The organism is Streptomyces sp. NPDC127108 (assembly GCF_042677545.1).
Lineage (GTDB): Bacteria > Actinomycetota > Actinomycetes > Streptomycetales > Streptomycetaceae > Streptomyces.
In genome coordinates, this window is sequence record NZ_JBHXTE010000024.1 from 106788 (window position 1) to 155110 (window position 48323).

Consider the following 48323-nt stretch of genomic DNA (forward strand, 5'->3'; position numbering starts at 1 on the left):
CTAGCCGCGCGCCCCCGCCCACCCTACCGCCCACCCGGCCCGCGATCCCCGCCCCCCCCCCCCCCGCCCGCCCAGGCCCGCCGGGCCGGTTTTTGAGGACGAGCCGCGAAGCGGCGATCAGCGGGGGCCCAGGGGGCAGCAGCCCCCTGGTTACGGGAAGGGGCGGGCCTGGGGCGCCCCGCGAGGGCCCCCACCCCCACCACCCCGCCCCGATACCGCACCCACCCCGATACCGCACCCACCCCGCACCCACAGGAGCGTTAGCCCCCGCATGCAGACCACCCACGTGCGCCGGCTGCTGAGAGCCGAACCGACGCTGCGCTTCGCCCCCACCATCTCCGACCCCGCCACCCACACGACCTGGTCCCGCAGAGTCCGAGCGGTGGTGGACCGCCTCGCCCGCGTCGAGCACGCCCCGCTCGACATCACGGCCGTCGACATCACGGCCACCTCCGCCGAGACCGGCCTGCGCCGCGAACACCTGACCCTCAACTCGCCCGTACGGGGCGCCTTCCAGGCGACCCTGCTGGCCCCGGCGGACCGCACCGAGGCCTCCCCCGGCCCCGCCGTCCTGGTGTTCGGCGGCAAGAACGCCCGCCTGGAACACCTCACCGGCGAGCACCCACCGGACTTCCCCGACCGCAACATCGCCGAGCACCTGGCACGCGCCGGTTTCGTCACGCTGACCTTCGAGCACGGCATCGGCGGCCTCGACGAGGAGCGCCGAGCGGGCCGCGAGGAGGGCGCGCTCCTCGCGCACGCCTTCGCGCTCACCGGCCACTCCCTGCTCGGCGCGCTCGTCGGCGACACCCTGGGCGCCCTGGACGTCCTCGCCGCGCACCCGCTGGTGGACGCCGACCGCGTCGGCCTGTTCGGGCACAGCCTGGGCGCGGCGGTCGCCCTGCACAGCGCGCTGCTCACGCCGCGCCCGCTGCCGGTGTGCGCGGCCAGCCACCTCGGCAGCTATCCGGCGCTGTACGAACGCCTGTTGACCGGGTACGAGGGCGCCGCCCTGCCGGGCATCCTGGAGTACGCCGACCTCGGCGACCTCTACGCCGCGCTGGCCCCGGCCCCGCTGCACCTCCAGTACGGCACCGCCGACTCCTATCTGGAACCGGCCGACGCCCGCGCCGCCGCGGGCACCGTCCGGCGCGGCTACACGGCGGCGGACGCCGAGGACCGCCTCGACGTCCACGAGCTGCCCATGGGCCACGGCACCCACGTACGGCACGCGGTCGACTTCTTCACACGCACCCTGTCCGGGCCGACCGCCGCCCCCGGCGACATCCCCGCGCAGCGCGTCCACTTCGGTGTGGCCGAGCGGCGCGCGGTCCTGGACCGGGTGGACACCGCGCTCGCCTCCGGCCACCTCACGCAGGGCCCCGGCTCGGCCCGGTTCGAGGAGCTGTGCCGCTCCTGGACGGGCCGCGAGGGGGTCGCCGTCGCGTCCGGCGCGGCCGCCCTGGAGATCGCCCTGCGCATCGTCGGTGTGGCAGGGCACACCGTGCTCGTGCCGGTCAACACGTTCTTCGCGACGGCGGCTGCCGCGGTGCGCGCGGGCGCGCGGGTGCGGTTCGTCGACATCGAGCTGGACGGCCTCGGCCTCGATCCGGACGCGCTGCGTGCCGCGCTCGACCGCCATCCGGACACGGCGGCCGTGCTGCCGGTGCACATCGGCGGCATCGTCTCTCCGGCCCTCGACGACGTTCTCACGCTGTGCGAGCGGCGGGGTGTGGCTGTCGTGGAGGACGCCGCGCACGCGCTGGGCGCGACGCTCAGCGGCCGGTACGCGGGTGCCTTCGGCCGGTTCGGGGCGTTCTCGTTCTTCCCCACGAAGGTCGCGATCAGCGGTGAGGGCGGCCTGGTGACCTGCGCGAACGCCGAGGACGCCGAGCAGGTGCGGCGTTGGCGCGACCACGGCAAGAGCGCGCAGGGCTCCACGCTGCACGATCGGCCCGGCGGCAACTGGCGCCTGAGCGAACTGCACGCCGCCGTCGGCACGGTCGACCTGGAGCGCTTCGACGACACGCTGGCGGCGCGCCGCGATCTCGCCTTCGGCTACGACGAGTTGCTGGCAGACGTGCCGGGCGTCCGCGCCCACACCGTGCCCGCGGCGGCGCACAGCAACTACTACAAGTACCTCGCCTACTTGGACGCGCCCGTGGACCGGGCGCTCCTGAAGAAGCGACTGCGCGAACGGCACGGCGTGTCGCTCGCGGGCGAGGTGTACGACCATCTGCTGTGCGACCAGCCGTATTTCGCGGCGGCGAAGGAGGCGCGGGAATCGGGGACAGTGTCGGCCGGCTCGGGGACGGGTGCCGGGGCATCAGGTGCGGCGGTGGCCGACCCGGCAGCGGGTGTGACCGACTCGGAGGCGGCTGTGACTGACTCAGGGGCGGTGGCAGCGGAATCGGGCTCGGTGGTGGAAGCCTCCGGGGCAGCGGTCGGGGCTCCCGGCGCGGCGGCCGACGGCCCCTTCGAGCAGGCCCGTTGGTTCGCCCGCCACCACATCGCGCTTCCGCTCTATCCAACGCTCACCCGGGCCGAGCAGTTCCGGGTGGTCGAGGCCTTGCGCGGCGAGTTGTCGTGACGGGGCCGGACGACGAGGCTCCGGTCCTCTCCGCGTACCGCAGGGGCGACTGGCAGCCGTCCCTCGACACGGCCCCGCTGCCCGGTGCGACGCGCGCCCGCCTCGCCCTCGTCCCGCACATCGTCGCCCACTCCGACCGGCGCTGGTGGGACGGCGTCCGCGCGGACCTGCCCGCACTGTCGGGCCGCCGCGAACTCGTCCTGTCCGCACTGGAGTTGTTCCGGCACGGCACGGTCACCGTCGGGGGCATCGGTCCGCAGAGCGCGGACGCCTTCCGGGCGGCCCTGTGGGAGAGCGCGGGGCTGCCGGGGCCGCTGGTCGAGCGGTGGGGGGCGATGCTGTACGAGGGGGCCGCGCGCCGCGAGGCCGTCGCGCCGGACGACGCGCTCGCCCTGGTGGCGCTGCCCGGCAACACCTTCTCCTGCCTGGACTCCGTCCTGGAGCAGGCCGAGCGGTCCGCGTGCGTGTGGGTGCGCCCGAGCCGCCGCGAGCCGCTGTCCGCGGCCCGGCTGCTCGCGGCGCTCCTCGCCGTCGGCTGGCCACCGCGGCGCCTCGGCCTGTACCCCACCGAGCAGCACACCCTGCACGGCCTCCTGAAACTCACCGACCGGCACATCGTGTACGGCGGTGCGGGGCTCGCCGCGTCGGTGCGGGACTCCCCGGCGCTGACGCTGCACGGGCCCGGCCGGGGCTGCGCACTCGTGTCACCCGGGACGGCGGCCGGTGCCGCCGGTGCCACCAGTCCTGCCGGATCCGCCGACTCCCTTGATCCCCATGATCCTCTGGCTCCCGTTGACTCCGTTGACTCTATTGATCCTGTTGACGGGCATGTTGACGGACCTGTTGAGGGCTCTGTTGACGAGACGGTGGCCTGGCTGCTGCCGTTGATCGCCGCGGATTCGGGCCGGTTCTGCAGCAACGTCCGCACGGTCGTGTGCGTGGATCACGATCCGGAGCCCCTGGCCAAGGCCCTCGCGGCCGCGCTCGACGCCCTCCACCCGGGCCCCGCCCCCGACCCGGCCGATCCCCGCTGGCCACTGACCGCCTTCCGCGACCCCGGCGAGGCGGACCGCGCCGCCGCGTCCGTACGCGACCGCCTGCGCCCCGACGACCGCCTGCTCACCCGCGAGCCGACGGTGGTCACGAGCACCGGCGTCGGCACGGGTACCGGCGTCGACGTCTACGTACGCCCCCAACTGGCCCTGCTCCATATCGATCCCGACGCGCCGTCCCACCCCCTCATCGGCCACGAGGTCCCCTTCCCCTTCGCCGCCGTGCTCGGCACCACCGCCGAAGCCGCGCGTGCCCTCGCCGACGAAGCCCTGTTCGTGTACCGACCGCCGGCGACACCAGGAGGAGCCCCATGACGACCGCGGCCAGCCGAGAACACGCCTCGCAGGTCACCTTCGACACCCTGTACGACACGTTGCGCGAACGCGTGCCCGAGCTGGCCGTGGACCTCGATGTGTGGACGCGGCGCATGATGCGCTGGCACTTCCACCCCGACACGGGCTCCCCGTTCTGGGTCGGACGGCGGGACCGGCTCGGCTTCGACCCGCTCACGGACGTCGACGGCTTCGCGGCGCTGGAGCTGTTCGGGCTCTTCGACAAGGGCGAGCTGCGCGCGGCGAGCGCCCTGGACCTGCGTCCGCGCGGGTATCGGGACCGGCCGTTCCGGGTCTTCGAGACGGGCGGCACCACCGGCGCGCCCTGCCGGATCGTGAACGTCACGCGCCTCGCGTACGACGTGGAGGTCTACCGGACCGTCCTGGAGGCGCGCGGTGTCGCGGGCGGCGACATCCTCGCGATGACGCCGAGCGGCCCGCACGCGTACGGGCACTTCGTGGAGGGCCTCGCGGACAGCTGGCGGGGCGCCGTGTACGCCATCGACTTCGACCCGCGCTGGGTGAAGGCGTCGCTGCGCGCGGGCGGCGAGGCGGACTCCTACACGTCGCACCTGGTGGAGCAGACCCTGACGTTGCTGGCCACCGAGCGGCCCGCGCTGCTGTTCACCACCTCCCGGCTGCTCCTCGAACTGGCCATGCGGCTGCCGCGTCCGCTGCACACCTACGGCATCCGCGCGGTGTGCACCGGTGGCACGACGTGCAGCGCGGCGGAGGCCGCGTTCCTGCGCCAGGAGCACCTGGACGGCGTGCAGTGGATCGACACGTACGGCAACACGCTGGCGGGCCACGCCCTGCAGGCCGACGCGGTGCCGGGCGCGCCCGCGCTGCCGGGCGGCACCGGGCACTCGTACCACCTGCCGCCGCCCTTCGCGGTCCTCCAGGTCGTCGATCCCGCCGACCCCTGGCGCGAGGTGTCCGTGGGCGAGCGCGGGCGGGTGCGGGTCACCACGCTCCTGGAGGACCTGTTCCTGCCGAACCTCCTCGAACGGGACAGTGCGATCAGGACGGGTCCGCATCCGTGGTTCCCCTGGGAGGGAGTGGCGGCGGTGCAGGCGTTCCACGACGGTCCGCCGGGCCCCGGGGAGGCGGTCGAGGGTGTCTACTGACCGGCGCTCCCCCATCTGTTGATGATCCAGTCGCCCTCCTCTCGGCCGTGACGACCGACCGCGCACTGGCGACCTGACGACTTGACGACCTGACGGCGACCCCCTGACGTAAGGACTCCTCGTGAATCTCTCGTCGAACGGCGTACCCATACCCTTCTCCCCCGAGTTGTTCGGCCCGCTGCGCGCCACCGACACGGATCGGATGCCGGACCCCGCCGCTCTGCGGGCGCGGCTGCACGCGGACGGATATCTGTACCTGCCGGACTTCCTCGACCGTGAGCAGGTGCTGCGGCTGCGCGCCAGGTACTTCTCCCAGCTGCCCGCGGGCTATCTCGCGCCGGGCACCAGCGCGCGCGAGGGCGTGTTCTCCGGGCGGGTCCCCGAGGGGCTCCCCGAGCACGGCGTGGCGGGGCATCCCGCGCACGCGTTCGTCCGCTCGGAGACCTTCGACCGGTTCCTCGACGATCCCCGACTGCGCAAGCTGGCGGCCGATCTGCTCGACGGCGACGCCCGGATGCTGCCGCGCCGCATCCTGCGCCACTTCCACCGCGGTGTGCGCCGGGCCTCTCGCGCCCATGTCGACTTCGACTACATGGACGAGGGTTCACCGCAGGTCGTCACGACCTGGATCCCGGTCGGTGACTGCCCGCCGCAGTCGGGGGCCCTGGTGTATCTGGAGGGTTCGCACGCCCTGCGGCCCGAGGAGTACGAGTCGCTGCGGGACACCACGGACCGGCCGGGCGACCGCCGTCAGATCTGCCACGACCTGGAGTTCACCGCGCGCAGCCTGGGCCGCCGCTGGCTGTGGACGGACTTCGCGGCGGGTGACGTCATGGTGCACCTGCCGCACATCATCCACGCCTCGCTGGACGCGACGACGGACGCGATGCGGCTGTCCATCGACACGCGTTTCGTCCGTCAGTCGGACACGCCGGACCCGCGGTGGCTGCGGGCCTGGTCGGCGGACGACGGCGCCTGAGCCCCTGTTCGGCCCGCGCGCCTGCCGCCTGCGGGGAGCGGCAGCCGGACGGGGCCGCCTCCCGCCGCGTCGGAGCGTTCCGCGGCCAGGAGGACCTCGTCGACCATGCGTGCCTGGGCGAAGGGGCACGCCGGTGGCCGCCCGGCCTCGACGGCGGCCACGAAGTCGGCGATGAGCGGCTGGTGGGGGTTCGGGGCGGGCGGCAAGGTCGTCTCCCGGTACCCCTCGGCGCCCTGGCGGCGCAGGCGGCCCGAGTCCAGCGGGTCGAGGGTGAGTGTCCGTCCGGCCCCGCTCACCTCGAAGCGGTCCTCGGGCGACTCCACGCTCCACTCGGCGCGCACCCGTGCCCGCGTCCCCGAGGCCCACCGCAGCTCCACCTCGGCAAGTCGCTCGGCGCCCTCCGGGAACCAGTGGTCGAAGTGGGCCCGTACCTCTTCGGGGCGCCCGAACAAGAGGTGGAGCAGGTCGAGCCGGTGGCTCCCGGCGTCGGCGAGCACCCCGCCGCCGGACAGGGCCGGGTCGGTCCGCCACCGCATCGGATGGCCGGGCCCGGGGTCGAACGCGCACCGGAACCGCACCTCCACCCGTTCCGGCGTCCACCCGTGCAGTTCCTCGCGCAGACGGCGCACGGCGGGGGCGAGTCTTCGGTAGTACGCAACTCCTGCGCACGGCAGCCCGTTGCCACTGCCAGCGCCACCACGGCCGCCGATCCTGACGCCCGGCCACAGCCCTCCGGCCAAGGGCTTCTCCACGAGTACGGGCAGACCGGCACGCAACACCCTCCCGGCCAGCGGTACATGGTGGACGACAGGAGTGGCCACGTACACAGCGTCCACATCCCGAATCAACATCTTGGCGTCGCCACCGCCGACCGGCACCCCGTGGCGGGCGGCGACGCGTGCGGCCCGCTCGCCGTCGCGGCCCCAGAGGCACACCGGTTCCTCCCCGAGCGCCCGGAGCGCGGGCAGCACCCGCCGCTCCACCACGTCGCCGTACCCGGCGATCCCCCATCTCACCGGGCCTGCCCCCGTCCGCGGTTCACGGCACGATCGCCACCTTCAGCGTCTCGGGCGGCGGCCCGTCGAAGGGGGCGCGCTCCGCGTCCGGGTAGAGGGACCTGCTGGCGGACAGTTGCTCCATGGCCTTGGGGAGTTCGTCGAGGGCGTACGTATGGGTGTGCAGGTCGGGCAGGCGCAGCGTGTCGTGGCCGTGGCGCAGGAGGCGTTCGGCGACGGCGAGGGCTTCGGCGCGCGCGGTGTCCACGGGTTCGGCGGAGCTGTGCACGCGCAGGCCCTTGCGCTCCCAGGTCACGAGGTCGACGGTGACGTGCGTGTCCACGTGGTGCGTGCCGAGCATGACGACCAGGCCGTTCTGGCGCACGAGGCCGACGCAGGCGTTGAGGGTGGTGGGGGTGCCGACGGCGTCGATGGCGACGTCGAACTCCTCCCCTCGCGCGGCGAAGCCCTCCCCGATGGCGGCGAGTTGCGCGGAGCTGCCGTCGACCCGGTGCACCGCGTCGGCGCCCGCGTGCCGGGACCGCTCCAGGCGCCAGTCGTCTAGGTCGGCGACGGCGACGTGGGCCGCGCCGCGCCGGACGGCCATGCGCAGCGCCATCTGGCCGACGGGCCCCTGGCCGAGGATGGCGACCCGGTCACCGAGCCCGATGCCGCGCGTGGCGTGCACGGCCAGCGGCAGGAGCTGGAGGATGGAGCCCTGTTCGAAGGGGATGTCGTCGGGGAGCGCGCCGACGGCTATCTCGCGCGCCAGGGCGTACTCGGCGTACCCGCTGGTCAGCGGTGTGCGGACGAAGACGCGCTGCCCGGTCGTGACGCGTGTGACGCCGGGGCCGGTCGCCTCGACGACTCCGGCGATCTCATGGCCGTAACAGCCGGTCGCGCAGTGCTCTCTGAGGCCGTAGTAGTGGTAGTACGCGAGGTCGCTGCGGTTGCAGACGCTGCACGATCGCACCCGCACCAGGACCTGGCCGGGGCCGGGCTCGGGCACCGGGGCGTCGGTGACCAGCCTGATGTCCCGCCTGCCGACGAGTTCGTACCGCCGCACGGTGTGCCTCCTTCGCCCGTGGCCCTGCCGGGCCGTGCCGCCGTCGCGGGAACGGCAGTTCGGGTGGCCGTTCCGCTCTCGGGAATTCCATCGCGTGAACCGGCGTCCTACAAGGTGGCCTCACGTGACCGGCGGGGCGGCCCGGCTTGATCGGTCCACGCCCGAACCTCATCCGGCCCACCGTGCTCCGCACCCTCGAATCGCCTCTCCCATCTGCCGGTTCACCTTCCGTTTCCTGCGGGTTCGCACTCCTTGACAGCTCCAATTGGCCTGAGCCAACATCCGATTGGCCTGTACCAAGCCGCCCGGCGACCCGACCATCGCCATCGGCGCGCTCTCGTCCACCGGCCGGCCGCCGCCCGGTCAGCCATCCGCCCACCGGAGGTCCCGGCATGGTTTCGAGCAGTCACCCGAAGCTGGAGCAGCTCGCCAACTCCGTTCTTCAGCCGGGGTTCGTGGGCACCACCGAGGCCCCGGACTGGCTGCGCCGCCGGATCGCCGACGGGCTCGGCGCCGTGGTGCTGTTCGGCCGGAACATCGTCGAGCCCGAGCAGGTCGCCGCGCTCACCACGTCGTTGCGCGCCGAGAACCCCGATCTGATCGTGGCCATCGACGAGGAGGCGGGCGACGTCACGCGCATGGAGGCCTGGACGGGTGCCTCGCGCCCGGGCAACCTCGCGCTCGGCGCCGTCGACGACGTCGACCTCACCGAGAGCGTCGCCCGCGACATCGGCCGGGAACTCCACGCGGCGGGTGTCTCGTTGAACTACGCACCGAGCGCCGACGTGAACTCCAACCCCCTCAACCCCGTCATCGGCGTCCGTTCCTTCGGTGCCCGCACCGACGTGGTCTCCCGTCACACCGCCGCCTGGATCCGCGGTCTGCAGGCGGCCGGTGTCGCCGCGTGCGCCAAGCACTTCCCGGGCCACGGCGACACCTCCGTCGACCCGCACTTCGGCCTGCCGCAGGTCCGGGGCACCGCCGCGGAGATCGCCCGCACGGCCCTGCCGCCCTTCATCGCCGCGACGGAGGCGGGCGTGCGGGCCGTCATGACGGCCCACCTGGTGGTGCCCGCCTACGACCCCGGGCTGCCCGCGACGCTCAGCACCCGCATCCTGAACGATCTGCTGCGCGGCGAACTCGGCTTCGACGGCATGGTGGTCACCGACGGCATCGAGATGGGCGCGGTCACCGACCGGTACGGCATCGACGGGGCGACGGTCCGGGCTCTCGCGGGCGGTGTGGACGCGGTGTGCGTGGGCGGCGACAGCGCCGAGCAGTCCACGGTCGAGCTGCTCGCCGGGGCGCTCGTCAAGGCCGTGCTCGACGGGCGGCTGCCCGAGGAGCGGCTCACGGAGGCGAGCGGGCGGGTACGGGAGTTCGCCGCCTGGTCGGGCGAGCGGTCGCGGGCGGTGGCCCGGGCGGGCGACCGCTCGGACATCGGCCTCGTCGCGGCGCGCCGCGCGGTGCGGGTGCACCGCCGCGCCGACGCGTCGGAGTTCCTTCTTCCGATCTCCGGGGCGTCGCATGTCGTGGAGCTGTCGCCGGTGATGAACCCGGCCGTCGACGGCGGCACCCCCTGGGGCGTCGCCGACCCGCTGCGCGACCTGCGCCCCGACACCACGTCCGTACGTCTGACCCAGTCCGAGCTCGACGGCCACGACGGCACGGACGAGGTCCTGGACCGCGCGGCCCTGGCCCCCGCCGACGGGCGCGCCCTGGTCGTCGTCGTGCGCGACGCGGCCCGCCACCGGTGGATGTCGGACACCCTGGCCCGGCTGCTGCGCACCCGCCCGGACGCGCTGGTCGTGGAGATGGGCGTACCGACGGGCGCCACGCTCGGCGCCGTCCACATGATCACCCACGGCGCGACCCGGGCCTCGGGCATCGCGGTCGCCGAGATGCTCGTGGGCAGCGCCTGACAATACGGCCCTCGCGGCAGGTTCTGCGTAAATTCGCACACCCCGCCGATCTCGCCCGGAGCGGGCCTCAAACATTCCCGCCGAACTCCGGCGATAAGATTCCGTCAAGAGCAATGCGGGCCTTATTGGAGGGCGTCCCGGCGACCGGACAACTCTTTACGGACCCTTAACGCACAAGGTCAATAGGGCTGTAAATCGAGTGGACATTAGGAACGCGTTAGAAATTCCGCCGGTGTCACCGTAAGCCACGCATCCGACGGACCACGCGGCGCGGTCCTCGAAATAGGGCATTGCCCCCTTCAGATTGCGACGTCACCCACCCTTTCCCCCTTGTGCGGCCTGGCCCTCGCAGGGAGGCAACCTCCCCACTCGGCACCGCGTCCTCACCTTGGCCCTCCGGCCAACCAGCCCCCACCGCGCTGCAGTTAACGGGCCCGAGGAACCGGAAGCGGCCCCTGGATATCCATCTCCGCGCTGCTATGTTCTGGTTCTGCGTTGATCACCCCGAGCGGGAGTCGACGGCGAACAAGACGCCGTTCACACATGCTCTCGGCCGTGATCTCGCAGCTGCCCGGTTGAAATCAACCGCATGCTCGTCTGCACCCTCGCGCCAAAACCCCGCCGTCCCGGCCCGGACGCGACCGCACCCGATAGTGCGGGGTTTTCCGCAGACCTAAGGAGATAGATTCATCGTGTCGGAGCAACTCGTCAGCCTGGCGCCCGAAACCATTAGCGACCCGACGAAATACGCGGATCTCCGCGAGAAGGGCCCGCTCGTCCATGTCTCCCTGCCCGGCCTGGAGACCCCGGTCTGGCTGGTCACGGGTTACGAGGACGCCAAGGACGCCCTGACCGACCCGCGTTTCGTGCGTGACGCCACCAAGCTGGCCGGCCAGGAGGGCCCCAGCATCGCGGACCAGATGATCGCGGCCTACGGCCTGCCCGCCGAGTACGCGCAGTACCTGGGCATTCTCGTGCTGTCCGACGGCGACGAGCACGCACGGGTCCGCAACCTGCTCGTCCGCTCCTTCACGGCCCGCCGCGTCAACGCGCTGCGCCCGCAGCTGGAGCAGGTCACCGAGGCCCTTTACGAGGGACTCAAGGCCAAGGGCGAGGCCGATCTCGTCAGCGAGCTGGGGTACGCCATCGCCGCCACGGCGATCTGTGAGCTGATGGGCGTGGAGGCGGCCGACCAGCCGACCGTCCAGGGCTTCATCCAGGGCTACGCCTCCGGTGACCCGGAGCACTTCATCCCCGCCATCCAGGGCATCGTCGAGTACTGCAAGGCGCTGATCGAGAAGCGCCGCGCCGAGCCCGGCGAGGACCTGGTGTCCGGCCTGCTGCAGGACGAGGGCGAGGACAAGCTCACCGAGACCGAGATCATCGCGGTCTTCCTGCTCCTGATCAACACGGGTATCGCGCCGCCCGCGCACTTCCTGAGCGAGGCCGTGCTCGCGCTGTTCGACCACCCTGAGGAGCTCGCCAAGCTGCGCGCGCAGCCGGAGCTGCTCGCCACCACGGCCGTCCCCGAGCTGCTGCGCTTCGCCAGCGCCGTGCCCATGGGCGCGCCGCTGTACGCGACCGAGGACCTGGAGTTCAAGGGCTGCCCGATCAAGCAGGGCGAGGTCGTCAACGCCTCGCTCCTCGGCGCCAACCACGACCCCGCGGAGTACACCGAGCCCACCAAGCTCGACATCTCCCGCAAGCTCGGCGCCGGCGTGGGCCACATCGCCCTCGGCCACGGTCCGCACTACTGCATCGGCGCGGCGCTCGCGAAGCTGGAGACGGAGATCGTCCTCAACCAGCTGCTGCTCAAGCACGAGGGCCTGCGGCTCGCGGTGGACCGCAAGGACCTGCAGTACGCACCGGTCCCGGGTGAGGGCATGCACCTCACCAGCCTGCCGGTGAAGTTCTGAGGTCGGGCGGACCCGGGAACGCGCACATCCCCTGCGGGAGAACCCGCAGGGGATGTGTTCTGTGTCCGAGGGGGGACTTGAACCCCCACGCCCGATAAAGGGCACTAGCACCTCAAGCTAGCGCGTCTGCCATTCCGCCACCCGGACTAGGTGTCTGTCGCTCCGGGGTGTTTCCCTCGGCGACGAAGACAACAATACCAAGGTTTCGGAGTGCCTTTCACCTGCGTATCCGTGACCTACGCCGGGTGGCCGCGCGTCGCGCGGCACGGTGCGCGTGCGCACCTAAGGTTTCACTATGAGTGACGGTTTGATCACGGATTCCGCGGGTGAGGGGCGGGCCCGGCGGCCCCGGGTCCTCTCGCCGCTGCGCGAGCATCTGCGGGACACGATGTGGTTCGCGCCCACGGTGGGGCTCATCGGCTCCCTGCTGCTGTGGTGGGCGGCCGCGGAGGTGGACGCGGAGCTGGTGCGGCTCCTGCAGGACGACGAGGAGTACGACACCCTCAAGGACCTGAACCAGCTCGCCGAGGACGCCAAGGCGGTCGTCAGCACCATCAGCTCGGCGATGATGACCTTCATCGGTGTCGTCTTCAGCATCTCGCTGGTGGCTGTGCAGATGGCCAGCGGGCAGTTCAGTCCGCGGGTGGTGCGGCTCTACGTCCGCTCCCGGATCACGAAGATGACGCTGACGGTCTTCCTCGCGACGTTCCTGTTCTCCCTGATGACGCTGGCGTCCTTCGACAGCGAGCAGGACCCGCGCCTGCTGACGAACGTGCCGCTGGTCGAGGGCCTGCTCGCGGTCCTCATGGTGCTGCTGAGCCTGCTCCTGTTCATCGCGTACGTGAACGGCACGCTGCGCATGATGCGCATCGGCTTCGTGATCGACCGGATCGCGCGCGAGGCGTTCCGGGTGGCCGTGAGGCATCCGACCGAGGGGGAACTCGACGACGAGAGCCTCGGCCCCGAGACGGCCCGGATCACCCATGACGGCCGGGCCGGGGTGCTGCGGGACGTGCACATCGCGCGGGTGGTGCGGGCCGCGCGGCGCCAGGGGGTCGTGTTGCGGCTGCTGCCGCGCATCGGGGACTTCATGGTGCCGGGCACTCCGGTGTTCGCGGTGTACGGCGGTCCGCCGCCCGGTCGTCGCGCGCTGCGTTACGCGGTGTCGGTCGGGGTGGAGCGGACCTTCCACCAGGACCTCGGCTTCGGGCTCCGGCAGCTGTCCGACATCGCGCTGCGGGCGCTGTCCCCGGCGGTGAACGACCCCACGACGGCCGTGCAGGCCCTGGACCGCATCGTGCAGTTCCTGGCGTCGGTCGCCCGCTATCCGCTGGGCGCGCTGCGCCATCGGGACCGGGGCGGTGCGGTGCGGCTCGTGCAGCCGGTGCCCGACTGGCAGGACCTGGTGGACCTCGGGCTCACCGAGATCCGCGGCTGCGCGGCCGGGCATCCCCAGGTCACCCGGCGCATGCTGGCCGGGATCGACGACCTGCTCCTGCTCGCTCCCGAAGGCCGCAGGGCGCCGCTCGTCCGGCACCGGGCGCTCCTGGAGCAGGCGGTGGAGCGACTGGTGCCGGAGGCCGCGGACCGCGACTTCGCGCTGCTGCCGGACCGGCAGGGCATCGGGTAGCCACCGCCTGGGCGGCAGCCGAACCCATGTGGTGGGGGTACGGGCGCCACGCCCCCGTACCCCCACCCCCGGGCTCAGGCCATCAGGTGATAGCTGGGGAAGTTCCCCGGCGCCCGCTCCCCCGCCGCGCCCTGGGTGACGGCCCGCACCAGCAGTTCTCCGCCGACGAACGCGCCGCGCCAGGACGCGCCGAAGCCGCCGAACAGCTCGTCGCGGTCCCCGCGTGAGCGGGGTTTGCCCCGGCCGGTCTTGAACGCCCGGATCTGCGGCGCCAGCCGGTCGAACGTCTCCGGGTCGTCGGTGGACAGGGTGGCGACCAACGCGCCGTTGGAGGCGTTCATGGCGGCGAGCAGCTCCGCCTCGGTGTCGACGAGCACGATCGTGTCGACCGGACCGAACGGCTCCGCGTGGTGCAGCGGGGACGACGGTGGCGGCGCGAGCAGCGTGACCGGCTGGACGTACGCGGAAGTGTCCTGGCCGGGCAGGAAGTGGTCCGCGTCGGGGGCTCCGCGGTACAGCGGCACGGCGCCGCGGTTGACGGCTTCCGCGACCTGGTCGGTCAGTTCCTTGGCCTTGGCCGCGTTGATCAGCGGGCCGAAGTCGAGTTGCGGGAACGGGTCCTCGGGTCCGGCGACGGCGAGCGGGTGGCCGACGCGCACGGTCCGTACGGCGGGCAGGTACGCGGCGAGGAAGGAGTCGAACAGCTCGCGCTGGACGACGAAGCGGGGGTAGGCCGTGCAGCGCTGCTTGCCGTAGTCGAAGAGCTTGGGGATCACCGCGCCGAGCGCGTCCCAGTCGCTGTAGTTCCAGATGCCCCAGGTGTTCAGTCCCTCCTGTTCGAGGATGTGTCGTTTGCCGAGGTCGGCCACGGCCGTGGCGACGGCGGCGCCCGTGTCCCGGCCGCCGACGAAGGAGACACAGCCGATCTCGGGGGCGCGCACGAGCGCTTCGGACAGCTCACCGCCGCTGCCGCTGACGAGGGTGACGGGAATCCCTTCGCGGGCGGCGAGCGCGCAGGCCAGGGTGAGACAGGAGACGCCGCCGTCGGTCGGGGTCTTGGCGATGACCGCGTTTCCTGCCAGTGCCTGTACCAGCATTGCGTGAACGAGCACGCTCATCGGATAGTTCCAGCTCGCGATGTTCGAGACGGGCCCCTCCAGCGGGGACCTGCCCTCGACCATCGGCTCGATGCCGTCGACGTACCAGCGGACGCCGTCGATGGCCCGGTCCACGTCGGCTTGCGCGAGCCGCCAGGGCTTGCCGATCTCCCAGACGAGCAACAGGGCCAGGAGTTCCCGGTGTTCGGTGAGGCTGTCGAGGGTGGCGGCGACGCGGGCGCGGCGCTCGGGCAGCGGGACGTGGCGCCAGGTCCGGTGCTGGTCGAGCGCGGCGCGTACGGCCCGGCGGGCGGCGTCGGCGTCGAGTCGGGGCGGGCCCGCTATGGGGCTCGCGTCGACGGGGCTGGTGGCGGGCAGGGGGCGGCCGTCGGGGCGCCAGCCGCCGTGCCACAGGTTGAGCACGCGGTCGTCCCGGAAGGCTTCGGGGGCGACGGTGAGGCAGCGCTCCCAGGCCTGGTTCCAGGCCGTTCCGGCCTTCAGGACACGAGGGACACGAAGGAGAGGAGGGACGGGAGGGGTGTGGGGGTCGTCGGGGACGGAGGGGTTGTCGAGGGTGGGTGCCATTCGGTTCTCTCCGCTCACGGTGCACAGTCGGGGCGGGGTTGCATGGCTGCGCGTACGGGACGACGGTGGTCGCGGTCTTCGTACGTCGCTCGGGGACGCTAGTGGAGGCGCGGCCGGTCACCTATGAGTGAGGTCACTTCCGACCGGGTCGGGTGTCAGCGCGAAGTCCCCGCGAGGGTGTCGAGCACCAACTGAGCGGTCTGTGTGGGGGTGTTGCCGACCTGGACGCCGACGGCCTCCAGTGCGGACTTCTTCGCGCGCGCGGTGCCGGAACTGCCGGAGACGATGGCGCCCGCGTGCCCCATGGTCCGGCCCTCGGGTGCGGTGAACCCGGCGATGTAGGCGACGACGGGCTTGCTCACGGACTCCTTGATGTAGGCCGCCGCGCGTTCTTCCGCGTCGCCGCCGATCTCCCCGATGAGGACGATGAGTTCGGTGTCGGGGTCGGTCTCGAAGGCGGCGAGGCAGTCGATGTGGGTGGTGCCGACGACGGGGTCGCCGCCGATGCCCACGCAGGTGGAGAAGCCGGTGTCGCGCAGTTCGTACATGAGCTGGTAGGTGAGGGTCCCGGACTTGGAGACCAGGCCGACGCGGCCCGGCTTGGTGATGTCGGCGGGGATGATGCCCGCGTTGCTCTGGCCCGGGGAGATCAGGCCGGGGCAGTTGGGGCCGATGACGCGGGTGCCGTGCCGCTGGGCGTACGCGTGGAGGACGACGGAGTCGTGCACGGGGATGCCCTCGGTGATGACGACGGCGAGGCCGATCCCGGCGTCCGCCGCCTCCATGACCGCGGCCTTGCTGAAGGCGGGCGGCACGAACACGACGGTGACGTCCGCGCCGGTGGCGTCGATGCCCTCGCGCACGGAGCCGAACACGGGCACCGCGCGGTCGTCGAAGTCGACGCTGCGGCCCGCCTTGCGCGGGTTGACGCCGCCGACGACGTCCGTGCCGGCCGCGAGCATGCGCCGGGTGTGCTTCATGCCCTCGCCCCCGGTCATGCCCTGGACGAGGACCTTGCTCTCTTTGGTCAGATAGATGGCCATGGCCGGCTCCTCAGGCTGCGTGGGCGAGTTCGGCGGCGCGGCGCGCGGCGCCGTCCATGGTGGTGGCCTGCTCGACCAGCGGGTGGCCGCGTTCGTCGAGGACGGCGCGCCCTCGCGCGGCGTTGTTGCCGTCGAGCCGGACGACGAGGGGCTTGGTCAGGCGTAGGGACTCCAGGGCCCGCACGATGCCGTCGGCGACCGCGTCGCAGGCGGTGATGCCGCCGAAGACGTTCACGAACACGGCGGTGACGGACGGGTCGGAGAGGATGACCGAGAGGCCGTCGGCCATGGTCTGCGCGGAGGCGCCGCCTCCGATGTCCAGGAAGTTGGCGGGCCTCGCACCGCAGCCCGCGACGACGTCGAGGGTGGACATGACGAGGCCCGCGCCGTTGCCGATGACGCCGACCTCGCCGTCGAGCTTCACGTAGTTGAGTCCCTTGGCGGCCGCGGCCGCCTCCAGTTCGTCGGCCTCCTGGTCGTGCGCCGGGCCCTGCGCGCCCCAACGGGTCTGCCGGAAGCGCGCGTTGTCATCGAGGGTCACTTTTCCGTCAAGTGCGAGGATCTGCCCCTGCGCGGTGCGCACGAGCGGGTTCACCTCGACGAGCAGCGCGTCTTCCCTGATCAGCACGTTCCACAGGGCGGTCAGGGTGTCGGCGGCGGCGTCGGGCAGCCCGGCCGCGGCGGCGATCTGGGCGGCCTTCTCGCGGGACACGCCTTCGAAGGGGTCGATCGCCGTCCGGAGCACGGCGTCGGGCCGGGTGGCGGCCACCTCCTCGATGTCCATGCCGCCCTCGGCGGAGGTGATCGCGAGGAAGCGGCCCTGGGAGCGGTCGAGTACGTACGAGACGTAGAACTCGCTGTCGATGTCGACGGGTTGGGCCAGCATCACCTTGCGGACCGTGTGGCCCTTGATGTCCATGCCCAGGATCTGTCGGGCGGTCAGCTCCGCGGCGGCCGGGTCGCGGGCGAACCTCACACCGCCCGCCTTGCCCCTGCCTCCGGTCTTGACCTGCGCCTTCACGACGACGCTGCCGCCGAGGCGCTCGGCACTCGCGCGTGCCCGTTTGGCCGAGTCGGCGACTTCGGCGCGCGGCACCAAGATGCCGTATTCCTCGAAGAGTTCCCTTGCCTGGTGTTCGTACAGGTCCATTTCCGGCTCCTGTCTGGAAAGTCCGCACGCCCCCTGGACACCGCCCACCGGATGCGGGATAACAAGCTTCATACAGTATTCGTCGACTGTATGCAATGTACTGTGAGGGCGCTCCGAGCGCGGACGAGCGCACTCCAACTCCCCTACGAAGGGACAGGACTTCGCCATGCCCGACGACAGCAGCGACAACAACACCCTCATCTCCGGAGGGCATCTGGTCGCCAAAGCACTCAAGGCGGAGGGCGTGGAGGTCATCTACACCCTCTGCGGCGGACACATCATCGACATCTACGACGGCTGCGTCGACGAGGGGATCGACGTCGTCGACGTACGCCATGAGCAGGTCGCCGCGCACGCAGCCGACGGCTACGCGCGGATCACCGGCAAGCCCGGCTGCGCCGTGGTGACGGCCGGCCCCGGCACCACCGACGCCGTCACGGGCGTCGCGAACGCCTTCCGCGCGGAGTCACCGATGCTGCTGATCGGCGGCCAAGGAGCCCACACGCAGCACAAGATGGGCTCACTGCAGGACCTGCCGCACGTCGACATGATGACGCCCATCACCAAGTTCGCCGCGACCGTGCCGGACACCGCACGCGCGGCCGACATGGTGTCCATGGCGTTTCGCGAGTGCTACCACGGCGCTCCGGGACCCTCCTTCCTGGAGATCCCCCGCGACGTGCTCGACGCCAAGGTCCCCGTCGACAAGGCGCGGGTCCCGCGCGCGGGCCACTACCGCGCCTCGACCCGCTCGGCCGGCGACCCCGAGGCGATCGAGAAGCTCGCCGACCTCCTCGTCCACGCCGAGAAGCCCGCCATCCTCCTCGGCAGCCAGGTGTGGACGACGCGAGGGACCGCGGCGGCCACCGAACTGGTCCGCGCCCTCAACGTGCCCGCGTACATGAACGGGGCCGGACGCGGCACCCTGCCCCCCGGAGACCCGCACCACTTCCAGCTGTCGCGCCGCTACGCCTTCTCCAACGCCGACCTCATCGTCATCGTCGGCACGCCCTTCGACTTCCGCATGGGGTACGGCAAGCGGCTCTCCGCGGAGGCGACGGTCGTCCAGATCGACCTCGACTACCGCACCGTGGGCAAGAACCGCGACATCGACCTCGGCATCGTGGGCGACGCGGGGCTCGTCCTGAAGGCGGTGACCGAGGCGGCGTCCGGGCGCGTCAACGGGGGCGCGTCCCGGCGCAAGGAGTGGCTCGACGAGCTGCGGGCCGCCGAGCAGACGGCCCTCGACAAGCGGCTGCCGAGCCTCAGGTCCGACGCCTCGCCCATCCATCCGTACCGGCTGGTGAGCGAGATCAACGACTTCCTCACCGAGGACTCGATCTACATCGGGGACGGCGGCGACATCGTCACCTTCTCCGGGCAGGTCGTTCAGCCCAAGGCCCCCGGGCACTGGATGGACCCCGGCCCGCTGGGCACGCTCGGCGTCGGCATCCCCTTCGTGCTCGCCGCCAAGCAGGCGCGGCCCGACAAGGAGGTGGTCGCCCTCTTCGGAGACGGCGCCTTCAGCCTCACCGGGTGGGACTTCGAGACGCTCGTGCGCTACAACCTGCCCTTTGTCGGCATCGTCGGCAACAACTCCTCCATGAACCAGATCCGTTACGGCCAGAAGGCCAAGTACGGAACGGAACGCGAGCGGGTCGGCAACACCCTCGGAGACGTCCACTACGACAAGTTCGCCCAGATGCTGGGCGGTCACGGCGAAGAGGTGCGCGACCCCGCCGACATCGGCCCCGCGCTGCGCCGCGCCCGCGAGTCCGGCAAGCCCTCCCTGATCAACGTGTGGGTCGACCCGGACGCGTACGCCCCCGGAACCATGAACCAGACGATGTACAAGTGAGGTGACACGGACGTGACCAAGGCTCTCGAAGGAATCCGCGTCCTGGACATGACGCACGTCCAGTCCGGCCCCTCCGCCACCCAGCTGCTCGCCTGGCTCGGCGCGGACGTGGTCAAGCTGGAGGCACCGACCGGCGACATCACGCGCAAGCAACTGCGCGACCTGCCGGACGTGGACTCGCTCTACTTCACGATGCTCAACTGCAACAAGCGGAGCATCACCCTCAACACCAAGACCGAGCGCGGCAAGGAACTCCTCACGGAGCTGATCCGCCGCTCGGACGTGATGGTCGAGAACTTCGGCCCGGGCGCCGTCGACCGCATGGGCTTCACCTGGGAGCGCATCCAGGAGATCAACCCGCGCGTCGTCTACGCCTCCATCAAGGGCTTCGGAGACGGCCCCTACACCAACTTCAAGGCCTACGAAGTCGTCGCCCAGGCCATGGGCGGCTCCATGTCGACCACCGGCTTCGAGGACGGCCCGCCGCTCGCCACCGGTGCGCAGATCGGCGACTCCGGGACCGGCATCCACGCCGTCGCGGGCATTCTCGCCGCCCTCTTCCAGAGGGAGAACACCGGGCGCGGACAGCGCGTGAACGTCGCCATGCAGCACGCCGTCCTCAACCTGTGCCGCGTCAAGCTGCGCGACCAGCAGCGGCTCGCGCACGGGCCCCTCGCCGAGTACCCGAACGACGACTTCGGGGACGAGGTGCCCCGCTCCGGGAACGCCTCCGGCGGCGGCCAGCCCGGCTGGGCCGTCAAGTGCGCCCCGGGTGGGCCCAACGACTACGTGTACGTCATCGTGCAGCCCGTCGGCTGGAAGCCCATCACGGAGCTCATCGGGCGCCCCGAACTCGCCGACGACCCCGAGTGGGCCACCCCCGAGGCGCGGCTGCCGCAGCTCACCAAGATGTTCCAGCTGATCGAGGAGTGGTCCTCGACGCTGCCCAAGTGGGAGGTCCTGGAGCGCCTCAACGCCCACAACATCCCGTGCGGCCCGATCCTGTCGACCAGGGAGATCATCGAGGACGCCTCGCTGGTCGCCAACGAGATGGTCGTCGAGGTCGCGCACCCCGAGCGGGGCGCCTTCACCACCGTCGGCTCGCCCCTGAAGCTCTCCGACTCCCCCGTGGACGTGGTCAGTTCGCCGCTGCTCGGCGAGCACAACGAAGAGGTGTTCATCGGCGAGCTCGGCCTCGGTGACGAGGAGCTGCGCCTGCTCAAGTCGAACGGAGTGATCTGATTGCCGGCCGAAGACCGCACGGAGCGGGCGCGCGCGCTCCTGGAATCCGTGCGCGCCACGGGGCGTACGTCGCTCACGGCGCCGGAGGGCAAGGTCCTCGCGGACGCGTACGGGATCGCCGTGCCCGGGGAGGAGCTGGCGCGGGACGTCGACGAGGCGGTGGCGTGCGCAGCGCGCTTCGGCGGGCCCGTCGTCATGAAGATCGTGTCGCCGGACATCCTGCACAAGACCGACGCGGGCGGCGTGGTCGTGGGCGTGGAGGGCGCCGCGGACGTACGGGAGGCCTTCCACCGGATCATCGCCAACGCGCGTGCCTACGCGCCCGCCGCGCGCGTCGACGGCGTGCAGGTGCAGGAGCTGCTGCCGTCGGGTCCCGGCGCCCAGGAGGTGATCGTCGGGGCGGTCACCGATCCGACGTTCGGGAAGGTCGTCGCGTTCGGTCTGGGCGGTGTCCTGGTGGAGGTCCTCAAGGACGTCACGTTCCGCCTCGCGCCCGTCGACGCAGACGAGGCCCGCTCGATGCTCGACTCGATCCGGGCGGCCGAAGTCCTGCGCGGAGTACGGGGCGCCCCGGGCGTGGACCGCTGGGCGCTGGCCGAGCAGATACGCCGGGTGTCGGAGCTGGTCACCGACTTCCCCGAGATCGCGGAGGTCGACCTCAACCCGGTCATCGCGACGCCCCAGGGCGCGCTCGCCGCGGACATCCGCGTCATCCTCGCCGCCGATGCCCCCAAGGAGCGGCGCACGTACACGCGCGCGCAGATGCTCGCTTCGATGCGGCGCCTCATGCAGCCCCGCTCCGTCGCCGTCATCGGCGCCTCCAACGAGCCGGGCAAGATCGGCAATTCGGTGATGCGCAACCTCATCGACGGCGGCTTCGCCGGGGAGATCCACCCGGTGAACCCCAAGGCCGATGACATTCTGGGCCGCAAGGCGTACAAGAGTGTCACGGACATCCCTGGTGAGGTGGATGTGGCGGTCTTCGCGATCCCCGCCAAGTTCGTCGCGTCCGCTCTGGAGGAGGTCGGGCGCAAGGGCGTCCCGAACGCGGTCCTCATCCCCTCGGGGTTCGCCGAGACCGGTGAACAGGCCCTCCAGGACGAGATCGTGGCGATCGGCGAGCGGCACGGGGTGCGGCTGCTCGGGCCGAACATCTACGGCTACTACTCGACGTGGCAGGACCTGTGCGCCACGTTCTGCACGCCGTACGACGTGAAGGGCGGGGTGGCGCTCACCTCGCAGTCCGGCGGCATCGGGATGGCGATCCTGGGCTTCGCGCGCGCCACGAAGACGGGTGTCTCGGCGATCGTCGGGCTGGGCAACAAGGCGGACCTCGACGAGGACGACCTGCTGACGTGGTTCGGCGAGGATCCCCGCACCGAGTGCATCGCCATGCACTTGGAGGACCTCAAGGACGGCCGGGCGTTCGTGGAGGCCGCGCGGGCGACCGTGCCGAAGAAGCCCGTCGTGGTCCTCAAGGCGGGCCGGACCGCCGCGGGGGCCAAGGCCGCCGGATCGCACACGGGCGCGCTCGCGGGCGACGACGCCGTCTACGACGACATCCTGCGGCAGGCCGGCGTCATCAGGGCCCCTGGGCTGAACGAGATGCTGGAGTACGCGCGGGCGCTGCCGGTCCTGCCCGCGCCGAAGGGTGACAACGTAGTCATCATCACCGGGGCGGGCGGCTCCGGCGTGCTGCTCTCCGACGCGGTGACCGACAACGGCCTGACGCTGATGGACATCCCGCCCGACCTGGACACGGCCTTCCGCGCGTTCATCCCGCCGTTCGGCGCGGCGGGCAACCCCGTCGACATCACCGGCGGCGAACCCCCCTCGACGTACGAGGCGACGATCCGGCTCGGCCTGGAGGATCCGCGCATCCACGCGCTCGTACTGGGCTACTGGCACACCATCGTCACCCCTCCCATGGTCTTTGCCGAACTAACGGCCCGCGTGATCGCCGAGTTCCGGGAGCGGGGCGTCGACAAGCCGGTCGTCGCGTCGCTCGCGGGCGACGTCGAGGTGGAGGAGGCCTGCCAGTACCTCTTCGAGCGGGGAGTCGTGGCCTACCCCTACACCACGGAGAAGCCGGTCGCCGTGCTCGGCGCGAAGTACCGCTGGGCGCGCGCCGCAGGACTGCTTGGGGGCGATGGATGACATGACCGGCGCACGGGGCGGCCGACGGTGCCCGTCGGCCGGCCCGGGGCCCGTACGCGCACGAAAGGGATTGGACAGGGGGCGCTGGCCAGGAACTTTTCGACGCAAGGGGTGCTGAGTGACATGACGACAACCGACATATCAAGGCCCGTCGCCTACCGGGAGGTGACGGACGCCAACGGCAGGATGTACCGGGTCGGCGAGACCGACATCGACATCATGGGCCGCAAGCGCAAGTGGATGGTCATCCTGCCGTGGGTGGGCATGATGGGCATCAGCTCGGCCGAGTACGCGTTCGCGTCCGCCGAGGACACGCTGCACACCGCGCACAGCTGGAGCAGCCTGCACATCTTCTGGATGCTGGGCGTCTGGGTCTTCTTCCAGGCGGCCGTGGCCTTCCCCGCGGGCAAGCTCCGCGAGAGCGGGAAGCTCCCGGCCCGCTGGGCGATGCTGCTCGGCGCGTGCGGCACCCTCTTGGGATATCTATCGCTTGCCTTGGCACCGCATGTGGTCGTCGCCTACATCGGGTTCGGCATGTTCAGCGGCATGGGCGCCGGGATGGTGTACGCGACCTGCGTGAACATGGTCGGCAAGTGGTATCCGGAACGCAAGGGCGGCAAGACCGGCTTCGTCAACGGCGGCTTCGCCTACGGTTCGGTGCCGTTCGTCTTCATCTTCACGGGCTTCATGGACCTGTCCAACTTCCGTTGGGTGCTGGTGTCCGTGGGCCTCTTCCTGGCGGCGACGGTCGCCGTGGCCGGCTACTTCTTCCAGGACCCGCCGAAGAACTGGTGGCCCGCCGACGTGGACCCGCTGCGCCCGCCGGACGACCCACGGGCCCGGCGCGCCCTGGCGATGAACCCGCCCGCCGTGCGGCAGTACACCCCCAGGGAGGCCTGGCAGACCGGCCGGGTCGGGCTGATGTGGTTCTGTCTGCTGTGCACCTCGGGTGTGAACATCTTCGGCATCGCGTTCCAGGTGGACATCGGGGAGGACGCCGGTTTCGCGGGCGGAATCGTCGCCACGGCCATGTCCCTGAAGGCCATCGTCAACGGCACCGGACGCGGCGTCATCGGCTGGCTCTCGGACCGCTACGGACGCAAGCGCTGCCTGATCTTCGTCTGCGTCGTCCTCGGTCTCGCGCAGTACGGCATCCTCTGGTCCGCCGAGATCAAGAACCTGCCGCTGTTCCTGATCTTCTCCAGCATCTCCGGCTTCGGCGGCGGCGCCATCTTCCCGATGTTCGCGGCGATGACGGCGGACTACTTCGGAGAGAACAACAACGCCTCCAACTACGGCCTGGTCTACAGCTCGAAGCTGGTCTCCGGCCTGCTCGGCTCCGGCATGGGCGCCGTGGTGGTGAGCCACTGGGGCCACACCGGGGCGTTCACCCTGGCCGGGTCCATATCCCTGTTCGCCGGCTTCGTCGCTCTCTTCCTGTCGCAACCCGGCAGGCCGAACCCCAAGGACATCAACCCCAATCCACAACCCCTCGGTGAGGAGATGGCTTGATATGACGGCGGAGCCCTTCGCCGCAAGCGGCGCGTCCGGCCGCGCGGACGCGTCGTACAAGAAGTACCAGGAGGTCACGGACGCGCGCGGACGCGTCTACCGCATCGGTGAGAGCGACCGGGACATCCTCGGCCGCCCACGCTGGACGATGGTCGTCCTCCCCTGGGTGGCCATGATCGCCATCAGTGTCTTCGAGTACGCCTACGGAGCGGCCGAGGACACCCTGTCCGCGGCACACCACTGGTCGTCGTCGAACACCTTCTGGGTGCTGAGCGTCTGGATCTTCTTCCAGGCGGGCGTCTCCTTCCCCGCCGGGAAACTCCGCGAGAAGGGCATCCTGACGAGCCGCAAGGCCATGCTGACGGGTTCGGTCCTGTCGCTGCTCGGGTTCGTCAGCCTCAGCCACGCACCCAACGTGGCGGCCGCGATGGTCGGCTTCGGCCTGCTCGGCGGGGTCGGCTCCGGGCTCATCTACTCGACGTGCGTGAACATGGTCGGCAAGTGGTACCCCGAGCGGCGCGGCGGAAAGACGGGCTTCGTCAACGGAGGGTTCGCCTACGGAGCGGTGCCTTTCATCTTCCTGTTCTCCTACGGCTTCGACACCTCCAACTACCGCACGGTGCTGGATCTCGTCGGCTTCTATGTGCTCGCCGTGACCCTGGTGGCGGGCATGTTCTTCAAGGACCCGCCGAAGAACTGGTGGCCGTCCGACATCGATCCGCTCCGTCCGCCCGCTGACCCGCGCACCGCTGTGGCGCTCGCCAAGAACCCTCCGGCGGTCGCGCAGTTCACCCCCGGAGAGGCGTTACGCACCGGTGTCGTGCCGCTCATGTGGGTGTGCATGCTCTGCTGCGCCGGAGTGTCCATCTTCGGGATCTCCTTCCAGGTGCCGTTCGCCAAGGACATGGGCTTCGGCCCGCTCATCGCGGCGTCGTCGATGGGCGTCATGTCCGTGATCAACGGCACGGGGCGGGGCGTGGTGGGCTGGCTGTCCGACCGTCTCGGCCGCCGCCCCACCCTCACCTACGTCTGTCTGGCCCTGGCCGTCGCCCAGTTCGGTGTCCTGTGGGCGGGCGAGATCCGCAACCAGCCGCTGTTCCTCGTCTTCGCCTTCCTGTCCGGCTTCGCCGGTGGCGCGTTCTACCCGCTGTTCGCCGCGCTCGTCCCCGACTACTTCGGAGAGAACAACAACGCGTCCAACTACGGCATGGTCTACAGCGCGAAGCTCGTCAGCGGTCTCTTCGGAGGCGGCCTCGGCGCGATGGTCGTGGACTCCTGGGGCTACGTCGGCGCCTATGTGATGGCCGGGGCGGTGTCGCTGCTCGCGGCGGCCCTGTCGCTGCTGCTGCACCAGCCGGGGGCGCCACGCGCGCGGGGTGCCACGGTGTGACGTCCAGCCGGTGCTCCAGGCCGGTGTTCCAGGGGGAGGGGGTGTGGCCGGCCCGCCGGACCGGCGGGCCACACCCCCTCCCCCTGCCTCAGTCGCCGCAGCGCTCCCGCAGGGAGTGCAGGTGCGCGCTGGACTTGCGGGCGAACGCGTACGACTCGGCCGGGTTGTCGTGCTCGGCCTGCCAGTGGTGGTAGCGGCGCCCGTTGTGGGTGCGGGCGGTCACCTTGGACAGGAACCTCTTGTAGTCGATGTCGCCGTCACCGACGTCCGACATGCGGTAGCCGTCCCGGGTCGAGTCGTCCCGGATGCCGTCCTTGACGTGGAACAGCGGATAGCGGTGCGGCCGCTTGAGGACGTAGTCCAGCGGGTCGAAGGGCCGCGGTGTGCCGTCCACCTGCTTGCCGAAGCGGAACTGCGCCGAGTAGGCCCAGTAGATGTCCATCTCCAGGAACACGTGGTCCGGGTCGGTCTCGGCCAGGAGCACGTCGTAGAGGCGCACGCTCGGCTTGTCCGTGGCGAAGGAGAACTCCTCGGCATGGTTGTGCTGGTAGAACTTCATCCCCCGCGCGCGTGCCGCTTCCCCATACGTGTTGAAGTCCTCCGCTGCCCGCTTCCACGCGTCGACGGTCGAGCCGTAGCGGAAGGGACCCGACGCGGTGCCGATGTGCTTCAGGCCGAGCGCTTCGGCGTCGTCGAGGACCTTGGTGAGGTTCTGCGCGAACGTGTACGCGTTCGGGTTGCCGTTGTCGTAGTAGCCGACGTGGCTACCGATCGGGTTCAGTCCGTGGTCGTGGGCCAGCCGCTTGAGCTGCGCGAGCGTGATGGGGCCCGCGGAGCCCTGGGTGTATCCGGCGAACTCGATCTCGTCGTAGCCGTAGCGCTCCAACTCGCGGAAGACCGTGGCGAATCCGGCGGTGGAGACCCGGTCTCGGAGGCTGTAGAGCTGGATGCCGAGGCGGCCGGGAGGCAGGACGGGACGGCCGCGGCCCTTGCCCCGCGCCGCCACGGCGGGCTCGGCCGCGGCGGCGGGTGCCGTGGCGGCGACGGTGCCGACGAGCGCGGCCGCGGTGGTGCCCGCGGCGACGCCGAGCATGCCGCGTCGGCTGAGTCTGTGGGCGAGCTCGGGGTCGTCCGGGGTGTGCTTGCGGCTCATGCGGTATCTCCCTGGCTGGGGTCGGGGTCAGGAGTCGGGGGCTGAGGGGGTCCGATCGGGATTCGAGGGCTGATCAGGGATCAGTTCGAACAACGGATCAGGGTGAGGTCGGGGTCGGACCCTGATGGCGTGGTCCGCGCCCTCTGGTTCAGTGGAGACAGATCGCTCAGTGCAGGCCCGCGAGGCGCAACAGGAGCGATTTCACATCGGTGGCCGCGACGCGGCCGGTGACGGCGTGGGGGGTGGAGCACAGGATGAGCGGCCCGGAGTCCAGGTCATCGCTCGTGGGGAGGCGGCCGTGGCTGCCGCGAATAGGTGAGGGGTCCAGGGGCACGACCGCCATGCGGTAGCGCATGCCGAGTTTCTTGCGGGCGAGGGCGCCGGCGGCCTTGAGGCGGACGTAGGGGTCCTGGGGGTCCATGAACAGCTCGACGGGGTCGTAGCCGGGCTTGCGGTGGATCTCCACGAGCTGCGCGAAGTCGGGCACGCGGGCGTCGTCGAGCCAGTAGTAGTACGTGAACCAGGCGTCCGGCTCGGCGACGGCGACGAGCTCGCCGGAGCGCGGGTGGTCCAGGTGGTGGGCCTTCTTGCCCTCGTCGTCGAGGAGTTGCTCGATGCCGGGCAGGTCGGCGAGGGCGGCGCGGGTGGCTTCCAGGTCCTCGGGCCGCCGGACGTAGACGTGGGCGATCTGGTGGTCGGCGACGGCGAAGGCGCGGGACGCCATCGCATCGAGGTATTCCATGCCGTCCTGCGTGTGCACTTCCAGCAGGCCGGCGCGGCGCAGGGCGCGGTTGATGTCGACGGGGCGGCTGACACGGGTGATGCCGTACTCGGACAGGGCGACGACGGTGCGGCCCTCCGCCTGGGCCTGCTGAAGGAGCGGGGCGAGGGCCGTGTCGAGGTCGGCGGCCGCCTGGTGGGAGCGCGGGTCGTCGGGGCCGAAGCGCTGCAGGTCGTAGTCGAGGTGAGGGAGGTAGCACAGGGCCAGGTCGGGGTGGCGGGTGGTGAGGATGTGGCGGGTGGCGTCGATGATCCAGCGGCTGGAGACGATGTCGGCGCCCGGGCCCCAGAAGTGGAAGAGGGGGAAGGTGCCGAGCTTGTCGGTGAGTTCGTCGTGCAGGGCCACGGGCCGGGTGTAGCAGTCGGGTTCCTTGCGGCCGTCGGCGTAGTAGACGGGGCGGGGGGTGACGGTGAAGTTGGTGTCGGCGCCCATGGCGTACCACCAGCAGATGTTGGCGACGGTGTAGCCGGGGTGCGCACGGCGGGCGGCGTCCCACAGCTTGTCACCGGAAACCAGGCCGTTGTGCTGGCGCCACAGCAGGACGTCGCCGAGCTCGCGGAAGTACCAGCCGTTGCCGACGATGCCGTGCTCGGCGGGCATGGTGCCGGTGAGGAAGGTCGACTGGGCGGCGCAGGTGACGGCGGGCAGGACGGTGCCCAGGGACGCGCGGGAGCCGGACCGGGCGAGGGCCGAGAGGTGCGGCATGTGGTCGAGCAGCCGGGGGGTGAGGCCGACGACGTCGAGGACGAGCAGCGGGTTCGGCTGGGCCGGGGCGAGAGGGGTCATGGCAGTTCCTTCAGGCCTAGCTCTGTCAACAGGTCGCGGGCGAGGGTGAGTTCGGCGGCGATGCCGTCGGCGAGCTGGGGGCGGGCGCGGGGGCGCAGCTCGGGCGGGAGGGCCTGCCAGGTGTAGGTCTCGACTTCGAGATGGCGGGTGCGGGGGTGCGGTCCGCCGACGAGCCGGGTGAGCGTGTCCTTCAGGACGGGGAGCGTGGAGGTGAGGGGCGCGGCGGGAGGCGCGTGCAGGGGGACGTGGAAGTGGGCGCGCCAGGGTGCCGAGTCGGGCAGGGCGTGCCGGGTGAGGGCCTCGCCGAGGTCGTCGGTGCCGCGCAGGGCGGTGGCGACGAGGATCCCGCCGGTGGCGGCGCCGCCGGGCTCCTGGGGCAGGGTGCGGGTCTGGTGCAGGAAGCGGGGTTCGTCGAAGGCGGCGAGGGCCGCGCGGACGTCCGGCAGGTGCGGGTGTTCGGCGTGCAGGGCGGCGGAGAGCTGGGACTTGACGACGGGGATGTCCGCGGCGGCGAGGGCGTCGAGCGCGGTCCCCGGGTCTTCGAAGGAGGTGGCGAGATGGCAGGTGTCGACACAGATGCCGATGCGGTCGTGGCCGATCGCGGTGAGGGGGGCGATGGCGTCGCCGGTGGTCTCCACGGTGCAGCCGGGTTCGGGTTCGAGGCCGACGCGGATGGACTTGCCGGTCAGCTCGGCGAGGGCGTCCAGGCGTTGGGCGAGCGCGACCAGGGCCGAGCGGGCCTCGGTGGCGCGGGTGGCGTCGAAGGTGGTGCGCCAGGCGAGCGGAAGGGTGGAGATGGTGCCCTCGGTGACGTCGTCCGGAAGGAGTTGGGCGAGGACGCGGGCCAGGGCGGTGGTGTGGGCGAGGCGTTCGGGGTCGGCCCAGTCCGGCTTGTAGACGCGGTACTTGACCTCTTCGGCGCCGAAGCCCTCATAGGGGAAGCCGTTGAGGGTGACGACTTCCAGGCCGCGCCGGTCCAGCTCGGCGCGCAGTCCGCGCAGCGCGGCCGGGTCGGTGACCAGGGCGTGGGCGGCGTCCTTGGCAAGCCACAGGCCGATGCCGATGCGGTCGCGGCCGAGGCGCTTGCGGACGGGCTCGCAGTGGTCGCGCAGCTGAGCGAGGACGCCGTCGAGGGTCTCGGCGGGGTGCACGTTCGTGCAGTACGCGAGGTGGACGGTGGACCCGTCGGGGTGGCGGAAGCGCATGGCTCACGCACCGCCGCGCAGGATGGAGTTGCCCTCATGGGTGGCCGTGACGGCCGTCTCCGTGACGTCGAGGGCGAGGCGGCCGCTGAGCCCGTAGAAGGCCACGGGGTTGCGCCAGAGCACCCGGTCGACGTCGTCCGCGGAGAACCCCGCGGCCAGCATGGCGTCGCCGACCTTGCGGGTCTTGAGCGGATCGCTCTTGCCCCAGTCGGCGGCCGAGTTGACGAGCACCTGCTCGGGGCCGTACTCCCGCAGGATCGCGACCATCCGGTCCTCGTCCATCTTGGTGTCCGGGTAGACGGAGAAGCCGAGCCAGCAGCCCGCGTCCTTGGCTTCCTTGACCGTGGTCTCGTTGAGGTGGTCGATCAGAACCCGCTCCAGGGGCAGCGCGGACTCCCTCACGACATCGAGGGTGCGGCGCAGGCCCGCCAGCTTGTCGCGGTGCGGCGTGTGCACGAGGGCGGGCAGTTCGTGGTCGGCGGCGAGCTGCAGCTGGGCGGCGAGGGCGGTGTCCTCGGCGGGCGTCATGGAGTCGTAGCCGATCTCACCGACGGCGACGACGTTGTCCTTGACGAGATAGCGCGGCAGCAGATCGAGGACCGGCGTGCACCGCGGGTCGTTCGCCTCCTTGGGGTTGAGCGCGATCGTGCAGTGGTGGGCGATGCCGTACTGGGCGGCGCGGAAGGGTTCCCAGCCGAGGAGGGAGTCGAAGTAGTCGACGAAGGAGGCGGGCGAGGTGCGGGGCTGGCCGAGCCAGAACGCGGGCTCGACGACGGCGCGGACCCCGGCGGCGTGCATCGCCTCGTAGTCGTCGGTGGTGCGGGAGGTCATGTGGATGTGGGGGTCGAAGATGCGCATCAGGACTCCTGCTCCTCGCCGGAGGGCGTCGTAGGGGCCGCGAAGGGCGCGGGGGCCGCCGGCTGGTCGGGGGTCGCGGCCCCCGGGTGGTCGGGACTCGTGGCGCGGTCGTCGGGGCCGGTGGGCCTCGGGGTGTCCCTGTCCGTCGCCCTCGGTTCGTCGGTCAGATCCAGGACGCGGTACAGATCCCGGGGGACGGTGCGGCCGGCGGCGGTGCGTTCGGCGGCGTAGTCGCCGAGCATGCGGGCCAGTTCGGAGTCGGCGCGGGCGCGGCGGGCGAGACCGGCGACGGCGTCCACGGGTACGCCGGTGAACAGGCACTTGAGGACGGCGTGACGCCAGTCGTGCGGGGCCAGGTGCGCGGCGGCGTACGGGCCGAGGGCGGCGGCGACGAGCCGGGTGTCGTTGGTGCGCAGCGCGTCCTCGACCAGGGGCAGCGCGTCGGGCCCGGGCACCAGGTGCGGCAGGGCGCCCAGGACGGCGCGGCGTTCGGTGGCGGTGCCCTGTGCGTAGAGCCGGGTGAGGGTGGCGGTGTCGGCGTCGGCTGCGTGCAGGAGGACCAGCCGGGCGGCGTCGGCGTGGTCGGGCCCGCAACGGCGGCCCGCTTCGGCGAAGCGCAGCTCCCAGGTGGGGGTGGCGCCGGGCGCGGGGAGGTGGGCGGCACTGCCGGGCTGGGCGGTGGTGGCGTCGGTGGAGGTGGCCCGGGCCGGGGTGGCTGGGGCGGAAGCTCTGTCGGCGGGGTTCGCGGCGGCCGCGGTGACGGCCTTCTCGAGCCAGGTGCGGGCGGCGTCGTCGAGGGCGGCGTCGAGGCGGGAGCGGAGTTCGGCGACCGGGGGCAGGTCGGCCGTGAGGGTCCGTGGGCTGTGGCTCACGAGGTTCCTCCTCGGGGTGCGGCCTCCCGGGCGGCAGGAGCGGCTGGGGCGGCGGCGAGCCGGTCGGCGTGGCGCAGGAAATCGAGGGAACGGGAGGCGAGTTCGGGGCCCGCGTGGGAGTGGCGGGGCAGTTCGACGACGGTCAGGCCCTGGTAGCCGGTGGCGGCGAGGGCACGCAGTACGGGCGGGAAGTCGATCTCGCCGTCACCGAACGGGAGGTGTTCATGGACGCCGCGGCGCATGTCCTCGATCTGGACATGTCGGAGCCAGGGCGCGGCGGCGCGGACGCAGTCGGCGGGTGACTCGGGTTCGAGGCACTGGCAGTGGCCGATGTCGAGGGTCAGGCCCAGGGGTTCGGGGTCGCCGAGCAGTTGGCGGAGGTGGTGGAAGTCGGCGAGCGTGGCGAGCAGATGGCCTGGTTCGGGCTCGATGGCGAGCGGCACTCCGGCGCCGGACGCGGCGGTGAGGACGGGGCTGAGGGCGTCGCTGAGGCGCTTCCAGGCGGTGGCGTCGTCGGTGCCGTCGGGGGTGATGCCGCTGAAGCAGTGGACGGCGTGGGCGTCGAGGTCCGCGGCGACCTGGACGGCGCGGACGAGCAGGCGCACGCGGTCGGCGCGGCGCTGGGGGTCGGGATCGAGGAGGGAGGGGCCGTGCTTGCGGCGCGGGTCGAGGACATAGCGGGCGCCCGTCTCGACGGTGACGGTCAGGCCGAGCCCGTTCAGGCGCCGGGCCACCCGGCGGGTGCGGGCGGCCAGGTCGGGCGCGAGGGGGTCGAGGTGCATGTGGTCGAGGGTCAGACCGACACCGGCGTAGCCGAGGTCGGCGAGCAGGCCGAGGGCGTCGTCGAGCCGCAGGTCGGTGAGCCCGTTGGTGCCGTAGCCGAACCGGGGTCGGACGGGTGCGCCCGCCGTCCCGCGCGTGAACGTGCCGTCGCCCGCGCTCACGTCACACTCACCTTGCGGGCGAAGCGGCGGGCCAGCGGGGCCAGGGCCGCGGTGAACAGGGCCGTGCCGAGGGCACCGGAGCGGGCGGCGAGGGCGGCCTGGAGCGGGATCAGGGCACGGATGCCGCCGCCGACGGCACGTTGGGTCAAGGGAGGTGAGGGGTTCAGGGCCGCGTGGAGGTAGGGGCGGGCGGCCGTGGTGGCGTAGGCCGTGCCCAGGGCGAGGGCGGTGCTGGACCGGACGGCCGCGGCGCCCGGCAGGCCGGAGGTGGTGCCCGATGGGCCGGGGTTGGTGCCCGGCGGGCCGGCGGCGGCTGCGGTCCGCCGGCCCGCCGGGGGGTGCGAGGTGTACGCCACGGCGTGCCCGAGGGCGAGCGTCGTGGCGAGGGCGCCCAACGGGGCGCCGGTCGAGCCGCCCTGAGTCTCGTGCCGGGACACCGTGGTCACGGCGAGGGTGTGGGCGGCGAGGGTGGCAGCGGCGGGCAGGGCGGCGCGGGCGGCTGTCGCGGGGCCTGGGCGGTGGGGGTGAGTGGGGTGGCGGCTAGCTGAGGGGTGAGGGCTGGTGCGGTGGGGTGCGGTCGGGGGTGGGGTTCGCCCTGCCCCGGCGGGCGCCGGTGTGGTGGGGGTCAGGGGGGGGCGCCCGGCCGCTGTCTTGGCCTCGGTGTCGGCGACAGTGTTGGTGAAGGGGGTGGTACCGGCCCAGGTGGCCAGGGCTCTGATGACCTTCATGGCCTTCATGGCCTTGGCAGCCTGCATCGCCTGGGTGGCCTTGGTCGCCTTGGCAGCCCCGATGGCCTCGGAGGCCGCGATGGCCTCAGTGGTCGCGATGGCCTCAGTGGCGCGGGCGAACCGAGTGAAGCGGGTGAACCGGGTGGCCAGCGTCCGCCCGGGCCTGGCTGGCCGTGCCGCCGGAACCGCCGGAACCGCCGCGGGCTGCGTCTTCAGGGCCTCAGCGCGAAGCCTCACCTCGAACCTGGCGGGGTGCGTAGCGCCGGACCGGGCGGGGCAGTTCGCCGGGACCTCGGTGGAGCGGGCCGACCCGGGTGAGGTCTTCGTGACGGCCTGCGCGGCGCCGGGGTGCGGGGCCGAGGTCGGACGTGCGCCCGCGTCCGCCCGCGTGCCCGCCCCTGTTGCCGTGGCTGTGGCCCCGAGCAGCAGGTCGAGGCCTCGGGCCGCCGCCATGGCCACGGGTCCCGCGGGGGTGCGTTTGAGGCCCAGGTCGTACGCCCAGACCGTACCGGCGAGGGCGGTGGCGGTGGCCAGGGCGGGGCGGCCCGCGCGGGAGGCCAGGGCGAGGCCGCCCGCGGTGAGCGCGACGGCGGCGGTGAAGGCGGCGGTGGGGGTGACTCGGCCCGAAGGGATGGGGCGGTGGGGGCGGTCGACGGCGTCCTCGTCGCGGTCGGCCCAGTCGTTCAGGGCCATGCCCGCCTCGTACAGGCAGAGGGAGGAACCGATGGCGAGGAAGGTGCCTCGGCCGGGGCGGAGGCCGGTGGCCGCGGCGCCCGCGAGGGCGTCACCGGGGACGGTGAACAGGGCGGGGAGGCGGAGGAGTTCGGCCCAGGCGCGGAGGTTCATGAGGCCTCCTCGGGACGTGCGGAAAGGGGTGGCAAGGGTGCGGGCGGCCGTGGTGGCGCGGCGGCGGGATCAGCGCCGGACGCGGACGCGAGCGCGGGCACAGCGACAGACGCGAGCGCGGGCATAGCAACGGACGCGGACGCGGGCACAGCGACGGGTGCCGACGCGGGTGCGGGGTGGGGCGGCCGGTGGGGCACCGGGCGCCGGGCGTTCACGCCGTCTCCCGGAGGCGGTCGGCGAAGGCGAGGAGCGCGAGGTGCTGGTCGGGCAGGGCGGAGGAGGCGCCGGGGTCCGGGTCCTTGAAGTAGAAGGCGAGTTCGGGGCGCGGTCCGTCGAGCCCCGCTTCGTGGGCGCGGGCGAGGAGGCGGGCCAGGTCCAGGATCAGGGGCGCGGCGAGGGCCGAGTCGCAGCCCTGCCAGGTGGTCTGGAGGGTCATGCGGGTGCCGAGGAAACCGTCGAAGGCGATGTGGTCCCAGGCGGTCTTCCAGTCGCCGAGCGCGGGGACGTCGTCGATGTGGACCTCGCCCTCGGGGACGGTGCCGAGGGTGTCGGCGAGGACGCGTTCCTTGCCCGCGTTCTTGGCGGCGGCCGCGGCGGGGTCGGCGAGGGCGGCGCCGTCGCCGCCGCCGAGGAGGTTGGTGCCGGACCAGGCCCGGACGGCCAGGGCGCGCTGGGCGAACATCGGGCCGAGCACGGACCGGAGCAGGGTCTGCCCGGTCTTGCCGTCCCGCCCGGCGTAGGGCAGCCGGGAGGCGGCGGCCAAGTCGGTAAGGGCGGGGTGGTGCAGGCCGGTCGAGGGGGTGAAGTTGACGTAGGGGGCACCAGCGCGGAGCGCGGCGGCGGCGTAGAGGGAACTGGGTGGCAGGCGGTCGGTGGAGGCGGGGGGTGGTTCGGCCGAGGCGGGCGCCGATTCGGGCGAGCCGAGGCCCGATTCGGCGTCGGTCCGGGGCGACGCGGCCGAGTTCGTGCCCAAGCCCGTCGAAGCCGAGGCCGACCCCGCCGAGTCCAGGGCCGGGTCGGCCGAGGTGAGGGAGCGTTCGGCGGAAGCAGGCGCGTCGGGCGAGAGCGCTTGACCCGCCGAGTTCGCAGTGCCTCCGCCCGAGCCGAAAGCCAACCCGCCCTCAGCAGATGCCGCCCCGGTCGAGCCGGACGCCAACCCGCCCGAGCCTGGCCCCGACCCATCCGGGCCGAATCCCGACCCAACCGATCCGGCCCCGGCCCCACCCGAGCCGGACCCCGGTCTGACCGCGGCAGAAGCCGAACCGGCAGGTGCAGACGTCCCCTCGCCCGAGCCCTCCACCGATCCGCCCGGTACGACCGCAGGTTCCGTCGAGGCCACGTTGATCACGACCACGCGGGCCAGCCGGTGGCGGTGGGCGAAGTCGCGGATCTCCTCGGCGAAGGCGGTGATCAGTTCGTCGTCGGTGCGGGAGTCGCCGGGGAGTGGCCCACCGGGGCGGATCTCGGCGTCGGCGGCGGCCAGTTCGGCGTGCACGGCGGCGGGGAGGCCGTGGGGCAGGACGCCCCCGGCGGCGAGGTGTTCGGCGCGTTTGGGCAGCGGGCACTCCATCGTGTCGTGCCCGCCGAAGACGAGGGAGGACAACGTTGGCAGTCCGGTGCCGGAGAAAGGAGGTGTCTCGGTGACCAGGCCGGTGGGCGGGTGCAGCCCCGCCGACATCGCCGCGCAGCCCGCGATGGCTGTCGTCGCGACGGAGCCGCGCGCTCCGATCAGCCACACCCCGGTCGAGCCCGAGGCACCCACCCCGGTCGGACCCGGGGCGCCCACCCCGGCCGGACCCGAGGCGCCCACCCCAGTCGGGCCCGGGGGAGCTACCCCGGTCGGGCCCGGATCGGTGGAAGCGGCCGACCCCGGGTCGGTGGAAGCGGTCGGGCGCGCGCTGGCAGAAGGGGACTCGGTGGACACGGCTGCCTCCTGTCGTCGGACACGTACGGTCGTCACCCGCGCCTCGCGGAACGGGGCCCGCGCCTTGCGGTACATCAGCCGCGCGGCGCGGACCGGAGCCCGCGTCTTGCGGTACATCACCCGCCCCGCACAGGGCGAACCCCACGCCGCGCGAGGTGAGCCCCGCACCGCACGGAGCGAACTCCGCACCGCGCGAGGCCAATCCCACGCCGCACGAAGCAAACGCCACGCCGCACGGAGCGAACCTCGCCCCGCACGAAGCGAGTTCCACCCCGCACGGAACCGCCCCCGCCCCGCACACCGCGGGCCGGGCAAGACGGTGGGCGGAGGTCCGGCGTCCTCCGCCCACCGCCGTCTATCGGCTGCCCACCTCCCTGTCGGCGGGCAGGTCCTTGCTGGTCGTGAGCTCCGCGCCCGTGGGGGACCCCTTACCGGTGGGGAGCCCCACGCCAGCGGGGAGCCCCTTACCGGTGGGGAGCCCCGCGCCGGCGGGCAGTTCCTTGATCCGGATGTCGCGGAAGGCGACCTGGTCGTCGGCACCGTGGTTCTGGATGCCGATGTGGCCGTCGCGCAGGCTCCGGGCCGGGTCGGTGTTGGTGAAGTCGTTGATCTTCACGCCGTTGAGCCAGATCTGCAGGCGCTCGCCCTCGACGCGGAGTTCGTAGGTGTTCCACTCCCCCGGCGGGTTCAGGGCCCGGTCGCGGGCGGCGAGGTCGGCGGACTTGAAGCCGTAGACCGAGCCGGTGGTCTTCTCGGGGACGTCGGTGGCGTCGATCTGGATCTCGTAGCCGTTGTTGACGGCGGTCCAGGGGTCGTCGGAGGGCGGGAAGCCCAGGAAGATCCCGGAGTTGTCGTCCTTGTCGGAGCCGGACATCTTCCAGTCGAGCTTGAGGGAGTACGAGCCGAACTGCTTGGGTTCGTACCAGAGCAGGCCCATGCCTCCGACGGAGGTGATGGTCCCGTCGTCCTTGCGCTCGAAGGAGCCGGGCCCGGCCTGCTTCCAGCGGGCGAGGGACGCGGCGCTGCCGTCGAAGAGCGGGGTGTGGCCCTGTTCCGGACGGCAGTCGGCCTGGGCGGCGCCGACGGCGTATCGGATGCCGCCGAGAAGGTGGGTGCGGAAGGCGGGGTCGGCGTAGGACTCCTTGGTGTGGCCGCCGCCGGTGTAGAAGGAGCGGCCGGGGGTGCCGTCGACGGACCCCTGGCACCAGGCGATGGGATGGTCGCCGCCCATGGTGCCGCCGCTGTAGGACGACTCGTCGAGGGAGGCGAGGACGCGGGCCCGGTCGCGAGGGTTGGCGCGGTAGTTGTACCACTCGTCGGTGCGGTCCCAGCCCGTGCCGAGGTGGGCGGTGGCCGGGTGGGCGTGGTCCTCGACCTTGATCTTCGCGGGCTGGATCGCGGGGTGGGACTGGAAGTAGGCGCCCGCGAGGCGGCCGTAGAAGGGCCAGTCGTATTCGGTGTCGGCGGCGGCGTGGACGCCGACGTAGCCGCCGCCCGCGCGGATGTAGCGCTCGAAGGCGGACTGCTGTTTGCCGTTCAGGACGTCCCCGGTGGTGGAGAGCCAGACGACGGCGTCGTAGCGGGCGAGGTTCTTGGAGGTGAAGGCGCCCGCGTTCTCGGTCGCGTCGACGGTGAAGCCGTGTCCGGCGCCGAGGTCCTTGACGGCCGCGATGCCGTCGGGGATGGAGTCGTGGCGGAACCCGGCCGTCTTGGAGAAGACCAGGACCCGTTCGCCCGCCTTCTTCCGCTCGCCGTCCGGGCGGGCGGAGTCCGAGTCGGACGCCGCCGGTCCCGACACGCAGCCGATCAGCAGGGCGGCGGCCGCCGTCGCGGTGATCAGACGTGCTGGTGCGCGCATGGGGTGCCCCCTTTCTCAGCTCGTGGTGATGGTGAAGTCGTCGACGTCGTAGAGCGCGCCCGTGCCCTCGCCCTTGAAGACGAGGAACAGCGTCGTCGTCCCCGCGGGTGCTCCGGCGAGGCCCGTCGACACGTCGGTGTACGTCTCCCACGACCCGGTGGGGTCGACCTTCGCGCTGCCGAGGAGCGTGCCGTCGGCGGATCCGGCGCGTACTTCGAGGGTGCCGCCGGACCCGGCGGAGGCGACGCGCGCGGTCAGCTTCGTGGCGTTGGAGAGGACGTAGGGCTTGAAGGAGATCCAGTCGCCGTTGTGGATGTCGCCGACGGTCTTGCCGCCGTGGGCGGGGGTGTGGCCGACGACGGAGACGCCCTTGGAGTCGCCGTAGTGCTCGCCCTGGCGGTGCTTGGGCTGGACGACGTTCTGGTCGTGGGTGGTGAGCGCGGGCTGGCCGTTCGCGCCCTTGTCGGTGTATTCGGCGTCGAAGACCCCGAAGATGTTCGCGTTCGGGTCGTGTTCGCCGTCGGCGGTCGTCTGCAGGGTGCCCTCGCAGCCGTTGGCGGAGGTCACGGGGTGGCCGTGGCTGTCGTGGCCGAGGATGTGGGTGACCTTGACCTTGGAGCAGTCGACGGTGCCGTCCTCCGGGTCGGTCACGGTGACCTTGAAGGGCACCTTGTCGCCGAAGGTGAACAGCTGCCCGTCCTCGGGGAGTTCCAGCTTCACGGTGGGCGCGGTGTTGCCGACGGTGACGTGCGCGCTGGCGGTGCCGGTGCGGCCCGAGGGGTCCTTGGCGGTGACGGTCGCGGTGTAGACGCCGTTCTTGTCGTACGTGTGCGAGGGGTTCTGCTCCGTGGACTTCCCGCCGTCCCCGAAGTCCCACGAGTAGGTCAGCGCGTCGCCGTCGGCGTCCGTCGCCTTCGCCGTGAACTTGGTGGCGAGCGGGGCCTGGCCGCTGGTCACGGACGCGTCGGCCTCGACGACGGGCGAGTGGCCGCCGGTGGCGTTCTCGATGCGGTAGAGGGCGGAGTGCTCGTCGCCGTTGAAGAAGCCGGTGCCGTAGTCGAGGACGTACAGGGCGCCGTCGGGGCCGAACTCCATGTCCATCACCTGGGTGCCCTGCCAGGGGAAGGCGTTGATGGACTTCACGGTGCCGTCGGCGCCCTGGTCGATGCGCTTGATCCAGCGGCGTCCGAACTCACCGGCGAAGTAGTTGCCGTCGTACGCCTGCGGGAACTTGACCGGCGAGTCGAGCTGCGCGTCGTAGCGGTAGACGGGGCCGCCCATCGGCGACTCGGAGCCGGTGCCGAACTCGGGGACCGACCCGCCGTCGTAGGGGATCCACGCGGGCTGCGCCGGGGGCAGCGCGGTGAGGCCGGTGTTGTGCGGCGAGGTGTTCTTCGGCGCCGCGCAGTCGAAGGCCGCCCCGGAGGCGCCGGTGGCGAAGTCGTAGTCGATGTACGGCTCGTTCTTGCCGGTGCAGTACGGCCAGCCGTAGTTGCCCGGCTTGGTGACGCGGGCGAACTCGACCTGTCCCGAGGGGCCGCGCTTGGGGTCGGCCTTGCCCGCGTCGGGGCCGTAGTCGCCGACGTAGACGATGCCGGTGGGCTTGTCGACGCTCATCCGGAAGGGGTTGCGGAAGCCCATGGCGTAGATCTCGGGGCGGGTCTTCTTGGCGCCCTTCTTGAAGAGGTTCCCGCTGGGCACGGAGTACGAGCCGTCGCCGCGCACCTTGATGCGCAGGATCTTGCCGCGCAGGTCGTTGGTGTTCCCCGCGGAACGCTGGGCGTCGTAGGCGGGGTTGCGGGTGGCCCGCTCGTCGATGGGGGTGTAGCCGTCGGAGGCGAAGGGGTTGGAGTCGTCGCCGGTCGACAGGTAGAGGTTGCCCTGCTTGTCGAAGTCGATGTCGCCGCCGACGTGGCAGCAGATGCCGCGGCTGGCGGGGACGTCGAGGACCTTCTTCTCGCTCTTGGTGTCGAGAGTGCCGTCGGCCTTCAGGACGAAGCGGGAGAGGCGGTTCACGCCGTCGAACTTCTTGAAGTCGGCCGCGGTGCCGTCATTGGGGGCGTCGCCCGCGGGGGTGCTCAGGGGCGGGGCGTAATAGAAGTAGACGGCCCTGTTCTTCTTGAAGCCCGGGTCGACGCCGACGCCCTGCAGGCCTTCTTCGTCGTGGCTGTAGACGGGTATCTTCCCGGCGACCTTGGTCTGTCCGGCGGCGTCGGTCAGACGGACGGTGCCGTCGCGGGAGGTGTGCAGGACGGAGCGGTCGGGGAGCACGGCGAGCGTCATCGGCTCGCCCATCTCCGGCTCGCCCTTGGCGAGGGTGACCTGCTGGAAGTCCTCGGCCTTCGGCTCGGCCCGCGGCTGCGGTTCCGGCTGGGCGCCCGCGTGGGGCGCGGCGAAGGTGAGGGTGGCGGCGGTGAGCAGGGTTCCGGTGAGCAGGGCGAGGCCTCTGCGGTTGCGTGGGCGGAGTCTGTGCACGGAGTCCTCCGGTCGGGGGCCGTTCGCTGTGGGGGTGCGGGTCTGGCGCCCGGGATGCGCCGTCACCCCGGGAGGGGTCTATGTCCTGTACACATCAGGGACGGTAGCCAGGTTTGTCCTCGGCGAAAAGCCCTTGCACAGCCCTTTAGTTGGACTTTTTCCCGCGCGTGGACAAACTCGGTTCCGGGCAGGCCTGGACACCGCGGAGCCCCGCCGACGGGCTCCGCGGTCCCCCGTGGTCAGCTACTTCTCGCCGCCGAACGCCGCGTCGAACGACGCCGTAGGAGGTTCGAAGTCGTACGCCTTCAGGTGCCGCAGGGCCTCAGGAGCGCCTTGCAGCCGGTCCATCCCCGCGTCCTCCCACTCCACCGAGACGGGCCCCGCGTAGCCGATCGAGCGCAGCATCCGGAACACGTCCTCCCAGGGGACGTCCCCGTGGCCCGTGGAGACGAAGTCCCAGCCGCGCCGGGGATCGCCCCAGGGCAGATGGGAGCCGAGCCTGCCGCTGCGGCCGTCGAGGCGCTTGCGGGCCTCCTTGCAGTCGACGTGGTAGATCCGGTCCCGGAAGTCGTAGAGGAAGCCGACCGGGTCGAGGTCCTGCCACACGAAGTGGGAGGGGTCGAAGTTGAGGCCGAAGGCCGGGCGGTGGCCGATGGCGTCGAGGGCCTTGTGCGTCGTCCAGTAGTCGTACGCGATCTCCGAGGGGTGGACCTCGTGCGCGAAGCGCACGCCCTCGGCGTCGAAGACGTCCAGGATCGGGTTCCAGCGCTCCGCGAAGTCCTCGTAGCCGCGCTCGATCATCGACTCCGGGGCGGGCGGGAACATCGCCACCAGGTGCCAGATCGCCGAGCCCGTGAAGCCGACGACGGTGTCCACGCCGAACTTCGCCGCGGCCCGCGCGGTGTCCGCCATCTCGGCCGCGGCCCGCTGTCGTACGCCCTCGGCGTCGCCGTCGCCCCAGATGCGGGCCGGCAGGATCGCCTGATGGCGCTCGTCGATGATCGCGTCGCAGACCGCCTGGCCGACCAGGTGGTTGGAGACGGCCCAGCACTTCAGGCCGTACTTGTCGAGGAGGGCGTGCCGCCCGTCGACGTACGAGGGGTCGGACAGGGCCTTGTCGACCTCGAAGTGGTCGCCCCAGCAGGCGAGTTCGAGGCCGTCGTAGCCGAAGTCGCGGGCCAGGGCGCAGACCTCCTCCAGGGGCAGGTCCGCCCACTGGCCGGTGAAGAGCGTGAACGAGCGGGGCATCGGCGAGTCTCCTCAGACGAGGTTGACGCTGGCGTTGACGGGGGCGGGAGTGGGCGTGGGGCCGCTCACGGGGGTGTACACGGCGTTCTTCTCGGCGCTCTCCTCGACGGCCGCGAGGACCCGCTGGACCGAGAGGCCGTCCGCGAAGGAGGGCGTCGGGGCGGTGCCCGTGGCGATGGCGTGGAGCAGGTCGCGAGCCTGGTGCACGAAGGTGTGCTCGTAGCCGAGTCCGTGCCCCGGCGGCCACCAGGCCTCCAGGTAGGGGTGACCGGGTTCGGTGACGAGGATGCGGCGGAAGCCTGCGGAGGCCGCGGGCTCGGTGTGGTCGTGGAAGGAGAGTTCGTTCAGGCGCTCCAGGTCGAAGGCCAGCGACCCTTCGGAGCCGTTGAGTTCGAGCCGCAGGGCGTTCTTGCGGCCGGTGGCGAACCGGGTGGCCTCGAAGGTGGCGAGGGCGCCGGAGGGGAAGCGTGCCGTGAAGACGGCGGCGTCGTCGACGGTGACCTGCCCGAACCCGGAACCCGACCCGGACCCGCCGTCGGCCCGTGCTCCGGCGCCCGGCTCGGCGCCGGCGCCCGCCGCCGTGATCCCGGTGGAGGAGCCCTCGGGCAGCGGCCGTTCGCGTACGAAGGTCTCCGTGAGCGCCGAGACGCCCGCGACGGCCTCGCCCGTGAGGAACTGCGCGAGGTCCACGATGTGCGCGCCCAGGTCGCCGAGCGCGCCGGAGCCCGCGCGGTCCTTGCGCAGCCGCCAGGTCAGCGGGAAGCCGGGGTCGACCAGCCAGTCCTGGAGGTAGGTGAGACGGACGTGCCGCAGCGTGCCCAGGCGTCCTTCGGCGACCATCCGACGGGCGAGGGCGAGGGCGGGCACCCGGCGGTAGTTGAAGCCGACCATCGCCACCTGGCCGCGCGCGGCGGCCCGTTCGGCGGCGGCCGCCATGGCTTCGGCCTCCTCGACGGTGTTGGCGAGCGGCTTCTCGCACAGCACGTGCTTGCCCGCGTCGAGCGCGGCGACGGCGATCTCCGCGTGGCTGTCGCCCGGCGTGCAGATGTCGACGATGTCGACGTCGTCGCGGGCGATCAGGGCACGCCAGTCGGTCTCGGCGGCGGCCCAGCCGAGCCGGTCGGCGGCGGCGCGCACGGCACTGCCGTCGCGTCCGCACACGGCGGCGAGCCGTGCGCCCAGGGGCAGGTCGAAGACGTGGCCGACGGTCCGCCAGCCCTGGGAGTGGGCGGCGCCCATGAAGGCGTAGCCGACCATGCCGACGCCCACCCGGCGCGGTCCTGCGCCCGCCGCGCCCCGGTCGGCGCGGGCCGCCGCCGGGTCCGCGCCGTCAGCGCGGGCCGTCCCCAGGTCGGCACCGTGGGCGTGGGCCGTCCCCAGGTCGGCGCCGTGGGCGCGGGCGTTGCCGGAGTGGGCGCCGTCTGCCCCGGGACCGGCCTCGTGCTCCGTCTCACTCATGCGGTAACTCCTCCTCGTCGACGCGTCGACTCAACTCGGCGCTCAGCTCGCGGCGTCCGGCACGGGAGCGCTCCCGTGCGGGACGCCGGCCGGGCCGCCTCACTTGAAGCCGGTGGACATGTACTGGTCGACGTTGTCCTTGTCGACGACGGCCGAGTAGAGCGTCAGGGAGGCCGGGATCTCGAACTCGGCCATACCGCTGACGCCCTTGCCCTGGCCGAGCGCCCGCGCCAGGTCGATCGCGGACGCCGCCATCGTCGGCGGGTACAGGACGGTGGCCTTCAGCACGCCCCGGTCCTGCTTGATCTCCTCGAACGCGGAGAGCGCGCCCGCGCCGCCGACCATCAGGAAGTCGTCGCGCCCGGCCTGCTTGATGGCCCGCAGGGCACCGACACCCTGGTCGTCGTCGTGGTTCCACAGCGCGTCGAAGTTCTTCTGCGCCTGCAGCAGCTGCGACATCTTCGACTGCCCGGACTCGACGGTGAACTCGGCCGCCTGCCGGGCCACCTTCTCGATGTTCGAGTAGTTCTTCAGCGCGTCGTCGAAGCCCTTGGTGCGCTGCTTGGTCAGCTCCAGGTTGTCAAGACCCGCCAGTTCGACGACCTTGGCGTTCTTCTTGCCCTTCAGCTTCTCGCCGATGTAGTGCCCGGCGTTGAGCCCCATGCCGTAGTTGTCGCCGCCGATCCAGCAGCGGTACGCCTGCGCGGACGCGAAGATCCGGTCGAGGTTGACGACGGGGATCCCGGCCTTCATGGCCTTCAGGCCGACCTGGGTGAGGGCCTTGCCGTCGGCGGGCAGGATGACGAGGACGTCGACCTTCTTGTTGATGAGGGTCTCGACCTGGCCGATCTGGGCCGCGGTGTCGTTGGAGCCCTCGGTGGCCTCCAGCGTGACGTCCTTGTACTTCTTCGCCCGCGACTTGGCGTTGTCGTTGATGGCGTTCAGCCAGCCGTGGTCGGCCTGCGGTCCGGCGAAGCCGATGGTGACCTTCTTGCCGGGCTTGTCGTCGGCGACGGCCTGGTTGTTGTCGGACGACGAGTCGTCGTCCTTGGACTCGTTGCTGGTGCAGCCGGTGAGCACGGCACCGGCCGACACGGCGGCCGCTCCGAAGAGCAGTCCTCTGCGGCTCGTGAGATCTGGCATGACAGTGAACCCCTTACGTGGTAGCCGTACGCCGCTGGACGAGGACCGCGGCCACGATGATCGCGCCCTTGGCGATCTGCTGGACGGCGGTCTCCAGGTTGTTGAGCGCGAAGATGTTCTGGATCGTGATGAAGATCAGGACGCCGAGCACGGAGCCCGTGATGGTGCCCCGGCCCCCGCTCAGCAACGTGCCGCCGATGATCGCGGCGGCGATGGCGTCCAGCTCGTACAGATTGCCGTTGGTGTTCTGGCCCGAGCCCGCGAGGACGATCAGCAGGAACGCCGCGATGCCGCAGCACAGCCCCGAGAGCAGGTAGAGGTAGAGCCGCTGCCGCCGGACGTCGATGCCCGCGAGTCGCGCCGCCTCGGCGTTGCCGCCGACGGCCACCGACCGCCGCCCGAACGTGGTCCGGTTCAGCAACAGCCAGCCGACCACCGTCACGGCCGCGAAGACCATCACGAGCGGCGGGATGCCGAGCACGTAGGAGTCGCGCTCCCCGAGCTTCAGGACGCTGTCGACGGTGACCATCTGCGTCTTGCCGTCGGTGATCTCCAGGGCCAGGCCGCGGCCCGAGGCGAGCATGGCGAGGGTGGCGATGAACGGCACCATGCGCCCGTACGCGATGAGCAGGCCGTTCACGAGACCGCAGCCGAGTCCGACGACGACGGCCGTGAAGAGGATGCCCGCGAAGCCGTACTCCTGGGTGGCGACCGTCGTGGCCCACACCGACGCCAGCGCCACGATCGCGCCGACCGACAGGTCGATGCCGCCGGAGATGATCACGAAGGTCATGCCGACGGTGACCACGCCGATGACGGACGCCTGGGTGAGGACGAGCTGCAGGTTGTCGGTGTCCAGGAACGCGTCGGGCTCCGTGACACCGCCGATCACGACGAGGACGGCGAGCACACCGAGCAGCGACAGCGTGCGCACGTCGACGCGGGCTGCGAGGGACCGCCACGGGCTCTGGGGCTCGTCCGCCGGCGGACTCTTCTCGGTGACGGGCCGGGCGGGCGATGCGGGCTGCGTCATGACGCCGGGCTTCCTTCCGTGGTGGCGGGGCCGTGGGGGCCCTTGGTGAGGGTCGGGCCGTGCGCACTCGACGCCAGGACGAGGTCGAGTACGCGGTGTTCGTCGAGGTCCTGCGCGGGCGCGGTGTGGACGACCCGGCCCTCGCGCAGGACGAGGACGCGGTCGGCGAGGCCGAGTACCTCCGGCACCTCGCTGGAGACGAGGAGGACGGCGAGGCCCTCGTCGGCGAGCCGTCGGATGACGGTGTACAGCTCGGCGCGGGCGCCGACGTCGACTCCGCGCGTCGGCTCGTCGAGCAGCAGGACACGGCAGCCGCGCAGCAGCCACCGGGCGAGGACCGCCTTCTGCTGGTTGCCGCCGGAGAGGGTGCGCACGGGGACCGAGGGGTTGTCGGGCCGCAGCGACAGTTCACGCGTCGCGGTGCGGGCGGCCTCGCGCTCCTTCGTGCGGTCCAGCCAACCTCCGTACGAGAAGCGGGACATGGAGGAGACGGACACGTTGCGGGTGACGGACTCCAGCATGAGCAGGCCCTGCGCCTTGCGTTCCTCGGGCGCGAGACCGAGCCCGGCACGCACCGCGGCGCGGACGCTTCCCGGACGCAACACCCGCCCGTCGACCTGTACTTGACCACCCGTCGGCTTGCGGGCCCCGTAGATGGTCTCCAGGATCTCCGAGCGCCCGGAGCCGACGAGCCCGGCGAGGCCGACGATCTCGCCGGGCCGCAGTTCGAGGTCGATGGGTGCGAACTCGCCCTCCCTGGTGAGGCCTTGGACGACGAGCACGGGTTCGGGCCGAGGGATGCCGTCCTGGTCGCGCGGCGTCCGCTCCGGGAAGACGTACTCGACGTTGCGCCCCGTCATCAGCGCGATGACCTCGCGTGTCGGCGTCTCCTTGGCGGGCAGGCCGACGGCGACGGCGCGGCCGTCCTTCAGGACGGTGACGCGGTCGCCGATGCGGCGGATCTCCTCCAGGCGGTGGGAGATGTAGACGACGGCGACACCGTCGGCCGTCAGATCGCCGACGATGCGGAAGAGGTTGTCGACCTCGTCCGGGTCGAGCGCGGCGGACGGCTCGTCCATGACGATGAGCCGCACCTCGTGGGAGAGCGCGCGGGCCATCGACACGATCTGCTGCTGGGCCGCGGACAGGTCCCCGACGAGCCGCCCCGGGTCGATCTCGCCGTGCCCGAGCCGCGCGAGCAGTCCGGCGGTCGCGGCCCGCGCGTCGCGTCCGCGCACCACGAAACCGGCGGCGGTCGGCTCGTGCCCGAGGTAGACGTTCTCGGCGACGGACAGGCCCTCCACCAGGTCGAGTTCCTGGTAGATGGTGGCGATGCCGAGGCGCATGGCGGCGATCGGGGAGCGCAGCGTGACCTCGTCGCCGCGCCAGACGATGGTGCCGCCGTCCGGCTGGTGGGCGCCCGCGAGGACCTTGATGAGCGTGGACTTGCCGGCGCCGTTCTGGCCGAGCAGGCAGTGCACCTCACCGGCCTGGACATGCAGGTCGACGCCGTCGAGGGCGCGGACGCCCGGGAACGACTTGGTGATGCCGGACATGGTGAGCAGGGGTGGTTCTGGTGCCATGACGGTTCCCTCGGGGGGTGCGGCCGGACATGCTGGTAACCGGACATGCTTGTAACGGGCATGACAAGGTTGATCAAGGTGCCGCGGGACGCCCCGTACGGAGGAGGGGGCGTCCCGGCCGACCGGGCCGGTCAGGGCGGCTAGGCCGGTGAGAACAGGTGATCGCTGATGAGGCGGGCGCCGCCGATGACTCCGGCGGTGGGGCCCAGCTCACCGAGGACGATGGGGAGGTTGCCGGTCGCGAGGGGCAGCGACTGGCGGTAGACCTGGGTGCGGATCGCGGCGAGCAGCGTGTGGCCGAGGCCGGTGACGCCGCCGCCGATCACCACGAGACCGGGGTTGAAGAAGCTGACGAGGCCCGCGATGACCTGGCCGGTGCGGTTGCCGCCGGCCCGGATCAGGTCGAGGGCGGTGGCGTCACCCGCGGCCGCCGCCGCGGCGACGTCGACGGCCGTGAGCGCGCCCGAGCTCTCGAAGCGGGTGGAGAGTTCCGGGGAACTCCCGTGGTGGGCGGCCTCCTCGGCGTCGCGCGCGAGCGCGGCGCCGCTGAAGTACGCCTCCAGGCAGCCCTTGTTGCCGCAGGCGCACGGGCGGCCGTCCGGCTCGACCTGGATGTGGCCGATGTCGCCCGCACTGCCCGTCGTGCCGCGGTACACCTCGCCGCCGACGACGATGCCGCAGCCGATGCCCGTGCCGATCTTGACGCACAGGAAGTCGCCCACGGAGCGGGCGACGCCCGCGTGCTGCTCGCCCATCGCCATCAGGTTCACGTCGTTGTCGACCATGACCGGGCAGCCGAGGTCCTGGCTGAGCGCCTCCCGTACGGGGAAGCCGTCCCAGCCGGGCATGATCGGCGGCGCGACCGGGACGCCCTCCGGGAAGCGGACGGGGCCCGGTACGCCGATGCCGGCGCCGTCGAACCCCTCCGCGAGCCCCGAGGCGCGCAACTTGGCCGCCATGGCGAGGACTTGCTCGAAGACCGCGACCGGGCCCTCGCGCACGTCCATGGGCTGGTTGATGTGACCGAGGACCTCCAGCTCGGCGTTGGTGACCGCGACGTCGACCGAGGTCGCGCCGATGTCCACGCCGAGGAAGCGGAGGGCCGGGGCCAGGCGGATGTTGTGGGAGCGGCGGCCGCCTCGGGACGCCGCGAGGCCGTCGGCGACCACGAGTCCGGTCTCCAGGAGGCGGTCCACCTCCACGGCCAGTTTGGACCGGGAGAGGTCGACCTGGTCGCCCAGTTGGGCGCGGGAGTTGGGCCCTCCGTCGCGCAGCAGCCGCAGTAGCCGCGCCTGGTGCGCGTTGGCGGGTCGAGCCGTCATACGTCTCACGCGCCCCTCCCCGCCTGTTCGGCCGAATCCCGTGTGTGTTCGTTGGGCTTTCGAGGGGAACGTAGCAGCGCGTGCCGGGACTGGGAAGAAGTTGAGCGTGAATTGCCTTCGACTTTCTCCTGTTGCAGGACAAAGGTTGGGGGGTGGGGGCGCTGCGCGGGGCTCCCCAGTCCCGCCCCTTTCCCGAAACCGGGGCGCTGCGCCCCCTGGACCCCAGCCCTCGTCGGCCGTCCCGTGCGGGTGGGACAGTCCGCCCCCGATCGGCCTGCGGCCTCGTCCTCAAACGCCGGACGGGCTGAAAATGTGCTGCTGAGCTGGGTCTTTCAGCCCATCCGGCGCTTGAGGACGAGGCGCGAAGCGCCGATCCGGCGGGAGCCTGTCCCCCCCACCCGGGACCCCCACCCCAACCACGCCGGGCGGGGCGTGAGGACGTGGCGCGGGGCGCCGACGTGG

33 protein-coding genes and 1 tRNA gene are annotated in these 48323 nt (G+C 71.9%); 12 read left to right on the forward strand and 22 right to left on the reverse strand.

The features are described 5' to 3' along the window. Positions 1-271 precede the first annotated feature (271 nt). From ACFVHO_RS21630 to ACFVHO_RS21645, 4 genes are all read left to right on the forward strand, one after another. Complete coding sequence (locus tag ACFVHO_RS21630) at positions 272-2590, forward strand: DegT/DnrJ/EryC1/StrS family aminotransferase (RefSeq protein ID WP_385716860.1); 2319 nt, start codon at positions 272-274, stop codon at positions 2588-2590. Continuing rightward, a complete protein-coding gene (locus tag ACFVHO_RS21635; protein WP_385716863.1) occupies positions 2587-3957 on the forward strand; it encodes a hypothetical protein in 1371 nt (456 codons plus the stop codon). Before ACFVHO_RS21630 ends, ACFVHO_RS21635 begins: the two co-directional genes overlap by 4 nt. Beyond that, entirely contained in the window at positions 3954-5102 is a 1149-nt protein-coding gene (locus tag ACFVHO_RS21640) for a hypothetical protein (protein WP_385716865.1), read from the forward strand. The genes ACFVHO_RS21635 and ACFVHO_RS21640 overlap by 4 nt, the downstream gene beginning before the upstream one ends. 121 nt (positions 5103-5223) lie before the next feature. Further along, complete coding sequence (locus ACFVHO_RS21645; protein ID WP_385716867.1) at positions 5224-6081, forward strand: phytanoyl-CoA dioxygenase family protein; 858 nt, start codon at positions 5224-5226, stop codon at positions 6079-6081. On the opposite strand, the gene ACFVHO_RS21650 is transcribed toward ACFVHO_RS21645, so the two are convergent. Further along, entirely contained in the window at positions 6021-7097 is a 1077-nt protein-coding gene (locus ACFVHO_RS21650) for a Gfo/Idh/MocA family protein (RefSeq protein WP_385716870.1), read from the reverse strand. The genes ACFVHO_RS21645 and ACFVHO_RS21650 overlap by 61 nt on opposite strands. A 22-nt stretch (positions 7098-7119) precedes the next feature. Next, a complete protein-coding gene (locus tag ACFVHO_RS21655; protein WP_385716872.1) occupies positions 7120-8142 on the reverse strand; it encodes a zinc-binding dehydrogenase in 1023 nt (340 codons plus the stop codon). A gap of 392 nt (positions 8143-8534) precedes the next feature. Between ACFVHO_RS21655 and ACFVHO_RS21660 the strand changes: the two genes are divergently transcribed. Both ACFVHO_RS21660 and ACFVHO_RS21665 read left to right on the forward strand, forming a co-directional pair. Then, entirely contained in the window at positions 8535-10064 is a 1530-nt protein-coding gene (locus tag ACFVHO_RS21660) for a glycoside hydrolase family 3 protein (protein WP_385716875.1), read from the forward strand. Positions 10065-10756: 692 nt separating this feature from the next. Next, complete coding sequence (locus tag ACFVHO_RS21665; protein ID WP_385716878.1) at positions 10757-11980, forward strand: cytochrome P450; 1224 nt, start codon at positions 10757-10759, stop codon at positions 11978-11980. Between the two features lie 62 nt (positions 11981-12042). Here ACFVHO_RS21665 and ACFVHO_RS21670 read toward each other — a convergent pair. Beyond that, positions 12043-12127, reverse strand: a tRNA-Leu gene (locus ACFVHO_RS21670). Between the two features lie 148 nt (positions 12128-12275). Here ACFVHO_RS21670 and ACFVHO_RS21675 point away from each other — a divergent pair. Then, the gene (locus ACFVHO_RS21675; RefSeq protein ID WP_385716881.1) at positions 12276-13610 is read left to right on the forward strand and encodes a DUF2254 domain-containing protein; all 1335 of its coding nucleotides are present in this window, start codon (positions 12276-12278) and stop codon (positions 13608-13610) included. Between the two features lie 74 nt (positions 13611-13684). Here the strand turns inward: ACFVHO_RS21675 and ACFVHO_RS21680 are convergent, their stop codons facing one another. From ACFVHO_RS21680 to sucC, 3 genes are all read right to left on the reverse strand, one after another. After that, on the reverse strand, positions 13685-15292 hold the full coding sequence (locus ACFVHO_RS21680) for an aldehyde dehydrogenase family protein (RefSeq protein WP_385716884.1): 1608 nt from the start codon (positions 15290-15292) through the stop codon (positions 13685-13687). A gap of 155 nt (positions 15293-15447) precedes the next feature. After that, positions 15448-16335 carry a succinate--CoA ligase subunit alpha gene (gene sucD, locus ACFVHO_RS21685; protein ID WP_385716887.1) on the reverse strand — a complete coding sequence of 296 codons (888 nt, stop codon included), beginning with the start codon at positions 16333-16335 and terminating at the stop codon, positions 15448-15450. A 10-nt stretch (positions 16336-16345) separates the two neighbouring features. Further along, positions 16346-17485: an ADP-forming succinate--CoA ligase subunit beta gene (gene sucC, locus ACFVHO_RS21690; protein ID WP_385716890.1), complete on the reverse strand. Its 1140-nt coding sequence runs from the start codon at positions 17483-17485 to the stop codon at positions 16346-16348. 166 nt (positions 17486-17651) lie between these two features. Here sucC and ACFVHO_RS21695 point away from each other — a divergent pair, with 166 nt between their 5' ends. The 5 genes from ACFVHO_RS21695 to ACFVHO_RS21715 all read left to right on the forward strand — a co-directional run bounded on the left by ACFVHO_RS21695 (position 17652) and on the right by ACFVHO_RS21715 (position 25644). Then, positions 17652-19343: a thiamine pyrophosphate-binding protein gene (locus ACFVHO_RS21695; protein WP_385716892.1), complete on the forward strand. Its 1692-nt coding sequence runs from the start codon at positions 17652-17654 to the stop codon at positions 19341-19343. Between the two features lie 12 nt (positions 19344-19355). Continuing rightward, positions 19356-20585: a formyl-CoA transferase gene (gene frc / locus ACFVHO_RS21700; protein WP_385716895.1), complete on the forward strand. Its 1230-nt coding sequence runs from the start codon at positions 19356-19358 to the stop codon at positions 20583-20585. Continuing rightward, positions 20586-22742, forward strand: a complete 2157-nt coding sequence (locus ACFVHO_RS21705; protein WP_385716897.1) for an acetate--CoA ligase family protein — start codon at positions 20586-20588, stop codon at positions 22740-22742. It begins immediately after the preceding gene. Positions 22743-22865: 123 nt separating this feature from the next. Next, positions 22866-24254 (forward strand): OFA family MFS transporter, encoded by a 1389-nt coding sequence (locus ACFVHO_RS21710; RefSeq protein WP_385716900.1) that lies wholly within the window; start codon positions 22866-22868, stop codon positions 24252-24254. A 1-nt stretch (position 24255) separates the two neighbouring features. Next, positions 24256-25644: an OFA family MFS transporter gene (locus tag ACFVHO_RS21715; RefSeq protein WP_385716903.1), complete on the forward strand. Its 1389-nt coding sequence runs from the start codon at positions 24256-24258 to the stop codon at positions 25642-25644. Between the two features lie 88 nt (positions 25645-25732). On the opposite strand, the gene ACFVHO_RS21720 is transcribed toward ACFVHO_RS21715, so the two are convergent. From ACFVHO_RS21720 to ACFVHO_RS21795, 16 genes are all read right to left on the reverse strand, one after another. Next, complete coding sequence (locus ACFVHO_RS21720; protein ID WP_385716906.1) at positions 25733-26797, reverse strand: sugar phosphate isomerase/epimerase family protein; 1065 nt, start codon at positions 26795-26797, stop codon at positions 25733-25735. A gap of 166 nt (positions 26798-26963) precedes the next feature. Next, positions 26964-28364, reverse strand: a complete 1401-nt coding sequence (locus ACFVHO_RS21725; RefSeq protein WP_385716909.1) for an alkaline phosphatase family protein — start codon at positions 28362-28364, stop codon at positions 26964-26966. Beyond that, on the reverse strand, positions 28361-29569 hold the full coding sequence (eboE, locus tag ACFVHO_RS21730; RefSeq protein WP_385716911.1) for a metabolite traffic protein EboE: 1209 nt from the start codon (positions 29567-29569) through the stop codon (positions 28361-28363). The genes ACFVHO_RS21725 and eboE overlap by 4 nt, the downstream gene beginning before the upstream one ends. 3 nt (positions 29570-29572) lie before the next feature. Then, a complete protein-coding gene (locus ACFVHO_RS21735; RefSeq protein ID WP_385716914.1) occupies positions 29573-30427 on the reverse strand; it encodes a TatD family hydrolase in 855 nt (284 codons plus the stop codon). Beyond that, a complete protein-coding gene (locus tag ACFVHO_RS21740; protein WP_385716917.1) occupies positions 30427-31299 on the reverse strand; it encodes an EboA domain-containing protein in 873 nt (290 codons plus the stop codon). Before ACFVHO_RS21740 ends, ACFVHO_RS21735 begins: the two co-directional genes overlap by 1 nt. Then, entirely contained in the window at positions 31296-32243 is a 948-nt protein-coding gene (locus ACFVHO_RS21745) for a sugar phosphate isomerase/epimerase family protein (RefSeq protein ID WP_385716919.1), read from the reverse strand. The genes ACFVHO_RS21740 and ACFVHO_RS21745 overlap by 4 nt, the downstream gene beginning before the upstream one ends. Further along, positions 32240-33817, reverse strand: a complete 1578-nt coding sequence (locus tag ACFVHO_RS21750) for a UbiA family prenyltransferase (protein ID WP_385716921.1) — start codon at positions 33815-33817, stop codon at positions 32240-32242. The genes ACFVHO_RS21745 and ACFVHO_RS21750 overlap by 4 nt, the downstream gene beginning before the upstream one ends. Positions 33818-34028: 211 nt before the next feature. Then, positions 34029-35858, reverse strand: coding sequence for an inositol-3-phosphate synthase (locus tag ACFVHO_RS21755; protein ID WP_385716924.1), 1830 nt, complete (start codon positions 35856-35858; stop codon positions 34029-34031). Between the two features lie 238 nt (positions 35859-36096). Further along, a complete protein-coding gene (locus ACFVHO_RS21760) occupies positions 36097-37599 on the reverse strand; it encodes a ThuA domain-containing protein (RefSeq protein WP_385716927.1) in 1503 nt (500 codons plus the stop codon). Between the two features lie 15 nt (positions 37600-37614). After that, the gene (locus tag ACFVHO_RS21765) at positions 37615-40074 is read right to left on the reverse strand and encodes a PQQ-dependent sugar dehydrogenase (protein ID WP_385716930.1); all 2460 of its coding nucleotides are present in this window, start codon (positions 40072-40074) and stop codon (positions 37615-37617) included. Between the two features lie 243 nt (positions 40075-40317). Then, positions 40318-41322: a sugar phosphate isomerase/epimerase family protein gene (locus ACFVHO_RS21770; RefSeq protein ID WP_385716933.1), complete on the reverse strand. Its 1005-nt coding sequence runs from the start codon at positions 41320-41322 to the stop codon at positions 40318-40320. 12 nt (positions 41323-41334) lie between these two features. Then, positions 41335-42780 carry a Gfo/Idh/MocA family protein gene (locus ACFVHO_RS21775; protein ID WP_385716935.1) on the reverse strand — a complete coding sequence of 482 codons (1446 nt, stop codon included), beginning with the start codon at positions 42778-42780 and terminating at the stop codon, positions 41335-41337. 99 nt (positions 42781-42879) lie between these two features. After that, the gene (locus tag ACFVHO_RS21780) at positions 42880-43923 is read right to left on the reverse strand and encodes a substrate-binding domain-containing protein (RefSeq protein ID WP_385716938.1); all 1044 of its coding nucleotides are present in this window, start codon (positions 43921-43923) and stop codon (positions 42880-42882) included. 13 nt (positions 43924-43936) lie between these two features. After that, positions 43937-44956 (reverse strand): ABC transporter permease, encoded by a 1020-nt coding sequence (locus ACFVHO_RS21785; RefSeq protein ID WP_385716941.1) that lies wholly within the window; start codon positions 44954-44956, stop codon positions 43937-43939. Then, on the reverse strand, positions 44953-46539 hold the full coding sequence (locus tag ACFVHO_RS21790; RefSeq protein WP_385716944.1) for a sugar ABC transporter ATP-binding protein: 1587 nt from the start codon (positions 46537-46539) through the stop codon (positions 44953-44955). Before ACFVHO_RS21790 ends, ACFVHO_RS21785 begins: the two co-directional genes overlap by 4 nt. Before the next feature lie 140 nt (positions 46540-46679). Next, entirely contained in the window at positions 46680-47861 is a 1182-nt protein-coding gene (locus ACFVHO_RS21795; RefSeq protein ID WP_385716947.1) for an ROK family protein, read from the reverse strand. Between the last annotated feature and the right edge of the window lie 462 nt (positions 47862-48323).

Excerpts from the sequence above, each read along its gene's own strand:
- ACFVHO_RS21630 (WP_385716860.1), top strand. The coding sequence starts at position 272 with ATGCAGACCACCCACGTGCGCCGGCTGCTGAGAGCCGAACCGACGCTG.
- ACFVHO_RS21640 (WP_385716865.1), top strand. The coding sequence starts at position 3,954 with ATGACGACCGCGGCCAGCCGAGAACACGCCTCGCAGGTCACCTTCGAC.
- ACFVHO_RS21660 (WP_385716875.1), top strand. The coding sequence starts at position 8,535 with ATGGTTTCGAGCAGTCACCCGAAGCTGGAGCAGCTCGCCAACTCCGTT.
- ACFVHO_RS21675 (WP_385716881.1), top strand. The coding sequence starts at position 12,276 with ATGAGTGACGGTTTGATCACGGATTCCGCGGGTGAGGGGCGGGCCCGG.
- ACFVHO_RS21680 (WP_385716884.1), bottom strand. The coding sequence starts at position 15,292 with ATGGCACCCACCCTCGACAACCCCTCCGTCCCCGACGACCCCCACACC.
- sucD (WP_385716887.1), bottom strand. The coding sequence starts at position 16,335 with ATGGCCATCTATCTGACCAAAGAGAGCAAGGTCCTCGTCCAGGGCATG.
- sucC (WP_385716890.1), bottom strand. The coding sequence starts at position 17,485 with ATGGACCTGTACGAACACCAGGCAAGGGAACTCTTCGAGGAATACGGC.
- ACFVHO_RS21695 (WP_385716892.1), top strand. The coding sequence starts at position 17,652 with ATGCCCGACGACAGCAGCGACAACAACACCCTCATCTCCGGAGGGCAT.
- ACFVHO_RS21710 (WP_385716900.1), top strand. The coding sequence starts at position 22,866 with ATGACGACAACCGACATATCAAGGCCCGTCGCCTACCGGGAGGTGACG.
- ACFVHO_RS21715 (WP_385716903.1), top strand. The coding sequence starts at position 24,256 with ATGACGGCGGAGCCCTTCGCCGCAAGCGGCGCGTCCGGCCGCGCGGAC.
- ACFVHO_RS21720 (WP_385716906.1), bottom strand. The coding sequence starts at position 26,797 with ATGAGCCGCAAGCACACCCCGGACGACCCCGAGCTCGCCCACAGACTC.
- ACFVHO_RS21725 (WP_385716909.1), bottom strand. The coding sequence starts at position 28,364 with ATGACCCCTCTCGCCCCGGCCCAGCCGAACCCGCTGCTCGTCCTCGAC.
- eboE (WP_385716911.1), bottom strand. The coding sequence starts at position 29,569 with ATGCGCTTCCGCCACCCCGACGGGTCCACCGTCCACCTCGCGTACTGC.
- ACFVHO_RS21735 (WP_385716914.1), bottom strand. The coding sequence starts at position 30,427 with ATGCGCATCTTCGACCCCCACATCCACATGACCTCCCGCACCACCGAC.
- ACFVHO_RS21750 (WP_385716921.1), bottom strand. The coding sequence starts at position 33,817 with ATGAACCTCCGCGCCTGGGCCGAACTCCTCCGCCTCCCCGCCCTGTTC.
- ACFVHO_RS21755 (WP_385716924.1), bottom strand. The coding sequence starts at position 35,858 with ATGTACCGCAAGACGCGGGCTCCGGTCCGCGCCGCGCGGCTGATGTAC.
- ACFVHO_RS21760 (WP_385716927.1), bottom strand. The coding sequence starts at position 37,599 with ATGCGCGCACCAGCACGTCTGATCACCGCGACGGCGGCCGCCGCCCTG.
- ACFVHO_RS21770 (WP_385716933.1), bottom strand. The coding sequence starts at position 41,322 with ATGCCCCGCTCGTTCACGCTCTTCACCGGCCAGTGGGCGGACCTGCCC.
- ACFVHO_RS21775 (WP_385716935.1), bottom strand. The coding sequence starts at position 42,780 with ATGAGTGAGACGGAGCACGAGGCCGGTCCCGGGGCAGACGGCGCCCAC.
- ACFVHO_RS21780 (WP_385716938.1), bottom strand. The coding sequence starts at position 43,923 with ATGCCAGATCTCACGAGCCGCAGAGGACTGCTCTTCGGAGCGGCCGCC.
- ACFVHO_RS21785 (WP_385716941.1), bottom strand. The coding sequence starts at position 44,956 with ATGACGCAGCCCGCATCGCCCGCCCGGCCCGTCACCGAGAAGAGTCCG.
- ACFVHO_RS21790 (WP_385716944.1), bottom strand. The coding sequence starts at position 46,539 with ATGGCACCAGAACCACCCCTGCTCACCATGTCCGGCATCACCAAGTCG.
- ACFVHO_RS21795 (WP_385716947.1), bottom strand. The coding sequence starts at position 47,861 with ATGACGGCTCGACCCGCCAACGCGCACCAGGCGCGGCTACTGCGGCTG.